Genomic DNA, 48,136 nt, shown 5'->3' on the forward strand with positions numbered 1-48,136 from the left:
GCGTCGCGGCCAGCAGCTCACGCACGGTGGCCTCGTCGTCCACCACCAGCAGGCGGTCACTCATCACGTCAGCTTGTCAGACGTCGCGGCGCCGGAAGAGCACGAACCCGGCGGCCAGCACCGCGGCGATCCCGGCGCACATGCCGCCGAAATAGAGCCAGGGGTGCGGCAGATCGGGGTTGGGCAGCGTGGCCAGCACCTGGGCCCCGCCCTGGCTGGGCCAGAAGTAGAGCACCTTCTGCAGCCAGTCCGGGAACAGGCCGCCGAGCGCCGGCACCAGGAAGACGATGCCGACCAGGGTGGCCAGGGCGCCCGCGGTGGACCGGAGGATCGTGCCCAGACCGACCGAGAGCAGCGCGATCGCGGCCAAGTAGAGGCCGCCGCCGAGCACCGCGGGGAGCACGCCCGGATCGCCCAGGCCGGCGTGCGGCGCGTCCTTGGCGGCCAGCATGAGCTGCCCGATGGTGAACGCGGCGACCATCAGCACCTCGCCCACGACCACGGCCAGGGCGGCGGCGAGCAGCACCTTGGCGGCCAGCAGCCGGTGCCGGCGCGGCGTCGCCCCGAGCGACATCTGCATCAGCCCCGACGCGAACTCGGAGGTGACCATCAGGATGCCGAGGACGCCGATCACCAGCTGGGCGACGATGTAGCTGCGCAGGCTCAGGTTGGTCGGGTCCCATTCCAGCCGGTCGGCCGGGCTGAGCTCGGCGTAGCCCTCGCCGCCGGCGAAGCTGGTCAACGCCGTGATGCCGAGGCCGACGACGAACAGCGTGGCCAGCGTCAGCCAGGTCGACCGTACGCTGCGTAACTTGACCCACTCGGCGTGCAGGGTGTGCGTGAACCTCATGCGGCAACCTCTTGAAATCTCATGCGGCCACCTCTTGAAATTCGACACTGTCCCGGGTCAGTTCCATGAACGCGTCCTCCAGCGAGGCGCGTTGCGGCGTGAGCTCGCTCAGCACCACTCCGCCGGCCGCGGCCAGCGCCCCGATCTCGGCGGCGTTCAGCCCGTTCACGATCAACGACGACTCCAGGCCTTCGCGTACGGAGGCCCCGGCGCCCACGAGCCGGTGCGCGAACGGCGCCGGGTCGGGCGTACGCACCAGAACCGTTCCCTCCCCACCGGCCGTGACCAGCGCGTCCATGCTGGTGTCGGCGATCAGCCGGCCCCGCCCGACGACCACCAGATGATCGGCGGTCCGCGCCATCTCGCTCATCAGATGGCTGGAGACCAGCACCGCCCGGCCCTCGGCGGCCAGCCCGCGCATGAAGTCGCGGATCCACCGGATGCCCTCCGGGTCGAGGCCGTTCACCGGCTCGTCGAAGATCAGCACCCGCGGGTCGCCGAGCAGCGTCGCCGCGATGCCGAGCCGCTGCCGCATGCCCAGCGAGAACCCGCCGGTCCGCCGCCCGGCCACACTCTCCAGCCCGACCCGGGCCAGCACCTCGACGACCCGGCGGCGGGGGAGACCGTTGCTCACGGCCAGGGCGAGCAGGTGGTCGTACGCCTTCCGATGGCCGTCGATCGCGCCGGCGTCGAGCAGGGCGCCCACCTCGGTCAGCGGCACCGGCAGGTCGGCGTACCGGCGGCCGCCGATCGTGACGGCGCCGCGGGTGGGCCGGGCCAGGCCGACGATCATCTTCATGGTGGTGGACTTGCCGGCGCCGTTCGGGCCCAGGAACCCGGTCACCTGGCCGGGTTCGACGGTGAAGGACAGGTCGTCCACCACGGTCTCGGGGCCGTACCGCTTGGTCAGCCCCCGCACCTCGATCCTCGTCATGCCGCATACCGTGACGCGTGTCTCTGATCCAGTTCTGAGTTGTTCTGGGAGAACTCTGTGAGAGCGAGACATCATGGGCCCATGGCGATCCCCCTGTCCCTGCTCGATCTCGCGCCCATCGCCCCCGGGCAGACCGCCCGCGAGAGCTTCGCCGCCAGCGCCGAGCTGGCCCGTGCCGCCGAGCGGGCCGGCTACCGCCGGGTCTGGTATGCCGAACACCACAACATGCCGTCGATCGCCTCCTCGGCCACCAGCGTGCTGATCGGCCACGTCGCCGCCCACACCGACACCATCCGCCTCGGCGCCGGCGGCATCATGCTGCCCAACCACTCGCCGCTGGTGATCGCCGAGCAGTTCGGCACCCTGGGCACGCTCTTCCCCGACCGCATCGACCTGGGCCTGGGCCGCGCCCCCGGCAGCGACCAGAACACGATGCTGGCCCTGCGCCGCGACAACTCGTCGGCCGACACTTTTCCCCAAGACGTGCAAGAGCTCCAGGGCTTCCTGACCGGCAAGTCGCGCATCCCCGGCGTCGAGGCGGTGCCCCGGCCCGAGGCGCCGGTGCCGCTCTACATCCTGGGCAGCTCACTGTTCGGCGCCCAGCTCGCGGCGGCCCTGGGCCTGCCGTACGCGTTCGCCTCCCACTTCGCGCCCGACGCCCTCCACCAGGCGATCGGCGTCTACCGCGACTCGTTCCGCCCGTCGGCCCAGCTCGCCGAGCCGTGGGCGATCGCCGGCGTCAACGTGATCGCCGCCGACGACCACGACCTGGCGGTCGAGCAGAAGAACGCGGCCTACCGCGCCCGTACCCGAGCCTTCCTGACCCGGGGCCCGATTCGCAGAAACTTCACCGACGCCGAGATCGACGACTTCCTCGCCTCACCCAGCGGCGGCCAGCTGGCCCAGATGACCCGCTACACCGCCGTCGGCACGGCCGCCGAGGTCCGCGACTACCTCGAGGCCTTCGCCAAGGAGGCCGGCGCCGACGAGCTGATCACCGCCCACCACGCCCAGAGCGTCGACGACCGCCTCCGTTCGATCGAGCTGACGACCGCCCCCTGACGCCCGGGGCAGCCGGCCGCCGTCCCGGTCCATCAACCCTTCTTCGCCATCTCGAAGGTAGCCGGCACCGCGTGCGTCGCCCGCTTGTACGACTCGCGCAGATCGTCGCGGGTGACACATCGGACCGTCACCTCGTCGAAGCGTCCCGACCGCATCAGGGTGCGCTCGGCCGAGACGCCCTTCTTCCTGAGCATTTCGGCGACCTGGACACCGGTGGTCGCATAGCGGATGTGCAGCCTCGGCCGGCCGCCGGAGAACTTCGCCGCAGACATCGATTCCGTAATCGTTTCCGCCACCCATCCGGAATGAGTCGGGGTTGAAGTCGCTCTCGTAGAACGAGCTGAGGACGCAGAATCCGGCGAATGCCTCGAACGCCTCGTCCTGGGCGAGCGTCTCCAGATCGCGGTCGGTCTGGAACTGCTTCATCAGGCTCTCGATGACGATGTCCATGCGGGTTCCCTCACTCTGCCCTGGCGCGCTGGAGGACTTCCTCGGCGCTCAGCGCGCTCTTCGGGTGATGACTCAGGCACATCGGCGTATTTAATCGGCGGAACGGTTTGCCCTCGGCGACCGCATAGAATTCACCGGCCTTGAGCCGCGAGATCTCCAGCACCGCGCTTCCCTTGGCCTGAGCCACCTCCTTGGCCGCGGCGATCTGCGTGGGACTGTTCAGGAACCCGTAGAACTGCGTCGCCGCATTGCCGACGATCCGGTTGTGGATGCCCTTCGGCGCCTGGGTCGCGAAGATGAGACCGAGGCCGTACTTCCGGGCCTGACTGGCCAGCGCCAGCGCGCTTTCGGTGCAGGCGGTGACCGGACCCGAGGGTACGAGCGTCTGCGCCTCGTCCATCACGAACAGCCCACCGAGGGGCTTGTCGCCGGCCGGATGACGCTTGATCCAGGCGAACAGCGCCATCTGCAGCTGGTTCACGAAGCTCTGACGCTGCTCGTCGGTGGGAAGCCCGATGAAGTTGACGACCGAGACACGGGCGCGTTTCCCCGGCGCCGGGGTCATCAACACGCCCGGGTCCAGCGCCACACCGGCCCCGCCGAAGAGCGGATCGTTGACCATCGCCGCCTGCAGCGTCTCAGCCATGTCGGCGGCCAGCTCGTAGGCCTTGGCCAGGGTGGCCGCCTCGTGCGGGAGATCCTTGAGCAGGTCGACGAATTCGGCCAGCCCGCCGCCACCGCTCCGGGCGAAGTGGGCCATCGCCTGCTTGAGCACGGCCCTTCCGCGGTCCGCCTTGGCGGTGTTCCCGGCCATGCGGGCGCGAGGCGCCAGCGCGGCGACCGCGGCGTCGAGGGCCAGCGCGAACTCGTCCGGCTCGTCCAGGACGGCCGCGAAGTCGGGCAACGGTTGCAGGCTGAGTGGCCGGCCCGACTCCCGCCGCGGCGTCCAGACCACCACGTCGGTGCCCTGGAGATAGTCGGCGGCCATCCGTGCGTCCTCCGGCCGCCACCCCGCCGGCGGTGTGGGCCAGGGATCGCCGAGGCGCGCGAGGTCGTTGTTGGGATCCAGCACGATCGCCGAGACGCCGTGGAGCGCGCACTCCTCGATCAGGCGGCGGATGAGGACCGTCTTGCCCGACCCGGATCCGGCGAAGATGACGGCGTGCTTGCGAAGTGACTCGAGCGTGGCCCGCACCGGTTTCCCGTCCGAGACGCCGAGGCCGATCTCGTTCTCGGCCTCGGGTGCGTCGAGAACCACCGGCGCGTTCTCGACTGCCGGCGACCCGACGAGAGCGGTCGGCGGCCCGACGAGAGCGGTCGGCGGCCCGACGAGCGCCGTGGGCGGCCCGAAGAGGGTCGTGAACAGCGCGGTGTTCCAGGCCGGTTGACGCGACACCAGCCAGTGCGGAAGGGCCGGCTCGTGCTCGTCGAGCATGGTGGCCAGCGCGTCGAAGGTGCGCAGGTCGTCCTCGGTCACCTCGGTGATGACGCCGCCCAGGTCGAGGAACTCCTGGCGTACGCGGCGGCTGACCGTGCCGGTGGGCCAGTCGGTGTTGCGCAGCAGGACGGCGCGGCGCTTGCTGATCGCCGGGTCGAGGTTGGCGAAATCGCGCAGCCGGCGAAGCCGCGTCTGCACGGCTCGGTGGTGCGGATGAGCCAGCGCCCGGAACGACCACTGCGCCTCGTCCTCGGTGGTGTCGTCGAGCGTTTCGCGCAGCCACGCGTGCAACGACGGGCTGCCGTCCTCGCCCGGCTGCACCTTGTACCGGCTACGGCGATCACCCTGCTCGATCGTCCAGGCGCGCAGCCCGGCGTCGAGCAGCCGCGGCATCGCCTGATCCTCACCGGCGGGGCTCAACGCGTCACCGATCTTGGCCTGCCCGCGGAGCTCCGCCAGCCGCTCGTCGAATGTCGTGAGCTGCTCCGGCGGCGTCACCGGGGCGATCCGTTGCGCCGGCCGAGCCACCGCGCCGAAGTCGGCGAGCTCAACCACGGCGTCGGAGTCCAGGCAGGACTCGACGTGATCGTCCGCGCGCTGCAACAGCCGGCGGGGCGTGAGATCGGTCGCGGTGCCGAAGGCCGTCCGCAGGATCGGCCACGTCGGGTACGGCGGTTCGAACTCGGCCGTTTCGAAGAACGGCTCGAACTTCGCCGCCAGCAGACGCTCGGCGACCTCGGCCGACGGAAGAACGCTGAGCCGGGTCTCCTGCCGGAACCGATTGGTGACCGAGGCCAGGGCCGACTCCCTGATCAGATTCCAGGAGGTGGGCAGACAGGCGACGATCGTCACGGTCCGGCTCAGAACCTCGCGCAGCTGCATCAGGCCGTTGCCCAGGTCGGCGGCGAGATCGATGGGCTCGCCGGCCGGCGTCCGGGCCTGGGCGAAGATCGTGTCGATCTGGTCCACCGCGAGCAACGTCGGCCCGGTGATCGCCAGGAGCTGGGAGATCTCCGCGGCGACATCCTGCGGTTTCTTCGGCCGCCGGGGAAGACCCCAGGTGTCCAGGGCCTCCGCTGTCCCGTCGTCCGCGGACAGCAGCCAGCTCTCCGCCGCGTCGGCGACGTTCTCGTCGGGTGAGGCGATCAGCACCAGGGCGCGAAGGGTGTGGCGGCATTCGCGTCCCGCCTCCGGGTGGGCCCTTCGCACCCCGCTCACCAGGTGATCGAGGACCTCCGGGCTGATCGGCCGATCACCACGCACCATGAGCCGCATCGCGTTGGGGACCTGCGAGATCTCGGCCAGGGCGCCGAGAAAGACGGAGAGCTGCAGATGCCGGTACGAGCCCGAACGCCTCAGCCCGCGGAGGAACGCGTGCACGATGTTCGTCCAGAAGCTGCGGCCGTCGGTGATGCCCATCAGGAAGAAGTAGCCGTGCCGGTGCTGCACCTGCTCGCGCGCCCATCGCACCAGATGTGTCTTGCCGGCGCCCTGCCGCCCCTCGATCACCAGGCCCAGCGGGCACCGGGACTCGCTGTCCCTGGCCTCTTCGAAGGCGCGGAGCAAGGTGTCACCGACGTCGCCGTTCAGCTCGTCGATGTGGATGTCGAGCGGCGACCAGACATCCTCCTGGGTGGGCGCCCAGTCCAGCCTGCTCAGTTCGGAGAGCGCACGGCGCTCGGCCGGCTCGATCACCGCGTGCCGATCGCGATCAGATGCATGTCCTCCCCGCCGACGCTGATCGCGGCCGCGCGTGCCTCGTCGGTCAGGACCCGGCGGTTCGGATCGGGGTCGAGGTGGATCTGCTTCCGGCGGTTCAGATCGATCAGCGCGGCGTCGAGCTCGGCGCGGGAGATGCCGGCGAGCCGGCCTCGGAGCTGGTCCAGACCGACCAGCTCGCCTGGCTGCCCGGCGAGCTCGCCGTAGACGCGCCGGATGCCGTCCTCGGGCGATTCCTCCAGCACGAAGACGTCGGAGAGCTGGTAGTCCAGCTTCTGCATCATCCGATCGAGGTTGCGCAGCGTCGCATAGTGAAGGCGCCAGGCGGGCGATGCCTTTTCCGGCGGCTCGGAGGTGAGTTCCGTTCGTGCTCTCGCCCAGCCCTTGTCGGTGAGTTCGTGAAAGATCGCCTGCCGGGCGCCTTTCCGCCACGTGATCAATTTCTCGTCATTCAGCCGATCACGGTCGGGTTTCTTGATCGTCAATCCAAAACGGTTCTGAAGATCCGGATTGGATGCCTCGGAAACGTGGATCATGAGTGCGATCAAAGCCTGGCGGGCTGAGGTGCTGAGGGCGGCGGCCATGGGAAGCATCATGAATGGTCGGCGGCAATATCGCGAGAGTGAGAATTTGTCGCTGATGATCGAATGCGAATAGGCCGGCCTTGATCACCATTACGAATCGAAGCCGACGCCCAGGCGGTCGAGGGTTCGGAGCCACAGGTTGCGGCGGCCGGCCTGGCGGTCGGCCTGGGCGATGGACCAGCGGGTGAGCTGGATGACGCCGTTGCGGACCGGCTCGGGTGGGAACGGGACCGGCTTGCGGCGGACCATCTCCAGGCGGGTCAGGGGAGTGGGCCGGCCGGTGAGCAGGTCGAGCATGACGTTCGCGCCGAAGCGGGTCGCGCCGACGCCCAGGCCGGTGTAGCCCGCGGCGTACGCCAGCCGGCCGCCGTAGGCGGTGCCGAAGAACGGGCTGAACCGGCTGCACGCGTCGATCACTCCGCCCCACTTGTGGGTGAAGCGGATGCCGTCGAGCTGGGGGAACGTGGCCGCGAAGTGCCGGGCCAGCCGCCGGAACGTGTCCTCGCGCTGGTCGCGGGCGGGACTGATCCGGCCGCCCCGGTAGTAGATCGCGTCGTAGCCGCCCCACAGGATCCGGTCGTCGGCCGTACGCCGGAAGTAGTGGAACTGGTTGGCCGCGTCGCCGAGGCCCTGCCGGTTGGCCCAGCCGATCGAGGCCAGCTGTGCCGCGCTCAGCGGTTCGGTCATCAGCGCGTAGTCGTACACCGGCGCGATGTAGTGCTGGAGCCGGCGCAGCAGCTTCCCGTGTGTCCCGGTCGCGAGCGCCACCGACGAAGCGAGGACCTCGCCCCGCGGGGTGTCCAGCCGGAGCCCGCCCCGGGCCGGCGAGATGCCGAGCACCGGGGTGTTCTCGAAGATGCGTACGCCGAGCGAGAGGCACGCGCGGCGCAGCCCCCAGACCAGCCGCGCCGGGTCGACCATGGCGCAGCCGTCCCGATCCCAGACCCCGCCGAGGAACCGTGGCGAACGGACTTCCGCCTGAACCGCTTCAAGAGAGAGGAAGTCGGGCGAGGAAGAGAGCGCCGCCAGCTGCCATTCGGAAGTGGCGACCACGAGCTCACCGGTGCGCTCGAAGGAACAGTCGATGTCATAACGTGCGACGGCCGACGCGATCGCGCCCAAATTGTCCAACCCGAGCTGTTCCAACTGAGCCAGCGAGGAAGGAAAGTGGCGCAGCCCGTTCTCGTACCCGTGGGTCAAAGAGGCCGAGACGAACCCACCGTTCCGCCCCGACGCGGCCCACCCCGCCGTACCCGCCTCGAGAACGACGACGTCCCGTGAAGGATCCCGCTCCTTGGCCAGCAAGGCGGTCCACAGCCCGCTGTAGCCGGCCCCGATCACAGCCAGCGAGGCCCGCAAGGCCGAAGCGAGCGGATCAAGGGCCGGCGGCGCCCCCTCCTGGGACAGCCAGTAACAGGAGGGTTCGGCGTCGGCCAGCGGGTCAGCCACGGCGGCGGCGCGGCCGGGAGCGCACCCCGGACAGCACCGCGATCAGCACCCCGACCGCGAAGATGAGCGTGCCCATGACGTTGACCTGCGGCGGCAGGCCGACCCGGGTGGCGCCCCAGATCCAGAGCGGGAACGTGACCGTGGTGCCGGCGGTGAAGTTGGTGACCACGAAGTCGTCGATGGACAGCGCGAAGGCCAGCATCATGCCGGAGCCGATGGCCGGCAGCAGCAGCGGGAACGTGACCTTCCAGAACGTCGTCCAGGCGGTCGCGCCCAGGTCGGCGGCGGCCTCCTCCAGGGATCGGTCCAGGGTGAGCACGCGGGCGCGGACCACCACGGACACGAACGAGATGGAGAACATGATGTGCGCGATCGAGATGGTGACCGGGCCGAGGCCGACGCCGAGCGACACGAACATGGTCAGCAGCGAGGCGCCCATCACCAGCTCGGGGGCGGACATCGCGGCGAACAGCACCAGGTTGACCGTGCCCGAGCCGCGGAACCGGTAGCGGCCCAGCGCGTAGCCGATGCCGGTGCCGAGCGCGCCGGCCACCACGGCGGTGATGATCGCGACGACGACCGAGATCAGCAGCGCCTCGGTGAGCGCGTCGATGCCGAAGACCCGGCCGTACCACTTGACGGTGAAGCCCTCCCAGGTCTGGTTGTAGCGGCCGGGGGTGTCGTTGAACCCGAACGCGATCATCACCGCGACCGGCAGGGTGAGCCAGGCGACCACGACCCACGTGTAGATGTGCAGCGCGCGTGAGTTCCTCATCGGGCCGCCACCTTCATCACGTCCTCGGTGCCCAGCGCCCGCGCGTAGGCGAAGACCCCGATCAACAGCACGGCCATGAGTACGAAGGACAGCGCCGACGCCGTCGGATAGTCCGCCGTGGCCAGGTATTGCGCCTGGATGACCTGCCCGATCATCGTGGTCGACGAGCTGCCGAGCACCGCCGAGTTCACGTAGTCGGAGCTGGCCGGCACGAACGTCATCAGCACACCGGCGAATACCCCGGGCAGGGCGAGCGGCAGGATCACCTTGCGGAAGGCGGTGGCCGGGTCGGCGTACAGGTCGCGGGCGGCCTCGATGACCCGCGGGTCGATCCGTTCCAGGGCCACGTAGACCGGCAGCACCATGAACGGCAGGAAGTTGTAGACCAGGCCGGCGATCACCGCGAACGGCGTACCCAGGATGTGGAACGACGAGCCGAGCAGCCCGATGTCCTTGAGCGGCCCGAGCAGCGGGCCCTCGTCGGTGAGGATCTGCCGCCACGAGATGGTCCGCAGCACGAACGACACGAAGAACGGCAGGAGCAGCAGGAACAGGTAGGTGGCCTTGCGCCGGCCGCCGTAGAAGGCGATCCAGTACGCGACCGGGAACGCCACCACGATGAGCAGAACGGTGGCGATCGCGCCGTAGAGCAGCGACCGGAACAGCTGGGTCCGGTAGTTGCCGATGGCGTCCACATAGGTCTGCCAGTGGCCGGTGAACGCGTACCCGTTGACGATGTCGCCCTGTTGCAGCGACAGCGACAGCATGGTGATCATCGGCACCGCGAAGAACAGCAGCAGCCACAGCCCGCCGGGCAGGACCAGGAGGTAGGGCGCGAGGTTGCGCCGCAGCCGGCTCACCGGGTCAGCCCAGCACGACGGGTTCGAAGACCTTCTGGAACTCCTGGTAGTCGGCCGGGGTGTCGAAGTTGCGGTAGTAGTGCAGCTTCGCGTAGTCGGCCTCGGTCGGGAACACCAGCGGGCTGTCGGCCACCGCGGTCAGCGTCTTCTTGTCGTCGCCGGTGGCGGTCTCGGCCTTCTTCTTCATCAGTTCCTGCGCGGCCGGCACCGGCGTCACGTAGTTGATGTAGGCGGCGATGTCGGTGGCGACCTCGGGCCGGTAGAAGTAGTCGATCAGCGTGAGCGCGGCGACCGCGTTCGGCGCGGTGATCGGGATGGAGAAGTTGTCGGTCCAGATCGTGCCGCCCTCCTCCGGGATGACGAACTTGAAGTTCGTGCCGTCGGAGACGTTCTTCTGGAACACGTCGCCGGACCACGCCTGGGTGATCCACACCTCGCCCTTGCCGAGCGCGTCGATGTAGCTCTGGTCGTAGTAGTTGCGCAGGATGCCCTGCGACTTCTGCTCCTTGAGCTTCTCGGCCGCCTTCTTCCAGTCGTCGGCGGTGGAGTTGTCGGGGTTGATGCCGAGCACCATCATCCCGAAGTTGGCCAGCTCCTGGGTGTCGGAGAACATCCCGACCTTGCCCTTGAACTTCGGGTCCCACAGGTCGGCGAGTTTGGTGATCTCACGGCCGGTCTTGGCCGGGTCGTAGGCGATCCCGCTGATCCCGGACGTCCACGGCACGCTGTAGACGTTCCCCGGGTCAAAGGCTTCCTTCTTGTACGCCGGAGCGGCGTTCTTGGCGAAGTTCGGCAGCTTGGAATGGTCGAGCGGCGCCAGGAAGCCGGAGGTCGTGAACTGCTTGAACTGCTGGCCGTTGGTGATGATCTGGATGTCGAACCCGATCGGCTGCTTGGCCGCGAGCTGCGGCTGCACCTTGGCGAACCAGGGGCCCATCTCCTGGATGACCTCCTGGTAGTTCACCGTGATGCCGGTCTCCTTGGTGAACGCCTTGAGCTCGGGCTGTTTCGGGTCCATGTAGAGCGGCCAGCTCGCCACGTCGACGTGCTTGGTGGCGGTCTTGCCGGCCCAGAACTTGGCCACCGCGTCGGCGGCGGGCGCGCTGGCACCGGGGTTGCCCTGGCCCTTCACGCCACAGGCGGCCAGGAAGGCGCTGAACGACGCGAGGCCGCCCATCCGGAGCGCGTCACGCCGGCCGAGGCGACGCTGGGTCATGCCACGAACAAAAGAGGGGTCACGGGGGGATGACATCAGACTCCGATCGGGTACGAATGCTGCGCGTTCCAGTAGAGGAAGACTTTGTCGCCACGGACCGCGAGGTCGTCGGCGTTGGCGGCGTTCTGGTCGAAGACCGTGAACTCGGGGCCGGCGGCGGTCGCCACGGTGTAGTTGGTCGAGGTGCCGTGGTAGACGACCTCGCTGACCGTGCCGGCGACGACCGAACAGTCGCTGGGCGCCTCGACGCCGCGCTCCAGTTCGATCTTCTCCGGGCGTACCGAGATCTCGACCTTGTCACCGACCGCGACCGAACCCGGAACCGGGACCAGCACGCAGTCGCCGGGCGCCGAGCTGAGCGTCGCGATGCCGTTCTCGATGCTCCGGACCTCGCCCTCGAGGAGGTTGGAGGTGCCGATGAAGCCGGCCACGAACCGGGTCGCCGGCTTCTCGTAGATCTCCCGCGGCGTGCCCAGCTGGTCGATCCGCCCGCCCTGCATCACCGCGATCCGGTCGGACATGGTCAGCGCCTCGCCCTGGTCGTGCGTGACGTAGACGAAGGTGATGCCGACCTCGCGCTGGATCCGCTTGAGCTCGACCTGCATCTGCTGGCGCAGCTTGAGGTCGAGCGCGCCCAGCGGCTCGTCCAGCAGCAACGCCCGCGGCCGGTTGACCAGCGCCCGGGCCAGCGCGACCCGCTGCTGCTGGCCGCCGGACATCTCGCGCGGCGCCCGCTTCTCCATGCCGCTCAACGAGACGATCTCGATGATCTCGCCGACCCGGCGGGCGATCTCGTCCCTGGCGACCTTCTTGCGCTCCAGCCCGAAGGCCACGTTCTGGTGCACGGACATGTGCGGGAACAGCGCGTACGACTGGAAGACCATGTTGACGTCACGCTTGTTCGGGGCGATGTTGGTGACGTCCCGGCCGTCCAGGAACACGGTGCCCGCCGACGGGTCCTCGAACCCGGCGATCATCCGCATCGTGGTGGTCTTCCCGCAGCCGGACGGACCGAGCAGCGAGAAGAACTCGCCCTGCGCGATGGCCAGGTCGAGCGTGCGTACGGCGTGGACGGTCTCGCCGTGCGACTGGAACTCCTTGTGTACGCCGACGAACTCGATCGCGGGGGTGTTGCTCATCCGGGGGTACCTCTATCAGCCGACGTTGTGCATCACATGCTTGATCCGGGTGTACTCCTCGAACCCGTACGCGGACAGATCCTTGCCGTGCCCCGAATGGCCGAACCCCCCGTGCGGCATCTCGGAGACGAACGGGATGTGGGTGTTGACCCAGACGCAGCCGAAGTCGAGCCGCCGGGTCATCCGCATCGCCCGCCCGTGGTCGCGGGTCCACACGCTGGCGCTCAGGCCGTACCGGACGTCGTTGGCCCAGCGGACCGCCGCGTCCTCGTCGGTGAACTCCTGGACCGTGATCACCGGGCCGAAGACCTCGTCCTGGACCATCTCGTCGCGCTGCTCCAGGCCGGTGACGACGGTCGGCTCGACGAAATAGCCACGCTCGCCGATCCGCCGGCCGCCCGTCGCCACCCGGGCGTGCGCCGGCTTGCGGTCGAGGAAGCCGAGCACCCGGCCCAGCTGGTTCGCGTTGTTGACCGGGATCACGTCCTGGCGCGCGGCCGCTTCCACCAGCGCCTCGGTGAAGTCGGCGGCGACCCGGTGGTGGACCAGGACCCGGGACGCGGCGGTGCAGTCCTGGCCGGCGTTGAAGTAGCCGGCGTCGGCGATCCGGGCCGCGGTCGACGCCAGGTCGGCGTCGTCGAAGACCACGACCGGCGCCTTGCCGCCGAGTTCGAGGTGGACCTTCTTGAGGTCGGCGGCGGCCGAGGCGGCCACCTCCATGCCGGCGCGGGTCGATCCGGTGATCGAGACGAGTGCGGGGTCGGGGTGGGCGATCAGGTCGCGGCCGGTGTTCCGGTCGCCGCAGACCACGTTGAGTACGCCGGGCGGAAGCACCTCGGCGGCGATCTCGGCCAGCAGCAGCGTGCTCACCGGCGTGGTGTCCGACGGCTTGAGCACCACCGCGTTGCCTGCCGCGATGGCCGGGGCGAACTTCCACACCGCCATGACCATCGGGTAGTTCCACGGGGCCACCTGCGCGCAGATGCCGATCGGCTCGCGGCGCACGTACGACTCGTACCCGGCGAGGTATTGCCCGGCCGACCGGCCCTCGAGCAGCCGCGCCGCCCCGGCGAAGAACCGCAGCTCGTCGAGGAGCGGGGCCATCTCCTCGTCGCGGGTCAGCCCGACCGGCTTGCCGGTGTTGCGGCACTCGGCCTCGATGATCTCCTCGGCCCGCGCCTCGACCCGGTCGGCGATCCGCAGCAGGGCGAGCTGCCGCTCGGCCGGCGTCGCGTCCCGCCACGTCGCGAACCCGTCGCGCGCCGCCGCCATCGCCGCCTCGACGTCCTTGGCCGAGGAGACCGGCGCGTGGGCGTACGTCTCTCCGGTCGCCGGATCGATCACCGGCGAGGTGGCGCCGTCCGCGTGGTCTGCGTAAGCCCCGCCGATGAAGTTCCGCAGGACGGGCAGCGCATCGCTCACGGTCGGTCCTCCTGCCCTCACTGACGTGGGGGGACCTTGACACAGAGAACCGCTTGGAGACAAGGGAATCCGAACTATTTTGCAGAGCCGAAACGGAATCAGCCGTCGATGGTCGGCTATGCCGCGAATTCCGGTGACGATCGCGTACGGCTCTCCGGAATGCGCAGCGGCCGGTGAGCGCAACCCTCTGCGCTCACCGGCCGCCTGATGTGTGGCGATTGGTGCTACTTCTGTGCGGCTACCTCGTACAGCTTCTCGGGAGCCACCGCGCCGACCAGGATCCGGCCGTCGTCGGTCGCCAGCGCGCTGAACAGCGTGCTCTGCAGCAGATGTCCGCTGCCCCAGCTGCCCTTGACCGCGGGCAGGCTCTTCAGCACACCCTCGAGCGCCGCGGCCTCCGGGCCGGCCGCCTTCTTGTCGTCGGCCTTGTCGTCGGCCTTCGGTGCCTGAGCGACGAACACCGACGTCCAGCCCTTGCCGACCACCTTGGTGCTCTCGGCCGCCTGCTTCCGCGCCTCACCATGCTTCTGCTTGGCCTCGGCGCCCTTCTTCTCGGCCTCGGCCTGAAGCTGCTCGGCCGTCTGGTTCTCGACCTTGGCGCCCGGCGGCGGATTGAAGTTGAACTGCTGCGCGTCCGGCTTGGTGAAGCTCACCTGCTGGAACGCCACCCGGACGGCCGGGTTGTTGGCGTCCTTGGCGTAGACGTCCACCCGCAGCGGGATGTGCTCCTTGGCGTCGATCGCCAGGCGCACCTGCCCGATCAGCGAGGCGCTGTCCTTCGGCGCCAGCACCAGCTCGTACGCGTCCCGCCCGGCCACCTCGGCCGCACCGGTCGTGCTGACCGCCGTGGTCGGGTCGATCGCCGCGAGCGCGGCGTCGGCCGCTTCCCGCGGTGTCGACGGCACCACACCCGCCGGCGGCGTGTGCTGAGCCTTGCCCGCCTTGCCCGCCGGCACCTTCAGGTGCGACGCCGTGTTGTTCTGGCTGCGCCAGATCCACACGTCCGTACCGTTGCGGATGATGTCGGTCTGGCCGAGCACACCCTGGATCGCGACGCGGGCCTGGTCCTCGCCGGCGTACCAGACCCGGGCGGTGTTGCTGCCCGCGATCAGCTTGGTCAGCTCGTCACCCTGGCCGGTCACCCCCGGCACGGCCGGCAGCCCCAGATCGGCGGTCTGCACGATCGTCCCGGACAGTCCTTCCACCTTCGCGTTCTGCACGTCGACCAAGAGCTGAGCCGCGCTGCGCTCCGGCAGAGCCGGGTCGGCGCTGGCGACGATGGTCCCGGCAGCCGCGCCACCCCCGATCACGACGACCGCTGCGGCCGACGGCACCAGCCAGCGAAGCGCCGGCCTGGACCTGAACACGTTCACTACGTCCACCTCCCGTTGTCTGCCACCCACCATGCTCCCGACGCCCTGTGACTCCGCTGAGAAGGTCCCCTAGGGGTCTCCTCGGACCAGGCGTCGGCGCTGTGACTCAGCTGAGGAGGTCGCCGCGGAGCAGCCCCCGGCGTGACACAGTTGTCCTCGTGCGGTTGCTGGTGGTGGAGGACGAGGAGCGGCTGGCCGCGGCGCTGCGGCGCGGGCTGCAGGCCGAGGGGTTCGCGGTGGATGTCGCCGGCGACGGCCAGGACGGGCTCGAGATGGCCCGCCACGGCGGGTACGACGCGATGATCCTCGACGTGATGCTGCCCCGGCTCAGCGGCTACCGCGTGGTGCGCCAGCTGCGGGCCGAGCGCCACTGGCTGCCGGTGCTGATGCTGTCGGCCAAGGACGGCGAGTACGACCAGGCCGACGGGCTCGACTGCGGCGCCGACGACTACCTGACCAAACCCTTCTCGTACGTGGTGCTGCTGGCCCGGCTCCGGGCCCTGCTCCGCCGGGGCGGCCGGGAGCGCCCGGTGGTCCTCGCCCACGGCGACGTCGAGCTCGACCCGGCCGAGCGCCGGGTGCTCGTCGGCGGCAGCGAGGTGGCCCTGACCGCCCGCGAGTTCGCCCTGCTCGAATACCTGATCCGCCATCCCGGTCAGGTCGTCTCCAAGACCGAGCTGCTCGACCACGTCTGGGACGCGGCGCTGGACACCGCGCCCAACGCCGTCGAGGTCTACGTGGGCTACCTGCGCCGCAAGATCGGCCGCGATCGCCTGGAGACGGTCCGCGGCGCCGGTTACCGCCTGGCCGCCGTACCCGCATGAAGTGGTTCCGCCGCCGCTCGTTGCGCGCGCGGCTGACCGGCGTCTCCATCGCCGCCCTCGCCGCCGGGCTGCTGGCCGGCGGCCTGGCGCTGATCGCGGTGCTCAGCTTCGCGCTGCTGCGCTCGATCAACGAGGAGGCGCTGGACACCGCCCGCGCGGTCGCCGACCTGGTCGAGCAGAACGCGCTCAGCGACCCCATCCCGGTCAGCGCGGGCGTGCAGGTCCAGGTGGTCGACGACCAGGATCGGGTACGCGCGGTGAGCGCGACCGCCGACCGGCTGGTGCCGATCCTCTACCCCGACGAGCTGAAGGGCCTGGCCAGCGGCCACGGGACGGTCATTCCGGGCGACCGCATCGGGGTCGACGGAGCGGTCCGGGTGGTCACGGTCGAGGCCCGGCAGGGCGCCGAGACGGTGCACGTGCTGGTCGCCCGCGGCACCGGCGACGTGACCGCCGGCATCCGCCTGCTGCGGATCACCCTGCTCGTGGTGTTCCCGCTGCTCATCGTGGTGCTGGCGGTGGTGTCGTGGCAGGTGGTGGGCGCCGCGCTGAGCCCGGTCGAGGCGCTGCGCTCCGGGGCCGAGGAGATCACCGGCCGGGCCCGGTCCGACCGCCTGCCGGTGCCCGACTCCAGCGACGAGGTCCACCGGCTCGCGGTCACCCTCAACGACATGCTCCGCCGCCTCGACGCCTCCCGGGCCCGGCAGCGGGCCTTCGTCGCCGACGCCGCCCATGAGCTGCGCAGCCCGCTGACCACCATGCGCACCGAGCTGGAGGTGGCGCAGCGGCTGCCCGACGACACCGACTGGCCCGCCCTCTCGGCCGACCTGCTGACCGACGTGGAACGGCTCAGCCGGCTGGTCGACGACCTGCTGCTGCTCGCCCGGGCCGACGACGCCGCGACCCGGCCGGCCGCCCGGATCACGTCCGTCCGGCTCGATGAGCTGCTGGCCCAGGTCGCCACGCGCTACCCCGGCGTCCGGGTGGTGTCGGAGCCCCTGGAGATCACCGGCGACCCGGACGCCCTGAGCCGCGTCGTGGCCAACCTGCTCGACAACGCCGTACGCCATGCCTCATCGGCCGTGACCCTCGCGCTCACGGCTGATGCCTCGGGCGTCCTGATCACCGTGACCGACGACGGCCCCGGCATCCCCGAGGCCGACCGGGAGCGCGTGTTCGGCCGGTTCACCCGGCTGGACGACGCGCGGGCGCGCGACGCCGGCGGGTCCGGGCTGGGGCTGGCGATCGTCCGGGAACTGGTCCGCCAGCATCACGGGACCATTACCCTCGGTGACGCGTCGCCGGGTCTCCGGGCCGAGGTCCGATTGCCGAAGTCGTAGGGAACTTTCCGGCCCGATGCGCCGACCAATGGCCGTACGTTCCATTCGTCTGGAAGGCCGAGAGAAGATGACCTTGTTCAAGCGGGCCGCCGTGGTGGCCGGAGCGGTCGCCGCGCTCACCCTGGCGATCGCCGCCCCCGCGTCCGCGCACGTTTCCGTGAGCTCGGCCAACGCCGCTCAGGGCGGCTACACCAAGGCCACGTTCCGGGTGCCGAACGAGAGTGACAGCGCGTCCACCACCAAGCTCGAGGTGACCCTGCCGATCAAGACCGCGCCGGTGGCGTCCGTGTCGGTCAAGCCGGTGCCGGGCTGGACCGCGGTGGTCACCAAGGGCAAGCTGGACAAGCCCCTCGAGGCCCACGGCGCGCAGATCAACGAGGCGGTCGAGAAGATCACCTGGACGGCGGCCGCCGACGCGGCCATCAAGCCCGGCCAGTTCCAGGAGTTCGATGTCTCGCTGGGCCCGCTGCCGCAGGTCGACCAGATGATCTTCAAGGCGCTGCAGACCTACTCCGACGGCAACGTGGTCCGCTGGATCGACGAGCCGCCCGCGGCCGGCGGCGAGGAGCCCGAGAGCCCCGCGCCGGTCCTGAAGCTCGCGAAGGCCGCCGCCGAGAGCGACACCGCCCCCGCCGCCGCGCCCGGCCCGACCGTCGAGGCCGCCGCGCCCGCCTCGGAGTCGTCCTCCAGCACCGGCACCGCCCTGGGCGTGGGTGGCTTGGCGCTCGGCGTCATCGCCCTGATCGTGGCGCTGCTCGCGTTCCGCCGCTCCACCGGCTCCGCCCCGGCCGAGCCGACGCCCGGCAAGTAGCGCGCGGGATCAGACCGGGCCCGGGCTCAGGAGGCGTAACGCTTCTCGGCCCGGGCTCGCGCCTTGATCGCCTCGACCTCACGGTCCTTCTTGGGCCCGACGTTCACCAGGTCGGCCAGCAGATGCTCGGTCGCATGGGCGACGGCCGCGACGGCCCGGTCGAACGCCTCCTGATTACGTGCGCTCGGCTTGGTGGTGCCCGCGACCTTGCGCACATACTGCAACGCCGCCGCGTGCGTCTCGTCGTGCGTGGCCGGCGGCTCGAAGTTGTTCAGCGGTCGAATGTTTCGGCACATGGTCCCGAGCCTAACGCCGCGGCCTGGAACAATCCGCTTCATGAACGGGCGGTGGGTTCGGTTGCGCGCGGCCTGATCGTGACGTGGGTGGCCGCCGCGGCGCTCTCCTGGTGGACGGCCCTCGCGAGCAGCCGGACCGCCGCGCGCAGGCGGACATCGCCGCCGGCCGGGTGGCGACCTACACGTGGGGCGATCGCTGGAACACCCTGAACTCCGGTCGGTGGTTCGATGAGGCCACCCTCGAGCCGGGCGAGAAACTCGGCGCTGTCGCCGCGTACCCATCGCCTCGAAGCGCGGGGGCTCGGCGACCGGCCGCACCGCCTGGGAGGTGGTCACCCGGGTCCGACCCCGGGGTGGAACTGACCGCGCGACCTAGACTTTTGCGCATGGTGCATTGGTACGAGTCGGCCGGGTCGGGCTGCTGGACGGGCCGCCCACGCTGCTCCCGCCGGTGGACGCCGACCAGGTGGTCGCCCGGTGGCGGGAGCGTCGCGGGCTTACCGGACCTCGGTGATCTTCAGGGGCTTGCCGGTCAGGACGTCGCTGCGTACGAAGGAAAGGTCGATCTTGACGTCGGTGAACTTCAGCACCGGCAGGGTCAGCGGCGGCGGCTGCTCGGGCGTGAAGGTCACCGGGATCAGGCCGAAGAGCTTGCCCTCGAACTTCGGGGTGTAGAAGCGGACGTTGCCGGTCGTGGTGAGCGCGCCGGCGTCGATCACCGTGGTGTGGCCGCCGGGCTCCTGGATGGTGAGCTTGAACGGCGTGGTCACCGACTTGCGCATGCTGAACTTGAGGACCTGCTTGGGGCCGTCCGCGGTCTGGAGCGTGGTCACGCCGTCGTAGGTCGAGTCGTACATGGTCAGCGTGTCGCCCTCCATCAGGCCGCCGATGACCGCGGCCGGGGGCAGGTCGTCGGGGCCGGCCTTCTTGTTGAGGACGCGCGGGCCCAGGCACGGGATGTCGTCGTTCGTGGACGACGACGACGGCTTCGGCTTGGGCCTGGGCTTCGAAGGGGTGCCGGGCTTCGAGGTGGGGCCGGTCGTCGGCTTGGCCGTCGGCTCGGACGGGCCGGGGGAGGGCGACGTGTCGTCCCCGCCGCCGAACAGGTTGCCGACGCCCTCGACGAAGTCGTTCCAGCCGTCGACGATCGGGTTGCCGGTGTCGTCCTTCTTCCCGGCGTCGGCGGTCGTGGTCGGCTTGGGCTGCGCAGGCGTCGTCTTCCCCGCGCTCGGCTTGCTGAGGGAGGGTTTGGCCTCCTTGCCCGGTGAGGCCTCCTTGTTCGGCGAGGCTGCCGTGGAACGGGAGGGCATGCCTTTGGGGCAGGCCGGCTCGGCTCGGGCGGGCCGGGGCGCGTGTGCGGCCATGGCCAGCGACAGGCCGATCGCGAGCGGCGCCGCGATGATCGCAAGGGCCTTCCGATGTTGCCCGGTGCGCCCGGGCTCAGCGAAAGGGGGCGGCTCCTGTGCGGCCGGCCGCAGATCGGTGGTCGGCGCGTCCGGCTTCCGGTCCGCGACGGGGCCGGGCTCGATCACCCCGGTGTCAGCCGCGGGAAGAGCGGGATCGGCCGCGGGAAGGGCGGCGGCGGGTGCGGGGGTCCAGGCGATGGCCAGGGCGCCGCCCGCGATGCCCAGCAGCAGGCCGGCGCCGAAGCCGCCGAGGTTGAGGCCGATCAGCGAGTACACCGCGGTCATCAGCGCGACGATCGCGTAGAAGACCCGTTGCGCCGGTGTGAACCAGACCAGCAGCCCGCACAGCAGCATCACCAGCGGCAGCAGGTAGGACAGGAAGCCCTCCTGGCCGAAGTGGACCTCCATCGCCTTCAGGGTCAGGTTGGCGCTCAGGAACAGGGCCGCCGCCGACAGCGTCAGCAGCAGCCCGCCCCAGAACGGCCGGGCCCGGCGCCAGTGCGCGAAGCGTCGCCGAAACTCGCGAACATCCACCTCAGAAGCATTCCTTCGGCGAGGAACCGAAGTTCAGCTTGAGGTCGAGCCCGGTCAGCTTGAACGTGCCGGCGGTGGTGGACACCGCGGTCTGCCTCAGGCCGTTGATCACGATCTTGTCGGACTGCTGGCCGAAGCCGCCGGTCTCGCCCTTGGCCTCCGTGCCACCCTTGGTGAGGGTCCCGGCGTCCTGACCGATGTTGATGTTGGTGAAGGTGGCGTCGCCGGCCAGGTCCTTCATGCCGATCAGCATGTTGGTGGCCCGGGCCGGCTTGCCCTTCTCGGTGCCGGCCGTGATGGTCAGGCTCATCGGGGCGTCCTTGACCCGCACCGACTGGCAGAGGTTGGTCAGCTTGGCGTCGGCGATACCGGACATCGAGACCGGGATCTGCTTGCCCTCGGCGTCCTTGACCACGCCGCCGTACTGGGAGAAGCCGGTGCCGTCGAGTCGGTCGGCGGAGATCTTGAAGTCCTGGCCGGAGACGGCGAAGCTGGCCGCCAGCGCGCCCTGCGACATCCCGAAGAGCAGGAAGCCGGCCGCCACGGCGGGTACGCCGGCGGCGAGCGCGAACTTGCGCCAGTTGGTTCGTCCGGAAACCGCGTCGGTCACGGTGGGGCCCTTTCTCGATCGGTCTCGAAGCGGGGGAACTTCGATGGGTCGTCACTCTGCTCCCAGGTGGCCCCGGTCACAAGCGGTGAGATTACCGGCGGGTAACCAAGGCGCTCCCGATGTGCGTCACGCACCGTTGCAGATACCGGTTCAGTGTCCGCTTTGCCGGGAAATCCGATCACCGGATGTGGAGATCGTCGGCTATGTAACGAGTAGGTAACGAAAATCAGCGGACTCCCAGATTTCCCCTGGCGAGCGGGCGCTCCGGCGCTCAACACGGGCCAACTCCTGCCGATCTGACCAGGGTGACGTCCTCCCACGAGCTGCTGCGGCTCGACGCGCTTCACGAGTACGGAGTGCTCGACGCGCCGGCCGACGACGAGCTCCAGGCCGTCGTCCGGGTGGCCGCGCTGGTCGCGGGAAAGCCGTTCGCCACACTCAATCTGATCGACGAGAACCGGCAGTGCCAGCTCACCACCACCGGCTTCGAGGGCGGCGACTCCGCCCGCGACGACTCGATGTGCGCGGTCAAGTTCGAGGAGGGTGAGTTCGTCCACGTCCCGGACGCCAGCGAGGACCCCACGTTCCGGCTCAACCCGTGGGTCACCGGTCAGCTCGCCGACGTGCGGTTCTACGCGTCCGCCCCGCTGGTCACCCCCCAGGGGTACGCCCTGGGCAGCCTGTGCGTCTTCGACAACGTGCCCGGCGTGCTGGACGACGACCAGATCGCCCGGATCAAGGACCTGGCCGGGGTGATCCTGGCCGTGTTCGAGCGGCGCCGCCAGGGCCGGCTGAACGCCGAGCTGCTCGCCGAGTCGGAGCAGCAGCACCGGGCGCTCAAGCAGGCGCACGAGGAGCTGGCCGCGACCAACGCCGAGCTCCAGCGCTCGAACACCGAGCTGGAGCAGTTCGCGGGCGTGGTCAGCCATGACCTGGCCGCGCCGCTGGCGGTGGCGGTGGTCAACGGATACCTCGAGCTGATCGGCGACGAGCACGCCGAGGGCAGCCGGACCCGCTCCTGGATCGCGTCGGCGACCCGCGCCGTCGGCCGCATGCAACACCTGATCAACGACCTGGCGGAGCACCGGGGGCGGGTCTTCGAGATGTTCACCCGGGTGGACCGCACCCCGGCCGGGCACGGCGTCGGCCTGAGCACCTGGCAGCGGATCGCCGAGCGGCACGGCGGCCGGATCTGGGCCGACGGCACGCCGGGCGGCGGCACCACCACCATCGCCTTCACGTTGCCGGACGCGTGACGTGCTGCGCAGCATGACGGCCCGGGTGCGCGCCGCCATCTCCGTCCTCCTGGTGCTGTTCCTGGCCCTTGTGCTGGTCCAGCTCGTCGTCGGGGAGCGGCTCCAGGCCGCCCAGCAGCAGCACACCGAGCGGCTGGGCGACGCGCGCACCGCCAACCGGGCCGTGCTGCAGAACATGACGGACGCCGAGACCGGGGTACGCGGGTTCCAGCTCACCGGCGACCGCGAGTACCTGGGGCCGTACGAATCCGGGAAGGTGGCCGCGTTCGTCGCCTTCGACCGGGTCGCCGAGCTGTCCGCCGACGACGAGGTGCGCCGCTGGCTGACCGCCGAGCGCACGGCCGCGGCGCACTGGCTCTACGCGTACGCGATCCCGATCGTGAACGCCGGGGTCGCCGACCGGAACGACGCCCTGGCCGACCGGGGCAAGCGGGCGTTCGACCGGATCCGGCTGACCAACGCCTACGTCGAGGACGCCCTGCGCGCCGAGCAGCAGTCCGTGACCGCGGCCGACCGGTCCCGCATCCGCTCGGTCCAGATGCTCTTCGGCGGCCTGGCCATCCTGTTCCTGGCCGTCGCCATGGTGATGGCCGCGGTGCACCAGCGTCACCTCCTCGCTCCGCTCGAGGACATCCGGCGCACGCTGCGTCGGCTGGCCGCCGGCGACCGGTCGGCCCGGGCCGTTCCGTCGGGTACGGCCGAACTCCGCGCCGTGATCGGAACGCTGAACGACCTGGCCGCCGAGACCGAACGGCTGCTCGCCGCCGAACAGGCCCGCGGGGTACGCCACGAGCTGCGTCAACAGGTCGCCACCGAGCTACGGCGCCCCGGGGGCGCCCAGGTGACCGCGGCCCGGGTGGCCGAGATGCTGGGCGCGTTCTTCGGCGCCGCCGTGGTGCACGGGCGGGTCGCGGTCGAGCCGGGCGCCGGCGTCAGCGTCCGATGGCCGGACGCCGCCGAGCCGCTCGCCCCGGAGATCGTGGCCGCGGTACAGGCCGGTGCTCCGGGCGAGCCGGCCCTGGTCGCGGACGTGCCCGGCGGCCTCGCGGTGGCGTTGCCCGGTGACGCGCAGTGCCCGCCCGGCCTGCTGTGTCTGGCGCGCCCGGACCGGCCGGACTGGACCGACGAGGAGCGGCGGCTGCTCGGCACCCTGGCCCGGGAGGTCGAGCACGCGATCCGCCAGCAGCGCCTGCACATCCGCCAGGCCCGGCTGATCAGCGAGCTGCAGACCCTGGACGAGCGCAAGGACGCCTTCGTGGCGACCGTGACGCACGAGTTGCGTACCCCGCTGACCAGCATCCTCGGCTACACCGAGATGCTCACCGACGACGATGACGACCTCACCCCGCCGCAGCGGCGCGGTCTCGGCGCGATCCTGCGCAACGCCCTGCGGCTGCGGGACACGGTCGCCGACCTGCTGCTGCTCGATCCGGGCGCGCAACGGGCGGGCGGGCCGTCCGTACCCGTGGATCTGACCGCGCTGACCACCGCCGTGGTGGCCGACGTGGCCCCGGCCGCGCGGGCGAAGGGCCTGCTCCTGACCCTCGATGAGGCGGCGGGGCCGGCCTGGGTGGCCGGCGAGCCGGACCGGCTGGAACGCGCGGTGCGCAACCTGCTCGACAACGCGGTGAAGTTCACGCCTTCCGGGGGACGGATCGTCTGCCGGGCCGGCGCGGAGGCCGGGACCGCGACCGTGGAGATCAGCGACACCGGCATCGGGGTGCCCGCCGGCGACCTGCCCGGGCTGTTCACGCCGTTCCACCGGGGCGCCAACGCGATGGACCAGGCCGTACAGGGCTCCGGGCTCGGGCTGGCCATCGTGCACGCCATCGTGACCGAGCACGATGGCGCTTTGGCCGTACGCTCCGTATTGGGCGGGGGAAGCACCTTTACGGTGAGTATTCCCGCGCTGGCCGAAATTTCTTCCGCCGAACGGGAACCGATCGGGCCGTCGGCTGCGAATCAGTAGCAGACACGTCGTCGTCTGCCCGGGGAGCGAAGTCATGAAGCGCATGAGCCCGTTGGCCATCCTGCTGGCCGGCATCAGCGTCGCCGCGGTGCTGCTCGGCGCCGGCTGGCAGTGGAACCGGATCGCCGGCGTGCCCGCGGCCTCGGTGATCGCCGGCGCCTCGCCCACCCCGGAGGTTCCCGGCGACGGTGACGCGCCGGTGCCGGAGGACAGCGCGACCCCGCCGAACGGCAACGGTGGCGAGGCGCCGCCGCCCGTGGCCAAGGAGCCCCTGGCCCAGCGCAAGCCGCTGACCGGGACCTGGGCCGGGCACCTCAAGGAGGGCTCGCTGGCCGTCGCGGCGAAGAACGGCGCGGCCATCGCCTACCTCTGTGACGGCGACAAGCTGGAGCAGTGGCTCACCGGCACCGCGATCGACGGCAAGCTCGAGCTCAAGGCCGACGACGGGTCGACGCTGACCGGTACGGCGGACAAGAACCAGGCCAAGGGCACGGTCACGGTCGACGGCAAGGCCCGCGACTTCACCATCGAGGTGGCGAAGAAGCCGTCCGGGCTCTACCGGTTCGCCAACCGGGTCCGCGGCGCCAAGGTGGTCGGCGGCTGGATCGTGCTCAAGGACGGGCGCCAGGTCGGCCTGGCCACCGTGGACGGCGTGCCGGTCAAGCCCTCCACGCTGGACGTCACCACGGGCAAGGCCACGGTCGGTGGCGACCCGGTCACGGCGATCCCGGCCGAGGACGCGACGTCATGACCCGACCCGCATCTGCCACCGGCGACGCCGTACGCCTACGATCGGGTGCACCATGGACGACTCCGGGCTGGCGGACCTCTTCGCCAAGGGCGACGAGGACGGGTTCGCCGCTGTCTATACCGCTTTCCGCGGCCCCGTCTACGGCATGGCGGTGACCATGCTGACCGACCGCGGGCTCGCCGAGGAGGCCACCCAGCAGGCGTTCATCTCCCTGTGGCGCGGCCGCGGCCGGTACGACCCGATGCGCGACCTGGCGCCGTGGGTCTTCGGCATCGCCCGCAAGGCCGCGATCGACGTCTACCGCCGGGAACGGCGCGGGCCGGCCATGAGCGCCGTCGAGGTGCCCGAGGTCCCGATCGAGCCCCTCTCGACCGAGCGGCTGTGGGAGGCCTGGCAGGTCCGGCGGGCGGTGGACGACCTGCCCGCCGACGAGGCGGCGGTGGTCCGGCTGGCGCACTTCTACCAGCTCACCCACAGCGAGATCGCGACCCAGCTCGGCCTGCCGGTCGGCACCGTGAAGTCGCGGTCCCACCGGGCCCACCGGCGGCTGGCGGCGGCCCTGGGTTTTCTGCTGGACGAGCCCGCTTCGGCTTCGGGGGCGACAGATGACTGACGACGTGCTCGACGAACGGGCCGCCGCCCTCGAGAACGGTCCGTGCGGGCAGGACGGGGCGATCGCGCGGGTCTCGGGCCTGCTGTCCCACCCCGGAATGTGGGACGCGCCGCCCGACCTTCCCGGCGGGATCGCGGCTCTGATCGCCAAGGCCGAAACCGACTCCGCCCCGGCCTCGCCGGTAGCCCCCCAGGCTCCGGCCTCGCCGGTTGCTCCGCAGGCTCCGCCGGACGACCGGCCGGCCGACATGCGGCCTCCGCGCGGGCCGAGCGCCGACCGGGCGCGGCCCGGCGCCACCCGTCGCCGGCGCCGCCAGTGGGCGACCGCCGCGGCGGTGGCCCTGGTGCTGATCGCCGGCGGCATCGGCGGCGTGCTGGCCACCCGCGAGCGCCCGTCCGCGACCGTCCAACTGGCCGGCGGGGGCGCCCTCCCGCAGGCCCACGGCACCATCCAGATCATCGAGCGCGACGCCGGCTGGCGGCTGGTCCTCAACGCCCAGGGGCTGCCCTCCGCCCCGGCCGGCAGCTACTACCAGGGCTGGGCGGTGAAGGACGGCCAGTACGTCCCGCTCGGCACCTTCCACATGCACAAGGAGGGCAAGGTCGAGCTGTGGTCCGGCGTCCCGCTGCGCCAGTTCCGCCGCATCGAGATCACCAGCCAGCGGGTCGGCGAGGACGACCCGGGCCCGCCGGTGCTGGCCGGCACCCTCTAGCTCGGCTCACTCCAGCTCAGCGGGTCACCACCTCGCGGTGGGTGACGCGGATCGGCATGCCGGCGGCCGGGCGCAGGGTCACGTCGTGGGTGTAGGCGGGCTGCTCGGCCGGGCTCTCGAAGGCGAAGTGCCGGGCCAGGCCGGCCAGCGCGACCACGCCTTCGAGCAGCGAGAAGTACATGCCGATGCAGGTGCGCGGGCCGCCGCCGAACGGGTACCACGCGTACCGGTCGCGGGCCTTCTCGCGCTCGGGGGTGAACCGTTCCGGCTCGAAGCGCATCGGGTCGGGCCAGTGGGCCGGGTGCCGGTGCACGACCCACGGTGAGACCAGCACGTCCGACCCGGCGGTGATCCGGAAGCCGCCGATCTCGTCGTCGGCCACCGCGCGCCGGCCGATCACCGGGGCCGAGGGATAGAGGCGCAACGTCTCCTTCAGAACCATGGTGGTGTACGGGAGACCGAGCGCCTCCTCGGCCGACGGCGTCGCCGCCGGCCCGGACACCTCCGCGCGCAGCCGTTCCTGCACCTCGGGGTGCGCGCCGAGCCGATAGATCGCCGAGGTCAGCGCGGTCGCCGTGGTCTCGTGCCCGGCCAGCAGGAAGACCAGCACCTGGGCCCGGACCTCCTCGTCGGAGAGCGCCTCCCCGCCGTCGCGGGCGTCGGCCAGCAGGCCCAGCAGGTCCGAGCCGGCCGACCCGGGGCCGGACGAGCGCCGGGACGCGATGATCTCGTCGCAGACCTCGAACAGCTCGGCCTGCCCCCGCTGGATCAGCCGGTTGACCGGGACCGGCCAGGAGTGCGGCACCCGGACCGGCATCAGCGCCCGCCGGCGGATCGCCTTGCCCAGCGGGTCGACCCAGCGCTGGACGACCGGCAGCGCCTTGTCCACATCGCGACCGAACAGCACCCGGCAGACGATGCGCAGGGTCAACCGGGTCATCTCCTCGTGCATGTCGACGAGGCGCGTGCCGCCGATCTGCGTGGCGCCGATGTGCGTGGCGCCGATCTGCGGGTCACCGGCCGCGCCGCGCCACTCGTCGGCCAGCCGGTCGGTCTCGGCGGCGAAGATGGCGGCGTACCCGGCGACGCGCTTGTGTGTGAAGAGCGGCTGCAGGAAGCGCTTCTGGCGTTGCCACGTCTCGTCCTGGCTGGTCAGCAGCCCGTCGCCGAGAGCGTGCCGCAGCTCGCCGTAGTTGACGTTGTCCTTGCGGTAGTTGGCCTGGTTGGCGGCGAGCACCCGGTGGGCGGCCTCGGCCGAGAACAGGAACGTCAGCTCCCGGCCGATCCCCGGCGGGCCGACGCGGACCCGCACCACGTCGCCGTGCTGGGCGAACAGCGTCTCGCAGGCGGACAGGAAGCCGGCGCGGAGAACAGGCAGCGAACCGGCGAGGAACGATCCGGGCGCCATCGGGGGACGGTCAGGCACGGCGATCACCTCCGACACCTGCGTACCAGCCCGGGCCCGGTCGCAAAAGGCTGATGTCGGGATCTGCGGGTTACGGACACGCTGCGCACAGGCGAGTCACAGGGGGTGCACAGGCCGCGGGGGTTGGGTAGGTCGTACCCGATCCCCGAGAGAGGTCAAGCCTGATGCACAACCCTGAGGACAATGCGGCGTACGTGCGCCGCGTGCACGACAAGGGGCTGCGGTTCGACATGCGCACGATGTCCCGGCGCAAGCTGCTCGCCGCGTTCGGCGGCGCCGGCACCCTGGCCGTGCTGGCCGCCTGTGGCAGCGAGGACACGCCGTCCACGTCGTCCTCGGCGCCGGCCTCGTCGAGCGGTTCGCTGACCGAGGTCGAGTCGGAGACGGCCGGCCCCTTTCCCGCCGACGGGTCCAACGGCCCCGACGTCCGGACCCTGGACGGGATCGTCCGCAAGGACATCCGCTCGTCCTTCGGCGACGCCAGTGGCACCGCGGCCGGCGTACCCCTCGAATTCTCCCTGGTCGTGAACGACCTGAACGGCAAGGCGGTGACCGGCGCGGCGGTCTACGCGTGGCACTGCGACCGCGAGGGCCGCTACTCCCTGTACTCCGACGGCGTCACCGACCAGAACTACCTGCGGGGCATCCAGGAGACCGACGCCACCGGCAAGGCCACCTTCACCAGCATCTTCCCGGCCTGCTACTCGGGCCGGTGGCCGCACATCCACTTCGAGGTGTATTCGTCGCTCGCCGACGCGACCGACGGTGACGGGCCGATCGTGAAGACGTCGCAGATCGCCCTCCCCGAGACGGACGCCGACGCGGTCTATGCCACCGACGGCTACTCGGCCTCGGTGCGAAACCTGAGCCAGGTGTCGCTGGCCACCGACAACGTCTTCGGCAACGACTCGGCCCGGACCGAGCTGGCGACGATGTCGGGCAGCGTCACCGACGGGTACCGGGCGACGCTGACCATCGCGATCGACCCGTCCGGCGAGGAGGAGGGCGGCGGCGGCCGGGGCGGCACCCCGCCCGGCGGCGGACCCGGCGGCACCCCGCCCAGCGGCCCGCCCCCAGGGAACTGACTCCGGCCGCCGAGGATATCCACAACGTCAGCGCTCCACGAAGACTCCTACCGTACGGGCCGGCACGGTCAGTGTCCCGGTTGTCCGGTCGGCGGTGGCCCGCCGCACCACCGGGTCGGCCGACGCCGCGAGCACCGGATGGGGGGACACGGCCCGGCCGCGCAGCGCCGGCACGGTCTGGGTGACGGCAGCCGGGGTCGCGTTGAACACCACGGTCACCGACGACCAGCGCCGGTCGAGCCCGCGGCCGTCCAGCCGCATGGTCAGCACGCCGGGCGTCTCACCGGCGCCGGCGAGCGGGAAGGTCAGCCGCTTCTGCACCTCTCTCAGGGTGGACAGCCCGAACACCGGGGACGAGCCGCGCACCTCGAGCAGTTCCCGGTAGCGGGCGCCGGCCCGGCCGATGGTGGCGCAGTCCGGCACCAGGGCCGGGTCGGCCAGGAGCGGTTTCGCGTACGGCCACTTGTCCTGGTTGTCCGGCGCGGGTGGCAGGCCGCGCCCGAAGCCGTTGCCGTCCCGGCAGTCCCAGGAGATCTGGTTGAACCAGTCGCCGGAGTTGAACGAGTTCCGGTCGAGCGACTTCGACCGCAGCCGCTCACTGCCCGTGGTGACGAACCCGGCGCCCTGGCCCAGCGCGGTGGTGGCCAGGGCCAGGGTCTGCATGCGGGCCCGGTCGGTCGCCGTCGTTCCGGTCGGGAGTTTGTAGGCCAGGGCGTCGTACAGGATCTCGTTGTCGTGCGCGTCGACGTAGGTGATCGCCTCGCCCGGCGCCGCCGTGTACCCGGCCGGCGAGCCGTTGTAGTCGACCTGCGCGCCGGTCACGGATTCGCCCGCGGTGCTGACGAAGCGATAGGCCGCCAGGTTGCCGCTCAGCCCGGCCTTGATCTGGTCGTGGTAGCGCAGCAGCCGGGCCCGCTGCTCGGCCGGCGTCCCGTTGACCGGGTCGCCGTTCGGGTCGGTGTACAGCCCCGACGCGAACCCCTGGATGCGCGGGTCGGCGTCGAACGGCCCGCCGCCGCGCACCGCGTCCCGCAGCCGGTCGTTGAACGTGCCGACGCCGGTCCCGGCCATGTTCGCCTGGGTGGCCTGGACGAACCGGGCGTTCCCGGCGACCTCCCCGAAGTCCCAGCCCTCGCCGTAGAGCACGACGTTCCGGCCGTCCACGCCGTCGCGGGCCGGGGTGAGCCGGTCCAGCGCCGCGCGTACGGCCAGGATGTTCGCCTTGGGGTGGTGGCCCATCAGGTCGAAGCGGAACCCGTCCACCTTGTAGTACTTCGCCCAGGTGACGACCGAGTCGACGACGAGCTTGCCCATCATCGCGTTCTCCGGCGCGGTGTTGGCGCAGCAGGTCGAGTTGGCCACCGTGCCGTCGGCGTTGAGCCGCTGGTAGTAGCCGGGCACGATCTGGTCGAGCACGCTGTGTGGATCGGTGCCGGCCGCCGAGGTGTGGTTGTAGACCACGTCCATGACCACGCGCAGCCCGGCGCCGTTGACCCCGGCCACCATCCGGCGGAACTCCCGCGTTCGCGCGGCGCCCTCGGGCTGTGTGGCGTACCCGCCCTCGGGCGCCGTGTAGTGCAGCGGGTCGTAGCCCCAGTTGTAGCCGTCGGTGGCGGCGACCGCGGCCACGCAGGCCTGCTGCCGGTCGGAGTCGGGCGGCAGCGACGGCAGGTCGCAGGGCGGCTGCTGCTGATCTGAGCGGCGCTCGGGGATGGTGGCGAAGTCGAACGCGGGCAACAGGTGCAGGTGGGTCGTGCCGGCGGCGGCCAGCGCCCGCAGGTGTTTCATGCCGGCGCTGTCCCGCCGGGTGAACGCCGCGTAGGTGCCGCGTTCGGCCGCCGGCACCGTGGCGTCGGCGATCGAGAAGTCGCGGATCGACAGCTCGGAGATCTGGGGCTTCGCCGTCGCGGCCGGCTTGACCAGCCGGTGCCAGCCGGGCGGGGCCAGGGCCGGGTCGGCCAGGCCGGCGATCAGGCTGCGCCCGGAGTTCGCCGAGAGAGCCACCGAGTACGGGTCGGTCACCGACGCCGTGACCACCCGGCCCGCCGCGGGCTGCCACGCGGTCACGCGGTAGCGGTAGTAGCGGCCCGTCCAGCTCACCGGTCCGGTCACCGACCACACACCGGTGGCGTCGTCCCGCCGCATCGGGACGATCGCGTCACCGACCTCCGCCTTCACCACCGCGGCGGTCGGGGCCCACACCCTCAGCCGCACGCGGTCCCGTTCGATCGTGGCGCCGAGGGATTGCCTCGTGGCGGCGGCGTAGATGTCGTCCAGCGCCCCGGCGATCTGGGCGCCGGTCGCGGCGAGCAGCCGGCCGTCGGGGTCGCGCTCGGTGATCACCACCTGCCCGCGCAGCGCCCCGGCCACCTTCGCCTGATCGTGGCGGCTCAGCCGGACGGCCGGGTGGTCGGCCAGGTGCGGGTACCTGCGGCGCTGGGCCACGGTCAGCCCGCCGGGCGCCGCCGTCAGGCGCAGGCTGTGCTCGGCGCCGGTCAGCTCGCCGTTCGTGATCGCGATGCCGCCGTTCCGGGCGTACACCAGGTCATAGGTCTTGCCGTCGGTGTCGGTCGCCCAGGCGATCGACGAGCGGTCGAGCCACACGGCCGCCGACCTGGTCAGGTCGGCGTCGGCGCCGGCGCTTGCCTCCGCGGGCGCGGCGGGCAGGACGAGGGCCAGGACGGCCAGGGCGGGTATCAGCGATCTGGGCATCGACATTGATCCCCTTCAACGGGCATCGGTGGATGTCCAGCACGCTATCCGCCGTTTCGACGGGCGAGCAATCCCCTGTGGATAACGTCGTCGATGACGCCCGGTGACCGGGTCCATCCGGGCCGCCGCCGTGCTGATCCCCTGAACCGGGCGCGCCTCATTTGCGTATCTCCAGGCGGAGGTGGAGTTCGTGATCCTGCTGATGCTCCTCACGCTGGTGCTGGGCGGCCTGGTCGTCTTCGCCGCGTGGTGTGCGGTGCGTGACGGTTTCGGCAAGCACACGGCGAAGGCCAAGGCCACGCCGCGGGTCGAGGTGCTGCCGAGCGCGCCGGGCAGCCTGGAGGGTGTGCTGGCGGCGCAACTCGCGCACGGTGAGATCACCCGTGGCCAGTACCGCCGCGCGATGTCCCAGATCGCGGCTCGCGAGGAGGAACGCCGGCCGATGTCGGTGCCGACGGACGACTGACCTCTTCGCCCCGCTCGACGCTTTCGATCTCGACCAGGCCCAGACGCTTGGTCGCCCTGGTCATCGCCACGTAGAGGGCGTTGCGGCCACGCGGCCCGGCCAGGATCGCCGCCGGGCCGGCGATCAGCACGCTGTCGAATTCCAGGCCCTTGATCTGGCGTACGCCGAGCACGACGACCCCGGCCGTCAGGTCGGCGCCGGGTCCGTGATTCCTCGTGCCGATCATCTCGGCCATCTCGGCCACCCGGTCGTCCGGGGCGATCACGGCGACCATCCCACCGCGCCCGGCCTCGTGCGCGGTGATCGCGGCGAGCTCACTCCTGGTGACGGTCTTTCGCCATGGGGGTACGCCGGTGGCCCGCACCGATCTCGGGCGGTCGGCGGCGGGCAGCAGTGCGGCGGCGGCGTCCATGATCTCGGCCGGTGTCCGGTAGTTGACAGTCAGCCGGGCCGCGCGCCACCGGTCGCCGACGTGTGGCCGCAGGGCGTCGGCCCAATCGGTGGCGCCGGCCGGGTCGGCGGTCTGTGCCACGTCGCCGGCGATCGTCAGGGACCGGCTCGGGCAGCGGCGGAAGATCATCCGCCAGGCCATCGGGGTGAGTTCCTGGGCCTCGTCGACCACCACGTGGCCGTAGGCGCGTTGCCCGTCGGCGCCGACCAGCTCGGCCGCCTCGTCCAGCAGGGGGATGTCGGCGGTGGTCCAGGGCTGGCCCGGCGCCCGTTTCAGGAGGTCGCACTCGGCCGGGGTGAGGCGGCCGGCGGCGTGCCGGTGCGGGTCGGCGTAGAGGGTCTCCACCACGTGCTCGGGAGAAAGAACCGGCCACCAGGCTTCCGCCGTCGAGCGTACAAAATCGTGGTTTTGATCTTGATCGTGGGTTTCGGCCAGGCCGAGCCTGCGCAGGTCGTCCTCCACCGCCTGATCGATTCCGGCCGCGGCGAGCGTGTCCGCGACGTCCGCCTCGATCTGGTCCTCGAGGGCCTGGCGTTCGGCCGAGAGGGCGTCGGCGACGGCCTGGGTGTAGACGGCGCGTGCCCGGTTGTGCGGCTCGGCCCGCGCTTTGGCGACCGCCTCGGGGAAGGGGAACGTGTCCTGGATGCCGCGCAGGACGTCGGCGAGGAGGCCGGCCATCCGCAGGTCGGCCTTGAGCGTGGCGATCGGCGGGTCGTCGTCAGACTGGGCGTTTTCGGTCAGCGTGGTGAGGGTGACCGCGGTCTCGCCGAGGCCCGGAAGCACCTGGTCGAGGTAGCTGAGCAGGGTGGGGGAGGGCGCGACGACCAGCACGCCATGATCGGCCAGCGCCGGGCGGTGGAAGAGCAGGTACGCGGCGCGGTGCAGGGCGACCGCCGTCTTGCCGGTGCCGGGGCCGCCCAGGATGACCAGCACGCCGTCGGGGTCGCTGCGGATGATCGCGTCCTGCTCGGCCTGGATGGTGGCGACGATGTCGGGCATCCGGCCGGTGCGGTCGGCGTCGAAGCTCGGGCCGGTGTCGATGCCGATCACCCGGCGGCCGTGGGTCCGCAGCAGCAGCCGCGGCGACGTGCCGTCGTAGAACGGGCGGGCCGCTTGCGCGCGCCAGTCGACGAGCAGCGGTTCATCGCCCCGCATCAGGGTGATGCGGCCGACGGCGAGGTTCTCGGTGCGGCCGAAGCACAGCCTGTCCTCGGCCGCCGCCAACCGCGCTCGCCGCGTGATCTGCTCTTCCTTCAGCTCATCCAGGCGTGCGTAGAGCCGGTCCAGGCGGGCCTGTTCGGCCGCGATCTCGTCGCGCATGGCGTACAGATTGCGGCCGAACCGACCGTCAGAAACAGTCTTGTTCTTTCGGGCGGCGTCAGCCGCCACGGTCAGCTCAGGTGCTGGGCGGCGAAACTACGCTCTTCCGAGGGCATCAGGATCCACAGCACCGGGTAGATCAGGATCTGGCTGCCGGGGATGACGAGCAGCGTCACCGCGAAGATCAGCCGGGCGATCCAGGGGTCGAGCCCGAAACGCCGGGCCAGACCGGCGCACACACCGCCGAGGATGCGTCCGTCGCGCGGCCGGCTGAGACCCTGCCGTGCCATCGAGTCGTGGACGGCGTTCATGGTGATCACTCGCTCTCATCTCGTTGTGCTGTTACGTCGATGATGGGCCGGCGAGTGCCCGAGTTTCATCGGGGAAGGCCCCGGTCAGGACCCTGATCTCAGCAGGGCCGCGTTGCCGGGGGTGCCCCTGAGCTGGGCCAGGAAGCGCTGGTACTGGTCCGGGCCGTCGATCACCCGGCGCAGGTGCCCGCCGACGGCCAGCTCGGCCGGCTCCTGCAGCAGCTCGTCGTGCCGGGTGCCCGACTCGCTGACGTCGATGGCGGGGAAGATCCGCGACTCGGCCAGCCCGCGGTCCAGCTTCAGCTCCGCGTTGCCGGTGCCCTTGAACTCCTCGAACAGGAACGAGTCCATCGCCGAACCGTTCTCCACCAGCGCGGTCGCGATGATGGTCAGCGAGCCGCCGTTCTCCAGCGCCCGGGCGGCGCCGAGCAGGCGCTTCGGCGGGTGCAGCGCGGTCGAGTCGAGCCCGCCGCTGAGCGTGCGCCCGCGGCCCGGGGCGGCGAGGTTGTACGCCCGGCCCAGCCGGGTGATCGAGTCGAGCAGCATCACCACGTCGTGGCCCTCCTCGACCAGGCGCTTGGCCCGCTCGACGGCCAGCTCGGCCAGCGCCGCGTGCTCGTGCGGCGTGTGGTCGAAGGTCGCCGCGATCACCTCGCCGCGCACCGAGCGCTCCATGTCGGTGACCTCCTCGGGGCGCTCGTCGACGAGCAGCACCATGAGGTGGATCTCGGGGTGGTTGCGGGTGATCGCGTTGGCGATCGACTGCATGACCATCGTCTTGCCGGCCTTGGGCGGGGCGACGATCAGCGCCCGCTGACCCTTGCCGATCGGCATGACCAGGTCGATGACCCGGGTGGTGAGCTCGGCCGGGTCGGTCTCCAGGCGCAGCCGGTCCCGGGGGTAGAGCGGCGTCAGGTCGTAGAAGTCGGGCCTGATCTGCGCCGGGTCGTGCCCGTTGACGCTGGTCAGGTCGAGGGTGGCCGGGCGGCGGCCGGTCGTCGTGGCGGTGCCCCGCACATGGTCGCCACGGCGGAGGCCACGGGCGTCGACCGGGATGTCCCGGGGGCCGGGCAGGTAGCCGGCGGCCCGGATCCAGGCGCGGTCGTTGACGATGTCGACCAGCCCGTCGACCTCGATCGTGGTCGTGGACGGGTTCTGGTTCTGTGGGCGCTCGTCGGCAGGCCGGCTGCTCCCACGGCGCCGGGTCGGCGCCTTGGTCTGGGTGGTCATCTTCTGTGGTACTCCAATGGGATTGGTCAGCCCGGCGGCATGCGCGTAACGGCGCTCTCGCTCGGAGCCAGAGGAAAGACAAGGCCGCTGAGAGAGCCTCGTTTCGGAGAGTCGCTGCGGGTCGGTGGTCACCGCGCGATGAGGCCAGGGTAGCGCGTAGGTGGTCGTTCGGCAATCTTCTACGGGCTGTAACAGGGGACGCGTAGCGTCGCAGCGTGGACCTCAACACTGTCGCTGAGGTGGTCAGCCCGGCCGGCGTCGGGCAGTGGCGGCCGGGTGACGCGTGGCTGGCCGGGGGCACGGCGCTCTTCGGCGAGTCGCGGCCGGCCGTCCGCCGCCTCCTCGACCTGGCCGCCGCCGGCTGGGCGCCGCTCACCGCCGGTGAGCACGGCCTGGAGATCGCGGCCACGTGCACGGTGGCTCAGCTGGCGGCGTATGCGCCGCCGCCCCGCTTCGAGTCGCTGCGGGCGATCACCCGGGGGTGTTGCCACGCCTTCCTGGCCAGCTTCAAGATCTGGAACGTCGCCACCGTGGGCGGGAACCTGTGCGCGGCGTTGCCGGCCGGTCCGATGATCGCGCTGACCGCGGGCCTCGACGGTGAGTGCCTGCTGCTGGCGCCGGACGGCTCGGAGCGGCGGGTGCCGGTGTCGGCCTTCGTCACCGGGAACGGCGCCACCGTGCTGGCCGACGGCGAGTTGCTGCGCTCGATCGACCTGCCGGCGCGCGCCCTGACCGGGGTGGCCACGTTCCGGCAGGGCTCCCTGCACACCCACGGCCGGTCGGCGGCCCTGCTGGTCGGGCGCCGTGACGTCGACGGGCGGTTCACGCTGACCGTCACCGGGTCGACCTGGCGGCCGTACGCGCTGACCTTCCCCTCGATGCCGGCGGCCGAGACCTTGCAGGTGGCGCTGACCGGCACCATCCCGGCCGACGGGTACGTCGACGACGTGCACGGCCTGCCCGCGTGGCGCCGGCACCTCACCCGCACCTACGCGGAGGAGATCCGCCGGGAGCTGTCGTCATGATCGTCAACGGCTCGCCGGTCGACGGCCCGCCGCCGCGGCCCGGGCAGTGCCTGCGGACCTATCTGCGGTCGCTGGGCCACTTCGGCGTGAAGAAGGGCTGCGACACCGGCGACTGCGGGGCGTGCACGGTGCATGTCGACGGGGTGCCGGTGCACTCCTGCGTCTATCCGGCCTTCCGCGCGTCCGACCGGTCGATCACCACGATCGAAGGCCTCGGCGCCGGCGGTGACATGCACCCCGTACAGCAGCGGTTCCTCGAGGCGCAGGGCTTCCAATGCGGCTTCTGTACGGCCGGCTACATCATGACGGCGGCCGCCCTGCCGTCCGGCCTGGACCGGGCGCGCGCCCTCAAGGGAAGCCTGTGCCGGTGTACCGGATATCGCGCGATCGCCGACGCGCTCGACGGTGTGTGCAACGTCGACCCGGCCCGGCCCGGACACGCGGTCGGCGCCGGGGTGGGCGCGCCGGCCGGGCCGGTGATCGTCACGGGCGCGGAGCGGTACACGTTCGACCTGGACATCCCCGGGCTGCTGCACCTGAAGGTGGTGCGGTCGCCGCACGCCCACGCCCGGATCCGGTCGATCGACACGTCCGCGGCGTCGGCCGTGCCCGGGGTCCGGCTCGTGCTGACGCACCACGACGTACCCGCCACGCTCTATTCGACGGCGCAGCACGAGCACGCGTCCGAGGACCCGGCCGACACGCGGCTGCTCGACGACACGGTGCGCTTCGCCGGCCAGCGGGTGGCCGCGGTGGTGGCTTCCTCGGAGGCCGCGGCCGAGGAGGGGTGCCGGGCGCTTCGCGTCGAGTGGGAGGTGTTGCCGGCGGTGTTCGACCCGGTGGCGGCCATGGCGCCCGGCGCGCCGCTGCTGCACGGCGACACCAACGTCGTCGGCCGGTTGCGGGACGAGCTCGGTGACGTCGCCGCCGGCTTCGCGGCGGGCGCGGCCGAGTTCGAGGCGGTCTTCCGTACGCCGCGCGTCCAGCACGCCGCGCTCGAGACGCACGGCTCGGTCGGCTGGCTCGACGACGACGGCCGCCTCGTGGTGCGGTCGAGCACCCAGACGCCGTTCCTGACCCGCCGGGCGCTCTGCCGCGTCCTCGACCTGCCGCCGTCCGCGGTGCGGGTGCTCACCGGCCGGGTCGGCGGCGGCTTCGGCGGCAAGCAGGAGATGCTCACCGAAGACCTCGTCGCCCTCGCCGTCCTGCGTACCGGAAGCCCGGTGAAGTGGGAGTTCACCCGGGCCGAGCAGTTCACCGCGGCGACCACCCGGCACGCCTTCACGGTCCGCCTGCGAGCGGCCGCGGCGGCCGACGGCACCCTGACGGCCATGGACCTGGAGGCCGTCTCCGACACCGGCGCCTACGGCAACCACGGCCCCGCGGTGCTGTTCCACGGCTGCCACGAGTCCCTGGCCGTCTACCGCTGCCCCAACAAGCGGACCGACGCCCACGCCGTCTACACCAACACCGTCCCGGCCGGCGCCTTCCGCGGCTACGGCCTGGGCCAGGTCTCCTTCGCCGTCGAGTCGGTCCTCGACGAACTGGCGCGCGCCCTGTTCCTGGACCCCATCACCTTCCGCGAACGCAACGTCGTCCGCCCCGGCGAGCCGTTGACCGCCCCCGGCGACCACGCCGACGACCTGACCATAGCCAGCTACGGCCTGGACCAATGCCTGTCCCACCTCCGCTCCCACGCCGCTCCCCGCCCCTCCACCCCGCCGTCGTCCTCCTCGGTGCCGCCGTCTCCGCCGGCGCCGTCCGGTGTCGTGATCGGCGGAGGCGCGCTGTCGGACGGTTCGGGTCGTGGCGCCGAGGCGCCGAGCGGCTGGTTGGTCGGGGAGGGCATGGCGATCGCGATGATCGCGGCCGGCCCACCCGGCGGCCACTTCGCCGACGCCGTGGCCACACTCCGGCCGGACGGCACCTACGAACTGGCCGTCGGCACCGCCGAGTTCGGCAACGGCAGCACCACCGTCCACGCCCAGATCGCCGCCGACGCGCTCGGCACCACCCCGGACCGCATCACCATCCGCCAGTCCGACACCGACGTGGTGCCCCACGACACCGGCGCCTTCGCCTCGACCGGCGTGGTGGTGGCCGGGAAGGCCGTCCTGCACGCCGCCCGCGCCCTGCGCGTTCAGATCCTGGACGCCTCCGGCGGCACCGACCTGACCGCCGACGCCGTGACCGACGGCCCCACGTTGAAGGAGCTGGCGGCCCGCACGCCCCACCCCCTGCGAGCCGAGGGCCACTGGGCCGGAAGCCCCCGCTCGGTGGCCTTCAACGCCCACTGGTTCCGCATCGCCGTAGACCCCCGCACCGGCGAACTCCGCATCCTGTCCAGCGTCCACAGCGCCGACGCGGGCACCGTCATGAACCCCTTGCAGATCCGGGGCCAGATCGAAGGCGGCGTGGCCCAGGCCATCGGCGCGGCCCTGTCCGAACACGTCGACATCAACCCCGAGGGTCACGTCACCACGGCCGGTTTCCGCCAGTACCACCTCCCCACCTTCGCCGACATCCCACGTACCGAGGTGCACCTGGCCGACACCGACGACACCATCGGCCCCCTCGGCGCCAAGTCCATGAGCGAAAGCCCGTTCAACCCCGTGGCCCCCGCCTTGGCCAACGCCCTCCGCGACGCCACCGGAATCCGCTTCACCGACCCACCCTTCACCCGCGACCGCATCTGGCTGGCCCTCAGTCGCCATGCTGACCACCCGTGACCCGGACCCCACTCGCCGTCCTGGGGCCCGGGAGCCGGCTCGAGCGCCGCCTGCTCCGCCCGGTTGCTCGACTCGCGCGGCCGTATCTGTCCGATATGTTCGGTACGGGACCTTGACCTCATCCAGCGCCCGCTCGAGGAAGAGGTCGAAGTTGAAGGTCAGGATGTACGTCACTGCTCCGGCCTTGGCGGCTGCGGCTGACCACCGGTGGTTCAGGTTCGGCGCTCCGTCCTCGAGTACCCGAAAGGATTCGAAGTAGCCGCCGCACTCCAGTCCGGCAACCCCGCCGGGGGATCCATGCTGATTCCCGCGCCAGTCAGCACGACGGCCGAGCCTCTCGTCAATGCATTCTCCAGGCGGGACATCGGATCAGATCCGGCGGGCACCGGATCAATCTTGAGCCGAGCCATGCGCCGCAGCGCCGATTCGGCACGCCCGCTCGGATTGCCGGCGTGCTGCGCCGAGGCCTTTTCGAAATAGTCTTTGGCCTGTACTGGGTCGGCGGCCGCCAGCCTTAGCAGGCCGAGCTCGATCAGAGCCGTTGCGGACGCCGGGAGCCGGCCCGCCTCGATGACAGCCTCGTAAGCCGCCTCCACGGCGGCAGAGTCGCCGCGACCGCGCATGATGCGGCCAAGGCCGAGGCCGGCCTCCGGCGCCACGCGTGGGTTGCCGCTGTCGAGCGCCAGCCGGTAAAGGGGAAGGGCTTTGTCGTCGTCTTCCGCCGACAGTAAATCGGCGAGGGCCTTGGCCGCGTAGGGCGCGAGCTTCGGATGGTGGGAATCGATCACCATCTGATATGCCGCTTTTGCGTCGCTCAATTGCCGTAGAAGGCCTCCAGGCCACCCAAATTCAACGCCGCCATCGGCGCCGCGTCGGGGTCTCCGGATTCGATTGCGGCTTTGTACGCCGCCCGGGCCGCAGGCCAATCCTGTCGGGCCCGATGCAGAGATCCGAGCGCGGTCATCGCGAGTGGGCGAAGCGCCTCTGATCCATGTTCGAGGACTGCTTCGTAGGCCGAGCGTCCTTCCTCGATCTCACCGGCTTGGACGAGCAGGTCACCGGCGCGGATGCCGGTCCACGCCACGGCCTCCGAATCGCCCTCCGTCAGAGCGTCCCGAGGAGCCTGACGTGCGGCTTCTAGGTCTTGTGACATAGGTCCGGGCTTTCCGTTCTGGGGCGCCGAGCGACGGTGAACAGGTGGATGGTCGGTCAGTCGACGAGCTCGCCGCCCGTGTCGGCGATGAGGGTGGCGACCGGAGCGATCCGTTTTTCCGATCAGCCGATCAGCCGACCGCTTTCCCCAGCCTGCCAATGAATCGAATGACGACCGTGGACGATGAGTTCCTGCGGTTCCCGTCGGCCGAGATCCGGCGGCACGCCTGCGACGGAGGATTTGCAATCAGTTAGATCTCGGCTGACATGTGATGCCTTCGGAGGCTGCCGACTAAGGGGCCTGCGCGGCGCGACAAGTACTCGCCAGGGTCGGCGGTGACACGCTAACGTCGGCATGTCCGTGCGTCATGCCGCTCACCTCACCGTCACGCTGGGTAGCGCGCGGGTCGCGGCATGACAGTGCGGCTGAGTTGAATGATCATGCTGGTCAGGTCTGGACGCGGGCGCTCATCGGGCCGGGTGTCTTGGCCAGGTCCAGGCGACTCGTGCGATCGCGAGCCAGAGCATCATCTCCACGACCATTCCGACGACGTAGTAGATCCATTTTTCACCGACGATCGTTGCGCCTGCGGATGCCACGTAGGCCAGGCTGACAACGATGTTGACGATTCTGTTGATCCTTGCTCGGGCGAGGAGCGAAACGCTGACCATCAGACTCGGGGCTATCGCGAAAATCGTGACGAGGACGAGGAATCTCTGGTTGATCTCGATGTCCGTACCGGAGATTCTGCCCTCGAGCACCGAGGTGATGTTGTCGGCCCGGAAGGAGGCCAAGACATCGACGTACACGAACACGAACATCGTGGATATCCACAGGCCACTGAGTACGACCTTGACGTCCGGCTTCGAATCTTGCAGCTCTGTTGCCCTTTTCCTGTCCACCGATGGTCTCCTTTTGTGAGCCGATAGCCTCCAGCGATCTCCACTCTCGACGTGACCGACCGCGGGCACCCGGGTCCACCGGCCGGTTTCTGACCTGTCCGATGGGCCAGGTCGCAGACCGTCCCGGTGGCCGGTGCGTCCGCCAACGCACGACCACTACCGTGACGGGAATGCGGAACGCTGCGATGGCGGGCAGGCGCGACTGGGCGCTCGCCACGATCGTCGTGGTCGTGGTCGCGGTCGAAGCGGTCCTTCGCACTGATCTGCTGTGGCGACCCGTCGCAATCGCCTTCGGATGCGGACTGGCGGTCGCGACGCTCCACCGGCGAACCCACCCCGTGACAGCGGTGGCGTTCGCGTTCGGAGGGTTCGCGGTGCTCGACGTGGCCACGTTCATCGCGCATGCCAAGCCCGTGGAGTTGCGCAGTGGGTGGGTCGTGCTGGTGCTGACCTACTCGCTGTTCCGATGGCGTGCCGGCCGCGATGCCGTCATCGGGGCTCTCATCGTCGCCGTCGCCGTCGCCGTCGCCGTCGCCGTCGCCGTCGTTGTCGGCCGAAACTCCCTCGGGCTCGGTGAGACGATCGCCGCGACCGCCCTGTTGCTGTTCACGGCGGCGCTGGGGGCATCGATCCGCTACCGAGGCACCGCCCGCCAGCAACTGGTCGAACAGGCCAAGCTTCAAGAGCGAGAACAACTGGCACGAGAGCTGCACGACACCGTCGCCCACCACGTCTCCGCGATAGCGATCCAGGCGCAGGCCGGGCTGTTCCTCGCGCGGTCGTCGTCGCTCAGCGGGGCGACCGAGGCGCTCGAGACCATTGACCGCGAAGCGGCCCGAACCCTGGCCGAGATGCGCACGATGGTCAGCGCACTACGCGACCGCAACACACGGCCGGCCACGGCCCCCGGCGTCGCATCGCCGACATCGAACGGCTCGCCGCCAACAGCACCGACGCCCTTCGCATCGACGTTGCACTGCACGGCGAACTGACGAACCTCCCACCGGCGCTGGAGGCCGCCCTCTACCGGGTCGCGCAGGAGTCGGTCACCAACGCCCAACGGCATGCACAACACGCAACCCGGGTCCAGGTCAACGTGAGCGGAACCGCAACCGACGTACAGCTTGCCGTCAGCGACGACGGCGCCCGTACCTCGCCCGCCCCGAACCATTCCGGATACGGGCTTATCGGCATGACCGAGCGGGTCACACTCTTCGGCGGGACGCTCATAGCCGGACCGAACCCGGATCGCGGCTGGACCGTCCGGGCCGTTCTCCCACGCCACGGTGCCGCGCCATGACCATTCGCGTACTCATCGCCGACGACCAGGGCATCGTCCGTGCAGGGCTGTCAACGATCCTCAACGGCCAGCCTGACATCGAAGTGGTCGGACAGGCCCCCGACGGACGTGAGGCCGTCGCCCTCGCCCGGCAACTGCGGCCCGACGTCTGTCTGTTCGACATCCGCATGCCGCACCTCGACGGTATCGAAGCCACGCGCCTGCTCGCCGGACCGCACGTCACCGAGCCGATCGCCGTCGTCGTGATCACCACGTTCGACACCGACGAATACATTCACGGAGCCCTCAAGGCAGGCGCCCGCGGCTTTCTCCTCAAAGGCACCGAACCCGACCAGCTGATCCGGGCCATCCACGCCGCGGTGCAAGGCGACGCGCTCATCGACCCAGGGGTCACCCGCCGACTGCTCGCCACGTTCTCCACGAACGCCCCCGCCACACCGCCGTCCCAACCCATCGACGCCCTCACCCAACGCGAGGAAGACGTGCTGCGCACGGTCGCGCGAGGCCGGACGAACGCCGAGATCGCCGAGGAACTCCACATCAGCATGAGTACGGTCAAGTTCCATCTCGCCAGCCTCATGACCAAGCTGGGTGCCCGAAACCGGGTCGAACTCGCCATGTGGGCCTACGAAACAAAACGCGTCAAGTAAATCCGAGGCCCTGGATAACCCATCGACACGAGCGACGCCGACGCCAGAACCCCGATCGCAGACACAATTCACCGCCCAGCGAGGCTTGCCGCCGATGCGGCGTAAACGAAGGACAAGCCACGACCATGCCAAACCTCAATGCCAGCCACTCTTTCGGCCACGGCCTCGCAACGGTTCGTCGGCTACTTGTCACCGCGTTTCGCCTCATGGGCTATGAAACGCGTGATGGACGTATCCCGAGATTCGGGAACGCCCTGTCATCGGCATGTCCGTGTGCGGACAGCGCCAGGCTTGCCGTGACCCTGCGTAGCGCTGACCGGATCGCGGCAGATGAGTTCGCCGTTGGGCCAGGGCCGTCTTGAGTCGGTTGGTGTTGTCGTCTGTGGCCACGCTTGATGTACGGCCTCGCCGTGGTCTATCCGTGTCGGGGCGTTCGGGCTAGGTACTCGGTCAGGGCCTCCAGCACAGGACCGTGCATGAGGGCGTTGTCGTCGCCCGCGTTGGCCATCAGGACTATGGCTTGTTGCCGCGCGGGACGCAGCACTGTCAGTACGTAGAAGGTGCCGGCGCGTCCGGCAGGATCGTAGGACGGAGCTGGCGTCTTGTCTGGAGAAGTTGGTGCCGATCCTCCAGATGGCGACCGTCGGCTACGTCGCCGATCCCCAGCCCACCAACGACCTTCTCGTACGGCTCACCGACGAATACGGCGCCTATCCGTACAGCGCCGCCCGGGCCGCCCACGCGGTCACGGCGATGAAGGACAACCGCCTTCTCGGCAACGGTGCGAACGCCACGATCGGTGACTTCGAACGGGAACGGGTGCAACGCATCGTTGACGTCGTCACGCCGATCTTCGCCGGACAGCGGCAACCGGTGAGTGGACCTGACTGAGCCGCAAAATGGGACCGGGCACGGCCAGTCATGCGAGCCAATCCCACGTAGGCCCACCACAGGCGCGTCCTTCGTATGCCTCATCCGCCATACCCGGGACCACGTACCCCACCCGTGCCCGGCCGGTGATCAGCGTCGTCCTCGGTCAACCGGTCGCCGGGGCGATCAGACCGGTGGCCGTCGCGGCCAGCATGCGGGTGAGGGTGGGCCGCATCGGCGGGAAGGCGCGGGCGATGTCCGGCTCGCGCCGGTAGAGCTCACGCAGCGCCTCGGGGGGTCGGGTCAGCGGGAACAGCTTGGCAGCGAACGCGGCCGAGGCCATCACCATCGCGGCGCCGTTCGCGACGGTCATCGGCGGGCAGGCCGCGGCGATCAGCCGGCCGACCTCGAAGTATGTGCTGATCGCCCAGCGCTTGTAGACCCCCAGGACGTCCACGGTCACGTTGTGCTCGAACATCGTGTCCGCGTGGGTGGTGAGATCGCAGTAGAGGGGGCGGTCGACGAACCCGTCCGCGAGGGCGACGGCCGCGGCATCAGGGCCGCTCGCCTCCCGCAGGGCGGCGGTGACGGCCTGCGCCCACTGCGTTCCCTCCCGCATGGTCAGGGTGAGGTAGATCTCCTCGCGGGTCCCGAAGTAGCCCAGCACATTCGACTTGGCCAGGCCGACCTCCCGGGCGATGTCACCCAGGCTGACCCGGGCGACACCGGCCTGCTCGGCCAGCCGCCGGGCGGCGCCGAGAATCGCCTCGCGCCGCTGCTCCTTCTGGCCGGGGAGCCGCGCCCGCCGGAACTGTTCCACCACATCGGGAATCTAACCGACGTAGATAACAGCACAGTGTTCTGTTAGCTTCTCGGGCGACGAGCACCGCGAAGGGAGCACTGTTGATCGCCGACCGCACCGACCTCGCCAGCACCATCACCGCGTTCGTGGACGCCTTCAATCAGCCGGAACCCGACCTCGATCATGTCCTGTCGTTCTTCGCCGAGGACGCGGTCTACCTGCCCGGCAAGAAACCCGAGCGGCACGGCAAGGCCGAGATCCGGGCGGAGTTCGCCCCCCAGTTCGCCGGGCGGTACGGGGGCATGTACTTCGACGTCTACGACACGGTGATCGACGAGGACCGCCGGCGGGCGACGATCCGGTGGGCGTGCCGGCTCGACTTCACCGGCGAGAACGGGCACCGGGCGATGCCGGCGCTGCGATGGTTCGCCCGGGCTCGCTACGGGGGTCGCTTCCAGTGGCACGGCCTCGACGTCTTCCACTTCGACGCCGAAGGCCGCATCACCGGCAAATTCACCTACGCGACGTTCCGCATGCCCCTCTTCGAGGCGATCAGGACAGTGTGAGGGTGATCGGACCTCTGCTCACCCGGCCGAACTCACCGAGCCGGCTCGGACGGGCCGACCCCGGCTCGCCGGAGACCCGGTGGTCACCGGGGCAGGCGTTGGAAAAACCTCCCGAACTCTTGCCCGATCCGCCCAGCGGCACACCGCGCGCCGGGCCGGCGCCGATACGATCTTCATCGTGGACAATGTGACGCACACGCTGATCGGCGTGGTCATCGGCGAGGCGGCGCATCGGTTCCTGCCCCCGTCGGCGGTTCTCAGCGACCGGCAGCGCCGGGGGATCGCGATCGGGGTCATGGCGGTCGGGGGCAACCTGCCGGATGCCGACGTGATCTACACCGGGGTGCTCAACACCCCGCTGGACTATCTGCTGCACCACCGCGGGCACACCCACACGCTCATCGGCGCGCTCGGGCTGTCGCTGCTGATGTTCCTGGTCGTGCGGCTGTGGTGGCGCTACCGGAAAATCCGGCCGCGGCCCGCCGATCTCGGGATGCTGGCCGGCCTGGCGGTGCTCGGGCCACTGGTGCACATCGGGCTCGACCTCACCAACTCGTTCGGCGTGCACCCCCTCTGGCCGGTCGACGACCACTGGTACTACGGCGACTCCGTGTACATCGTCGAACCGCTGCTCTGGGCCTGCGCGGCCGTCCTGCTCTTCGTGCTGCCGGGCCGGATCCCGCGGGTGCTGGTCGGGGTCGTGCTGACGGCCGGGGTCGGGCTCGCCTGGTTCAGCGGCTTCGTACCCGTCGTCTTCGCGGCCGTGCTCACCCTGCTGACCGCCGGGATGATCGCGGTCGGCCGCTTCACGTCGCCCCGCGTCGCGATCGCGAGCGGCCTGACCGCCTGGCTCGCCGTCACCGCCGTCCTGGTCGGCGCCGGCCGAACCGCGAAGAACCAGGTCGAGGAGGTGCTGGCGGACCGTTTCCCGGCGGCCCGCACCCTCGACACGGTCCTCACGCCGCTGCCTGCCGACCCGGCCTGCCGTCAGGTGCTGGCCGTGCAGATCAGCGGCGACCAGTACGTGATCCGCAAGGCGTACCACTCGCTGGCACCCGGCCTGATCACCGCCGAGCGATGCTCCCGGCTGTACCCGGGCGGTGGCGAGACGGACGCGCCGCTGGTGCCGGTGGCCCAGCCGAGCACGGCCGCGATCGCGTGGGTCGGCGAGCTGTCGATCGCCGCCGACACATTCCGCACGCTGTCCGGGGAGTACTGCGCCGTCCGTACGCTGATGCAGTTCGCCCGGGCCCCGTACGCCGCGCCCCGAGGGGACGGCTGGACGGTCGCCGACCTCCGCTTCGACGGCGAGACCGGTCCCAGCATCTTCGAGGTCGAGGTCGGCCCGGGTCAGGATCAGTGCCCTCGGGTACGCGCGCCCTGGCTGCCGCCGCGCGAGGACGTGCTCCGGGGCCGCTGAGCCCTACCCCGCCGACCTGGCCGACCGCGTGGCCCGGGAGCCGTGGCTGGGGATGCCTTCGGGCGCGGAGAACTGCCGGAACAGGCGCAGGATGCCGGCTTCGTCCAGGGACACCTGCGGGTAGATCTCGCTGTAGGTGCCCTCGAGGTAGCCGGCGGCGACCAGCGCGGGACGGCGCCCGGGCGTTCCTCGGGGCGACAAAGCCTTCATCCGTCGTCTTCTCTGTCCGGCGTTTGTTGTTCAGCGAGCCGCGTCGAACCTGAACAACGTCAAATTGCCTACGGTCTGGTGCGTTCCGCGTTGCCGACACGGTGGCCCCATCCTCGGGGTGCGGCGGAACGAGTCCTTCCATCTCAGAGGCCGCATGAGCGGGCCTGAAGGAGTCGATCGATGAGTTCCGTACGAGTACGCAGACCCATCGGGATCGCCGCGGCGGCTGTCCTGAGCCTCGGTGCCGTTCCAGCCCAGGCAGCGGCCGCCCCGAACCCCGGCCCCTCCGCTCCGGCCGCCGACCAGGGCCACCATCCCGGCGACCGCCGGGCGAACTTCGACGCCCGAGTCCTGGGTGAACAGGCGACCACCACGCTCCGCACCAAGCGTCAACCGAGCGCCGTCACCAAGCTGCACGAGGGCCTCGGCACGCAGGGCCTGGTCGACATCGACCCGGTCACCGGGACGGCCCGGCGCGTCGCCCGCCTCGACGGGTTCCTGACCACCGCCAGCAGCAAGCCGGCCAAGGAGATCGTCGCCGGCTACCTCGCCGCCAATCCCGGCGTCTTCGGCGACACCGCCGCCCTGCGGCTCCGCAAGGACTACGTCGACGTCGACGGCACCCACCACCTGAGCTACGAGCAGGTCGTGGGCAACGTGCCGGTGTTCGGCAACGGCGTCAAGGCCGACGTCACCAAGAACGGCGAGCTGATCCAGGTCACCGGCTCCCCGGCCGCGTCGCTGCCGGCCTCGCTGGGCGCCGCCCGCCTGACCGCCGCCCAGGCCCGGGACACCGCCGCCAAGGACGCCGGGTCACCGGCCACCGCCCGAGCCGGCGACCCGACCAAGCTGGTCGCCTTCGCCACCAGGGGCGGCGCTCGCCCGGCCTGGCAGATCCTCTCCACCAAGGCCGGCTACCTGCATGTGGTCGACGCGGCCACCGGCCGGGTCCTCTACCGGCAGGACCTGCTGCTCAACGACAACGCGCCGGCCGCCACGGTGTGGCAGAACTACCCCGGTGCCCCGCTCGGCGGTGTGCAGCAGCAGCGGCCGCTGAAGAACTGGATCGCGCCCGACGCCACCACGCTGTCCGGCGACTCGACCCACGTGTTCCT

43 protein-coding genes and 3 pseudogenes (1 of these 46 cut by a window edge) are annotated in these 48,136 nt (G+C 70.8%); 20 read left to right on the top strand and 26 right to left on the bottom strand.

The genetic code is table 11. The annotated features are described in order from the left end of the window. The 3 genes in view from AB0M54_RS21240 to AB0M54_RS21250 are tightly spaced (at most 19 nt apart) and all read right to left on the bottom strand, a layout consistent with a single transcriptional unit that may run on beyond the window. Window positions 1-64 carry the 5' end (the start) of a response regulator transcription factor gene (locus AB0M54_RS21240; protein WP_364325696.1) on the bottom strand. Its footprint begins 617 nt before the window's first position, so the window shows 64 of its 681 coding nt (coding positions 1-64); it begins with the start codon at window positions 62-64; the stop codon falls past the left edge of the window. Window positions 65-76: 12 nt separating this feature from the next. Then, the gene (locus tag AB0M54_RS21245) at window positions 77-850 is read right to left on the bottom strand and encodes an ABC transporter permease subunit (RefSeq protein WP_364473219.1); all 774 of its coding nucleotides are present in this window, start codon (window positions 848-850) and stop codon (window positions 77-79) included. Window positions 851-869: 19 nt separating this feature from the next. Then, a complete protein-coding gene (locus AB0M54_RS21250; protein WP_364473221.1) occupies window positions 870-1,784 on the bottom strand; it encodes an ATP-binding cassette domain-containing protein in 915 nt (304 codons plus the stop codon). 81 nt (window positions 1,785-1,865) lie between these two features. Here AB0M54_RS21250 and AB0M54_RS21255 point away from each other — a divergent pair, with 81 nt between their 5' ends. Then, a complete protein-coding gene (locus AB0M54_RS21255; RefSeq protein WP_364473223.1) occupies window positions 1,866-2,846 on the top strand; it encodes an LLM class flavin-dependent oxidoreductase in 981 nt (326 codons plus the stop codon). A gap of 32 nt (window positions 2,847-2,878) precedes the next feature. On the opposite strand, the gene AB0M54_RS21260 is transcribed toward AB0M54_RS21255, so the two are convergent. The 10 genes from AB0M54_RS21260 to AB0M54_RS21305 all read right to left on the bottom strand — a co-directional run bounded on the left by AB0M54_RS21260 (window position 2,879) and on the right by AB0M54_RS21305 (window position 15,271). After that, window positions 2,879-3,118, bottom strand: a complete 240-nt coding sequence (locus tag AB0M54_RS21260; protein ID WP_364325684.1) for a hypothetical protein — start codon at window positions 3,116-3,118, stop codon at window positions 2,879-2,881. 188 nt (window positions 3,119-3,306) lie between these two features. Further along, the gene (locus AB0M54_RS21265; RefSeq protein WP_364473225.1) at window positions 3,307-6,429 is read right to left on the bottom strand and encodes a DUF87 domain-containing protein; all 3,123 of its coding nucleotides are present in this window, start codon (window positions 6,427-6,429) and stop codon (window positions 3,307-3,309) included. Next, the gene (locus AB0M54_RS21270) at window positions 6,426-7,037 is read right to left on the bottom strand and encodes a hypothetical protein (RefSeq protein WP_364325678.1); all 612 of its coding nucleotides are present in this window, start codon (window positions 7,035-7,037) and stop codon (window positions 6,426-6,428) included. Before AB0M54_RS21270 ends, AB0M54_RS21265 begins: the two co-directional genes overlap by 4 nt. Before the next feature lie 90 nt (window positions 7,038-7,127). Further along, entirely contained in the window at window positions 7,128-8,486 is a 1,359-nt protein-coding gene (locus AB0M54_RS21275; RefSeq protein ID WP_364325675.1) for an FAD-binding oxidoreductase, read from the bottom strand. Then, window positions 8,479-9,261, bottom strand: a complete 783-nt coding sequence (locus tag AB0M54_RS21280; protein ID WP_364473227.1) for an ABC transporter permease — start codon at window positions 9,259-9,261, stop codon at window positions 8,479-8,481. Before AB0M54_RS21280 ends, AB0M54_RS21275 begins: the two co-directional genes overlap by 8 nt. Continuing rightward, the gene (locus AB0M54_RS21285) at window positions 9,258-10,121 is read right to left on the bottom strand and encodes an ABC transporter permease (protein ID WP_364325669.1); all 864 of its coding nucleotides are present in this window, start codon (window positions 10,119-10,121) and stop codon (window positions 9,258-9,260) included. The genes AB0M54_RS21280 and AB0M54_RS21285 overlap by 4 nt, the downstream gene beginning before the upstream one ends. 4 nt (window positions 10,122-10,125) lie before the next feature. Beyond that, the gene (locus AB0M54_RS21290; RefSeq protein WP_364473229.1) at window positions 10,126-11,337 is read right to left on the bottom strand and encodes a spermidine/putrescine ABC transporter substrate-binding protein; all 1,212 of its coding nucleotides are present in this window, start codon (window positions 11,335-11,337) and stop codon (window positions 10,126-10,128) included. 35 nt (window positions 11,338-11,372) lie between these two features. Next, window positions 11,373-12,476, bottom strand: coding sequence for an ABC transporter ATP-binding protein (locus AB0M54_RS21295; RefSeq protein ID WP_364473231.1), 1,104 nt, complete (start codon window positions 12,474-12,476; stop codon window positions 11,373-11,375). A 15-nt stretch (window positions 12,477-12,491) separates the two neighbouring features. After that, window positions 12,492-13,898, bottom strand: coding sequence for a gamma-aminobutyraldehyde dehydrogenase (locus tag AB0M54_RS21300; protein ID WP_364325660.1), 1,407 nt, complete (start codon window positions 13,896-13,898; stop codon window positions 12,492-12,494). Between the two features lie 224 nt (window positions 13,899-14,122). Then, entirely contained in the window at window positions 14,123-15,271 is a 1,149-nt protein-coding gene (locus AB0M54_RS21305) for a sigma-E factor regulatory protein RseB domain-containing protein (RefSeq protein WP_364473233.1), read from the bottom strand. Window positions 15,272-15,429: 158 nt separating this feature from the next. On the opposite strand from AB0M54_RS21305, the gene AB0M54_RS21310 reads away from it, so the two are divergent. From AB0M54_RS21310 to AB0M54_RS21320, 3 genes are all read left to right on the top strand, one after another. Continuing rightward, a complete protein-coding gene (locus AB0M54_RS21310) occupies window positions 15,430-16,095 on the top strand; it encodes a response regulator transcription factor (RefSeq protein ID WP_364325655.1) in 666 nt (221 codons plus the stop codon). Beyond that, window positions 16,092-17,435, top strand: coding sequence for an ATP-binding protein (locus tag AB0M54_RS21315; RefSeq protein WP_364473235.1), 1,344 nt, complete (start codon window positions 16,092-16,094; stop codon window positions 17,433-17,435). Before AB0M54_RS21310 ends, AB0M54_RS21315 begins: the two co-directional genes overlap by 4 nt. Window positions 17,436-17,502: 67 nt before the next feature. Next, entirely contained in the window at window positions 17,503-18,246 is a 744-nt protein-coding gene (locus tag AB0M54_RS21320) for a YcnI family protein (protein WP_364325649.1), read from the top strand. Between the two features lie 26 nt (window positions 18,247-18,272). On the opposite strand, the gene AB0M54_RS21325 is transcribed toward AB0M54_RS21320, so the two are convergent. The 3 genes from AB0M54_RS21325 to AB0M54_RS21335 form a co-directional block, all read right to left on the bottom strand. Then, on the bottom strand, window positions 18,273-18,542 hold the full coding sequence (locus AB0M54_RS21325; RefSeq protein ID WP_364325646.1) for a DUF2277 domain-containing protein: 270 nt from the start codon (window positions 18,540-18,542) through the stop codon (window positions 18,273-18,275). Window positions 18,543-19,039: 497 nt separating this feature from the next. After that, window positions 19,040-20,482 (bottom strand): DUF6114 domain-containing protein, encoded by a 1,443-nt coding sequence (locus AB0M54_RS21330; RefSeq protein ID WP_364325640.1) that lies wholly within the window; start codon window positions 20,480-20,482, stop codon window positions 19,040-19,042. 1 nt (window position 20,483) lies between these two features. Continuing rightward, window positions 20,484-21,092 (bottom strand): DUF6230 family protein, encoded by a 609-nt coding sequence (locus AB0M54_RS21335; RefSeq protein ID WP_364325637.1) that lies wholly within the window; start codon window positions 21,090-21,092, stop codon window positions 20,484-20,486. 305 nt (window positions 21,093-21,397) lie between these two features. Between AB0M54_RS21335 and AB0M54_RS21340 the strand changes: the two genes are divergently transcribed. The 5 genes from AB0M54_RS21340 to AB0M54_RS21360 are packed head-to-tail and all read left to right on the top strand — an operon-like array spanning window position 21,398 to window position 26,393. Beyond that, window positions 21,398-22,348 carry an ATP-binding protein gene (locus tag AB0M54_RS21340; RefSeq protein ID WP_364473237.1) on the top strand — a complete coding sequence of 317 codons (951 nt, stop codon included), beginning with the start codon at window positions 21,398-21,400 and terminating at the stop codon, window positions 22,346-22,348. Between the two features lies 1 nt (window position 22,349). Beyond that, entirely contained in the window at window positions 22,350-24,317 is a 1,968-nt protein-coding gene (locus AB0M54_RS21345) for an ATP-binding protein (RefSeq protein WP_364473239.1), read from the top strand. Between the two features lie 34 nt (window positions 24,318-24,351). Then, window positions 24,352-25,068 carry a hypothetical protein gene (locus AB0M54_RS21350; RefSeq protein ID WP_364473241.1) on the top strand — a complete coding sequence of 239 codons (717 nt, stop codon included), beginning with the start codon at window positions 24,352-24,354 and terminating at the stop codon, window positions 25,066-25,068. Between the two features lie 52 nt (window positions 25,069-25,120). Then, a complete protein-coding gene (locus AB0M54_RS21355) occupies window positions 25,121-25,681 on the top strand; it encodes a sigma-70 family RNA polymerase sigma factor (RefSeq protein ID WP_364325625.1) in 561 nt (186 codons plus the stop codon). Continuing rightward, window positions 25,674-26,393 carry an anti-sigma factor gene (locus AB0M54_RS21360; protein WP_364325622.1) on the top strand — a complete coding sequence of 240 codons (720 nt, stop codon included), beginning with the start codon at window positions 25,674-25,676 and terminating at the stop codon, window positions 26,391-26,393. Before AB0M54_RS21355 ends, AB0M54_RS21360 begins: the two co-directional genes overlap by 8 nt. A gap of 16 nt (window positions 26,394-26,409) precedes the next feature. Here the strand turns inward: AB0M54_RS21360 and AB0M54_RS21365 are convergent, their stop codons facing one another. Beyond that, a complete protein-coding gene (locus AB0M54_RS21365) occupies window positions 26,410-27,819 on the bottom strand; it encodes a cytochrome P450 (RefSeq protein ID WP_364325619.1) in 1,410 nt (469 codons plus the stop codon). A 164-nt stretch (window positions 27,820-27,983) separates the two neighbouring features. Between AB0M54_RS21365 and AB0M54_RS21370 the strand changes: the two genes are divergently transcribed. Further along, window positions 27,984-28,904: an intradiol ring-cleavage dioxygenase gene (locus tag AB0M54_RS21370; protein ID WP_364473243.1), complete on the top strand. Its 921-nt coding sequence runs from the start codon at window positions 27,984-27,986 to the stop codon at window positions 28,902-28,904. A 27-nt stretch (window positions 28,905-28,931) separates the two neighbouring features. Here AB0M54_RS21370 and pulA read toward each other — a convergent pair. After that, a pseudogene (gene pulA, locus AB0M54_RS21375) lies at window positions 28,932-31,529 on the bottom strand (pullulanase-type alpha-1,6-glucosidase); the annotation flags it as partial. Window positions 31,530-31,806: 277 nt separating this feature from the next. Here pulA and AB0M54_RS21380 point away from each other — a divergent pair. Beyond that, a complete protein-coding gene (locus AB0M54_RS21380; RefSeq protein ID WP_364325613.1) occupies window positions 31,807-32,082 on the top strand; it encodes a hypothetical protein in 276 nt (91 codons plus the stop codon). On the opposite strand, the gene AB0M54_RS21385 is transcribed toward AB0M54_RS21380, so the two are convergent. The 3 genes from AB0M54_RS21385 to rho all read right to left on the bottom strand — a co-directional run bounded on the left by AB0M54_RS21385 (window position 31,994) and on the right by rho (window position 35,394). Then, window positions 31,994-33,853: an ATP-binding domain-containing protein gene (locus AB0M54_RS21385; protein ID WP_364473245.1), complete on the bottom strand. Its 1,860-nt coding sequence runs from the start codon at window positions 33,851-33,853 to the stop codon at window positions 31,994-31,996. The two genes, AB0M54_RS21380 and AB0M54_RS21385, sit on opposite strands and share 89 nt — an antisense overlap. Window positions 33,854-33,924: 71 nt before the next feature. Beyond that, window positions 33,925-34,164 (bottom strand): PspC domain-containing protein, encoded by a 240-nt coding sequence (locus AB0M54_RS21390; RefSeq protein ID WP_364473278.1) that lies wholly within the window; start codon window positions 34,162-34,164, stop codon window positions 33,925-33,927. A gap of 84 nt (window positions 34,165-34,248) precedes the next feature. Then, entirely contained in the window at window positions 34,249-35,394 is a 1,146-nt protein-coding gene (gene rho, locus AB0M54_RS21395; protein ID WP_364473247.1) for a transcription termination factor Rho, read from the bottom strand. Window positions 35,395-35,609: 215 nt separating this feature from the next. On the opposite strand from rho, the gene AB0M54_RS21400 reads away from it, so the two are divergent. Together AB0M54_RS21400 and AB0M54_RS21405 are read left to right on the top strand one after the other, a co-directional pair. Further along, window positions 35,610-36,419, top strand: coding sequence for an FAD binding domain-containing protein (locus tag AB0M54_RS21400; protein ID WP_364473249.1), 810 nt, complete (start codon window positions 35,610-35,612; stop codon window positions 36,417-36,419). Next, window positions 36,416-39,148 (top strand): molybdopterin-dependent oxidoreductase, encoded by a 2,733-nt coding sequence (locus tag AB0M54_RS21405; RefSeq protein ID WP_364473251.1) that lies wholly within the window; start codon window positions 36,416-36,418, stop codon window positions 39,146-39,148. Before AB0M54_RS21400 ends, AB0M54_RS21405 begins: the two co-directional genes overlap by 4 nt. Before the next feature lie 212 nt (window positions 39,149-39,360). On the opposite strand, the gene AB0M54_RS21410 is transcribed toward AB0M54_RS21405, so the two are convergent. From AB0M54_RS21410 to AB0M54_RS21420, 3 genes are all read right to left on the bottom strand, one after another. After that, complete coding sequence (locus AB0M54_RS21410) at window positions 39,361-39,966, bottom strand: hypothetical protein (RefSeq protein ID WP_364473253.1); 606 nt, start codon at window positions 39,964-39,966, stop codon at window positions 39,361-39,363. Next, window positions 39,963-40,232: a tetratricopeptide repeat protein gene (locus tag AB0M54_RS21415; RefSeq protein ID WP_364325598.1), complete on the bottom strand. Its 270-nt coding sequence runs from the start codon at window positions 40,230-40,232 to the stop codon at window positions 39,963-39,965. Before AB0M54_RS21415 ends, AB0M54_RS21410 begins: the two co-directional genes overlap by 4 nt. 536 nt (window positions 40,233-40,768) lie before the next feature. Further along, complete coding sequence (locus AB0M54_RS21420) at window positions 40,769-41,203, bottom strand: DUF6326 family protein (protein WP_364325596.1); 435 nt, start codon at window positions 41,201-41,203, stop codon at window positions 40,769-40,771. A 170-nt stretch (window positions 41,204-41,373) separates the two neighbouring features. Between AB0M54_RS21420 and AB0M54_RS21425 the strand changes: the two genes are divergently transcribed. The 4 genes from AB0M54_RS21425 to AB0M54_RS21440 all read left to right on the top strand — a co-directional run bounded on the left by AB0M54_RS21425 (window position 41,374) and on the right by AB0M54_RS21440 (window position 44,044). Continuing rightward, window positions 41,374-42,195, top strand: coding sequence for a histidine kinase dimerization/phosphoacceptor domain-containing protein (locus AB0M54_RS21425; protein ID WP_364473255.1), 822 nt, complete (start codon window positions 41,374-41,376; stop codon window positions 42,193-42,195). Window positions 42,196-42,212: 17 nt separating this feature from the next. Further along, complete coding sequence (locus AB0M54_RS21430) at window positions 42,213-42,503, top strand: ATP-binding protein (protein ID WP_364473280.1); 291 nt, start codon at window positions 42,213-42,215, stop codon at window positions 42,501-42,503. After that, window positions 42,500-43,153: a response regulator transcription factor gene (locus AB0M54_RS21435; RefSeq protein WP_364473257.1), complete on the top strand. Its 654-nt coding sequence runs from the start codon at window positions 42,500-42,502 to the stop codon at window positions 43,151-43,153. Before AB0M54_RS21430 ends, AB0M54_RS21435 begins: the two co-directional genes overlap by 4 nt. A gap of 618 nt (window positions 43,154-43,771) precedes the next feature. Further along, on the top strand, window positions 43,772-44,044 hold the full coding sequence (locus AB0M54_RS21440; protein ID WP_364473259.1) for a hypothetical protein: 273 nt from the start codon (window positions 43,772-43,774) through the stop codon (window positions 44,042-44,044). A gap of 145 nt (window positions 44,045-44,189) precedes the next feature. Here AB0M54_RS21440 and AB0M54_RS21445 read toward each other — a convergent pair whose 3' ends face one another. Then, window positions 44,190-44,846 (bottom strand): TetR family transcriptional regulator, encoded by a 657-nt coding sequence (locus AB0M54_RS21445; RefSeq protein WP_364473261.1) that lies wholly within the window; start codon window positions 44,844-44,846, stop codon window positions 44,190-44,192. Between the two features lie 80 nt (window positions 44,847-44,926). Here AB0M54_RS21445 and AB0M54_RS21450 point away from each other — a divergent pair, with 80 nt between their 5' ends. Together AB0M54_RS21450 and AB0M54_RS21455 are read left to right on the top strand one after the other, a co-directional pair. After that, on the top strand, window positions 44,927-45,391 hold the full coding sequence (locus tag AB0M54_RS21450) for a nuclear transport factor 2 family protein (RefSeq protein ID WP_364473263.1): 465 nt from the start codon (window positions 44,927-44,929) through the stop codon (window positions 45,389-45,391). A 178-nt stretch (window positions 45,392-45,569) separates the two neighbouring features. After that, window positions 45,570-46,811 carry a metal-dependent hydrolase gene (locus tag AB0M54_RS21455; RefSeq protein WP_364473265.1) on the top strand — a complete coding sequence of 414 codons (1,242 nt, stop codon included), beginning with the start codon at window positions 45,570-45,572 and terminating at the stop codon, window positions 46,809-46,811. Window positions 46,812-46,847: 36 nt separating this feature from the next. On the opposite strand, the pseudogene AB0M54_RS21460 reads toward AB0M54_RS21455, so the two are convergent. After that, window positions 46,848-46,982, bottom strand: a pseudogene (locus AB0M54_RS21460) (hypothetical protein); the annotation flags it as partial. Between the two features lie 219 nt (window positions 46,983-47,201). Between AB0M54_RS21460 and AB0M54_RS21465 the strand changes: the two are divergent. Further along, window positions 47,202-48,136: pseudogene (locus AB0M54_RS21465) on the top strand (hypothetical protein); the annotation flags it as partial.

It is taken from the genome of Actinoplanes sp. NPDC051470, assembly GCF_040682035.1.
Taxonomy (GTDB): domain Bacteria; phylum Actinomycetota; class Actinomycetes; order Mycobacteriales; family Micromonosporaceae; genus Actinoplanes.

Excerpts from the sequence above, each read along its gene's own strand:
- AB0M54_RS21245 (WP_364473219.1), bottom strand. The coding sequence starts at position 850 with ATGAGGTTCACGCACACCCTGCACGCCGAGTGGGTCAAGTTACGCAGC.
- AB0M54_RS21250 (WP_364473221.1), bottom strand. The coding sequence starts at position 1,784 with ATGACGAGGATCGAGGTGCGGGGGCTGACCAAGCGGTACGGCCCCGAG.
- AB0M54_RS21255 (WP_364473223.1), top strand. The coding sequence starts at position 1,866 with ATGGCGATCCCCCTGTCCCTGCTCGATCTCGCGCCCATCGCCCCCGGG.
- AB0M54_RS21260 (WP_364325684.1), bottom strand. The coding sequence starts at position 3,118 with ATGTCTGCGGCGAAGTTCTCCGGCGGCCGGCCGAGGCTGCACATCCGC.
- AB0M54_RS21270 (WP_364325678.1), bottom strand. The coding sequence starts at position 7,037 with ATGGCCGCCGCCCTCAGCACCTCAGCCCGCCAGGCTTTGATCGCACTC.
- AB0M54_RS21280 (WP_364473227.1), bottom strand. The coding sequence starts at position 9,261 with ATGAGGAACTCACGCGCGCTGCACATCTACACGTGGGTCGTGGTCGCC.
- AB0M54_RS21290 (WP_364473229.1), bottom strand. The coding sequence starts at position 11,337 with ATGACCCAGCGTCGCCTCGGCCGGCGTGACGCGCTCCGGATGGGCGGC.
- AB0M54_RS21295 (WP_364473231.1), bottom strand. The coding sequence starts at position 12,476 with ATGAGCAACACCCCCGCGATCGAGTTCGTCGGCGTACACAAGGAGTTC.
- AB0M54_RS21315 (WP_364473235.1), top strand. The coding sequence starts at position 16,092 with ATGAAGTGGTTCCGCCGCCGCTCGTTGCGCGCGCGGCTGACCGGCGTC.
- AB0M54_RS21320 (WP_364325649.1), top strand. The coding sequence starts at position 17,503 with ATGACCTTGTTCAAGCGGGCCGCCGTGGTGGCCGGAGCGGTCGCCGCG.
- AB0M54_RS21325 (WP_364325646.1), bottom strand. The coding sequence starts at position 18,542 with ATGTGCCGAAACATTCGACCGCTGAACAACTTCGAGCCGCCGGCCACG.
- AB0M54_RS21350 (WP_364473241.1), top strand. The coding sequence starts at position 24,352 with ATGAAGCGCATGAGCCCGTTGGCCATCCTGCTGGCCGGCATCAGCGTC.
- AB0M54_RS21355 (WP_364325625.1), top strand. The coding sequence starts at position 25,121 with ATGGACGACTCCGGGCTGGCGGACCTCTTCGCCAAGGGCGACGAGGAC.
- AB0M54_RS21360 (WP_364325622.1), top strand. The coding sequence starts at position 25,674 with ATGACTGACGACGTGCTCGACGAACGGGCCGCCGCCCTCGAGAACGGT.
- AB0M54_RS21370 (WP_364473243.1), top strand. The coding sequence starts at position 27,984 with ATGCACAACCCTGAGGACAATGCGGCGTACGTGCGCCGCGTGCACGAC.
- AB0M54_RS21385 (WP_364473245.1), bottom strand. The coding sequence starts at position 33,853 with ATGCGCGACGAGATCGCGGCCGAACAGGCCCGCCTGGACCGGCTCTAC.
- AB0M54_RS21390 (WP_364473278.1), bottom strand. The coding sequence starts at position 34,164 with ATGAACGCCGTCCACGACTCGATGGCACGGCAGGGTCTCAGCCGGCCG.
- rho (WP_364473247.1), bottom strand. The coding sequence starts at position 35,394 with ATGACCACCCAGACCAAGGCGCCGACCCGGCGCCGTGGGAGCAGCCGG.
- AB0M54_RS21405 (WP_364473251.1), top strand. The coding sequence starts at position 36,416 with ATGATCGTCAACGGCTCGCCGGTCGACGGCCCGCCGCCGCGGCCCGGG.
- AB0M54_RS21425 (WP_364473255.1), top strand. The coding sequence starts at position 41,374 with ATGCGGAACGCTGCGATGGCGGGCAGGCGCGACTGGGCGCTCGCCACG.
- AB0M54_RS21435 (WP_364473257.1), top strand. The coding sequence starts at position 42,500 with ATGACCATTCGCGTACTCATCGCCGACGACCAGGGCATCGTCCGTGCA.